This is a genomic window from Sediminibacterium roseum, assembly GCF_009939005.1.
In the GTDB taxonomy this organism is placed as follows: Bacteria; Bacteroidota; Bacteroidia; order Chitinophagales; family Chitinophagaceae; genus Sediminibacterium; species Sediminibacterium roseum.
Map to the genome: position 1 here is coordinate 779044 of NZ_JAACJS010000002.1, position 57671 is coordinate 836714.

A 57671-nucleotide genomic window follows, 5' to 3' on the forward strand; every position below is an offset into this window, starting at 1 on the left:
CCGTCCACATTTCCCGGCTGGGGTTGCGGGGCTGTACAAAGATGAATTCGGTTCCTGTTTTATCGTTGATGGTAACGGGCTCTTTGAAAAGCAGGAGCATCGCATTGGGTTCATCCAACCCGGTTAAGTAGTAAAAATTTTTGTTTTGTGCGAAGATGTAATCCACATCGTTGTTGCGGTTGCGTACCTGCGATGCAAAGAAGATGGCTACAGACTTTGCGGGCATCATTTCTTTTACGGCCGCCCTTCTGCCGGCATGAAAGGCAGGGGTAAGGTAATCTTCGGGGTAGTCGGTTTTTTGCTGCGCATCCGTAAAAGCAGGGATGGCCATTGCGAATAGTAAAAAAGCAGTTAATCTTCTAAGCATTTGTTTTCGTTTGATGTAAGTGCTAAAACTAATTTTTTTATGCGAATGCGACCGGTTTTTTGGATGAATGCGCCGTTGGGCGCAAAAACAGCGACGAATGCAGGCCGCATAAGACAACAACTTGTCGTTTTTTTACATATGCTCTTAGGGGAGGAGGTCTCGGAGATGATATAAGGAGCGTGTTCCTGCCTGTTTTGTCGTGCTTGTACCTTGTTCCTTTCTTCATACTTTTGCCGCGTTATGAGCATACAGCAAGACAACCAGTTCCAGGCGATCATTTCGCATGCCAAAGAGTACGGCTTTGTTTTCCCGAGTAGTGAAATATATGATGGCCTCAGCGCCGTGTATGATTACGGCCCTTACGGAAGTGAGCTCAAAAAGAACATCCGCGACTACTGGTGGAAGAGCATGACACAGCTCCACGAAAACATCGTAGGCATCGACGCCGCCATTTTTATGCACCCGACCACATGGAAAGCGAGCGGGCACGTTGATAATTTCAGCGATCCCATGATCGACAACAAAGACAGTAAAAAAAGATACCGGGTAGACCACCTGATTGAAGCAAAAGCCGACCAGTTGAAAGAAAAAGGCGAGGAGAAGGAAGCAGAGGCGTTGCTCGCTTCTATGGACAGCCTCCTGGCCGCCGAAGATTTTGCGGGGTTGAAACAACTCATCATCGACCAGAAAATAAACTGCAGTGTAAGCGGTACCGGTAACTGGACAGACATCCGCCAGTTCAACCTCATGTTCTCAACGCAGCTGGGTTCTGTGGCAGAAGATGCGGATACGATCTACCTGCGCCCGGAAACGGCACAGGGCATTTTTGTGAACTTTCTCAACGTACAGAAAACGGCGCGTATGAAGATCCCGTTTGGCATTGCTCAAACGGGAAAAGCGTTCCGTAACGAGATCGTGGCAAGGCAATTCATCTTCCGCATGCGCGAGTTTGAACAGATGGAGATGCAGTTCTTTGTACGCCCCGGCACGGAAGGCGAATGGTATAAATACTGGAAAGAAGCACGTCTTAAATGGCACCTTGGTTTGGGGATCGATGCAAGCAAATACCGCTACCACGATCATGTAAAACTGGCACACTACGCAAAAGAAGCCTGCGATATCGAGTACGAGTTCCCGTTTGGATTCAAGGAAGTAGAAGGCATCCACTCCAGGAGCGATTTTGACCTGGCGCAGCACCAGCTATACAGCAAAAAGAAGATGCAGTATTTTGATACCGAGATCAACCAGAACTATGTTCCTTATGTGGTGGAAACATCGATCGGCCTCGACCGGATGTTCCTTTTGATCCTTTCCAATGCGTACGAAGAAGAAACGATCACCAAAGAAGACGGGTCAACCGACAGCCGCGTGGTATTGCATATTCCGCCAAAAATAGCCCCTGTGAAACTGGCCATCCTGCCTTTAACAAAGAAGGACGGATTACCCGAGATCGCGCGGGAGCTGGTGGATGAATGCAAACCGTATTTCAAGTGTTTCTACGAAGAGAAAGACGCGATCGGCAAACGCTACAGGAGGCAGGATGCCATCGGCACACCGTTCTGCGTAACCATCGATCACCAGACAAAAGAAGATCAGACGGTAACCGTGCGTTACAGGGACAGCATGGTACAGGAAAGAGTATTGATGAGTAAAGTAAAAGAATTGGTGATGGGAGAAATTCTCTGAGAATTCCCTCATCTCGAAAAATAAAATAAAGAGAGCCGGCAATACCGGCTCTCTTTGTATATACACAAGGGGGTAAAGAAAGTCTACCCGTACAGTTCAAGGTGAATGGCTTTCTTATCATATCCCATCTGCAGGATCCTGTACTTCGCCTCATCGATCATGTTTTTCCAGCCACAGAGGTAAAATTTAGCGGGTTTCTTGCCCATGTCGGTCAATGCTTCGTAAACCGGGTGAACATAACCTTTGTGCGCACCAGGCCCAACTTCTTCTTCCCTCGAATAACACGGGTGGAAGTAAAAACCGGGCTCGTCTTTTTCAAGTTGTTTCAGTTCGTCAACATACAAACCATCTCCAAACTTGCGGCATCCAAAGATCAGGTGCAGTGATTGGTGGGGAAGTTTGTGTTTGTGCAGGAACTGGACCATCGAACGGAACGGTGCAATACCAGTTCCGGTACAGATAAAATAAAGATCTTCTGTGATGGTTTCGGGCAGCACAAATTTGCCCTGCGGGCCGCGCAGCATAATTTCAGTGCCGATGGATACTTCATTGAAAAGATAATGTGTTCCCGCGCCGCCGTCGAGCAGTACGATCACCAGTTCAAAAACATTGGTGCCATCGGGAGCAGACGCAATGGAATAACTTCTCCATCTTTTGTTCTTCTGTTCGTGAATGGGAAGGTCGAGCGTTACAAATTGTCCGGGTTTGAAATCAAACACTTCCAGCTCCGGAACCTGTATCCAGAACCTGCGGGTGAGCGCTGTTATGTCCTCGGTTTTGATCACCTTACCGGTTCGCCAGGGTTCAAGCATAGTCAGTCTTTTTTTAAATATACTGATAAAAAGTTATTGCAGGTTCGTACGCGATATACATGGTACCGCTATTCGCGATAAAAAAAGGCTGTCTCAATTCGAGACAGCCTTTTTTACTTTATTTCACCCGTCCGTTATTACTTGTGAGTGGTAACGATCTTGTGAACATAATTTTTCTTGTTGTGATTGATCTTCAGCATATACACTTCTGAGGCCAATGCCGGAACACTGATATCGCGCGAGTACCTGCCCACGAAGTTCTTCTGCGTTTGGTTGAATACTTTTTGCCCGGCCGCATTTACGATCTCGATCGAAAGATCCGCTTTATCCGATACCACGAATGAAAGGTTGAATACCCCTGTATTAGGGTTAGGCGAAACTTTAAGATCGATTTCCCTTGCGGCTACAACAGGATCGATGGCAGTGATCACAAAGTTGACGGTATTGGATGTTTTCTGGCAGCCGGCGGGATCCGTATAAACCACTTTGTACGCGCCCTTTTGTGTTGGCGTAAACGGACTTGCCGTTGCACCCGAAACAGCCGTTGTACCCAGGTACCATTGGATGCCCGTTGTAATGGAGCTGGTCAGTTGGTTGCCTACCTGTGCCGCTACAGGTGTTGGCGGCGTGGTGGCCACAACAGCAACCCGGTCGCTCACACAATCGCCCGTATTCACTTTCAGATCGTAAAAGAAATAGTAGAACTGTGATTGTGAAACACCTGTTCCTGTGGCGCTGTTGCCTGTGAACTGCATGATCTTATCAATACCCATCGGGTAAGTATTGGCGCCTGTGATGCCCCCGTTCCTGAACAGCGAAGCACCCGTGCTGCTGATCGAATTCGGGATCGGTGTTCCATCAGGATATTGCAGCGTAACCTGGATGATGTGATCGCCCGTTACCGGCACCGGCAAACCTAAATGGAAAACTGCACCGGTATCGTCTACAGGGTTTTCGTTGGTTGTTGCGCTGGTCGGGTTCGGACCGGGGTTTGGTTTGGTTGCAAATGCATCCACTACGGTAGACGAAATCTCACTATACGAATAAGAGCCGTCTGCGTTTTCCGAAATAAGATTGGCAACCGTGAATTTTATTTTACCCGGGTTGCCCACATACAACCTCACCGATTCAAGCACTACCGGCACGGCATTGTTGAAGCGGACGAAGTTCCCGTTGAAGTGGTTGTATCCTCCATTGGTGTACGCCATTTTTGTGGCCGGCCCGATGCTCACCCGTGCTTCCGAAGCCACGTAGTAAGTGTTGTTGGCAGGAATGGTGGTAGTGCTCACATTGGTACCGAGCGCAATGGGTTGTGTGCTGGTAGGAGATGTATACCAGTAATAATGACCGGATCCCGGATTATTCACTTTCAGCAGCGCGTTCGTGGTACAGATACTGCCCGTTGCACTGATGGCCCCCGGTTTGGCGGCGGTAGTAATGCTGCTGACAAGCTGGTTGTTGCCACTGAACTGATCGGTAGGCTGGCTCACTGTTGCGGTAAACACATAACCCGTTCCCGCCACCAGTGTGATCGGCTTCTGGAAAGTGAAGTTGTGCGTGGAAAGCGCCGGTACAGGGCCCGGGTATGTTCCGGTTAAAGTGGTAGTTGCACCCGAAGATGTTGCAAAACTCAGCGATACCGGGATGTTGCTTTGCGATACGGTACCTGAATTACGCAACGCCACGGTTGCATAGATAGAATCTGTTCCGCAATCGAGACTCTGCGGTACCACGATCTCGGCGATGCTCATATCGTTGGAAGGACTCACAACGCGCACCGTGAAATCCATGGTTTCGCCTTTTCCATAATTGCCGCAAGGATTGATGTCGGCAAGGTTTGATGTTTCCTGTACAACGATGCGCATCAGTCCGATGCTGCCGATGGATACCGTAGAAGGTACCACGATGTTTCCCGTAAAGATCTGCGATGCTGAATTCAGGATGCCGCTGTTTTGGGCCAGTTCGGCAGGAAGATCAAACACGCCGTTGTTGTTGTAATCGATAAACACTTTAACGATGCGGCTGTTGGTTGTAGCATCTGCCGTATTAACGCGTACTGAGATGGGAACGGTTTGCCCGGGTTCGATGTTGGCGATGTAACCGGTATTGTCTGTATAGGTCTTTGCACCTGTCGAATTCTGTACCTGAACATTCCTGAAGCTCACACTGTCGATCCTCGCGCCGCCGCCACCTGAAGCAGATGTGCAGTAAACGCTTCCGCCTACACCGCTTACCAGCAATGAGAAAGCCTGCGGGCCTTTTACTAGTGTGCCTTTGTGCGTTACGGTGATCACGTATGTCTGACCCGGAACGGTTGAGTCGATGTCGATCCTTTCCACATTGTCGGTAATGTTATCGCCGCGTGTGGCAGGATTGGATGGATTGGCTACATCAAGCACCCAGGGCAAATACGTTCTTGCTCCTTTGGTGATCCTGATGTCAAGATCGTTCACAAGGTTTTTTGTTCGGTTGTTCAACGCCAGCGGATCGCTGGGTGTAGCTACCACGTTTCCTTTCACGTCTGTCCAGCAGATCGTTGCCTGTAATTTTCCTTTACCCGATGCCACAACGGTAACGGAAAAGCTTGCGCCCTGTGCAAGGGATGTTTCGTACAACCGGCTCGCACTGGTTGCGCCGTTGTTTGACGGAACAGCGGCGGTGAGCACGGCTGCTGCTTTCTCAACATTCAGCAATCCCCATCCGTACTGGTAATCCGGCCCATCGTACAAACCCGCTTCTTCTGCGGTATGGATGGCCAGGCCTTTCAAAGTTGCGGAGCGGAGAAAAGCGGTGGAGCTGTTCTTGAGTTTTGAATAATATTCCTGCAAAAGGAACAAAGAGCCCGTTGCATTCGGGGCCGCCATAGATGTTCCGCTGAAAAAGGAATAGGCTGTGTTTGATGTTGAAATGGATGACAGAACATTCACGCCATCGGCTACGATATCGGGTTTGATGCGGCCGTCGTCGGTTGGCCCCCATCCGCTGAAGCTTGTCATCACCACATCTTCTTTACGGCTGTACCCTGTTGGCAGCGGGTTTACCGCACCTACGGTAAGAATATTTTTTGCGCCTACATCGAGCGAGATAACATCATAGGCGTTGTTGCTGCTCAGGCTGGCCGGCCTGCCGGTTGCAGCCTTTGCCATGGTTCCGCTTGCATTGTAACGGAAATAATCCGCCCCTACTTCAGGACCGTTGCTTACGCGCACGTTGCCTGCGGATTTAACAACGAGATAGAACGGTGCATTGTAAGTGAGTTCATCGAGCGTAGCGCTTTCATCGCCATAATACCCGAATTTGTAATCTTCGTTATCACTGGCGCGGCCGCGGAACTCCCATCTTGCCTGTTCATCGTTGTAATACCAGCCCGCGATGCGTGAATAAGAGTGGTTGGACAGCAGCAGGCCGCTGGCTGCTTCTGCGTTCATCTCAGACTGGTCGTTGTCGAAATTATAAGCGATCATCCCCAGCAAACCGAACGCCATCCCTTTTGCCGCGGGGTTAACGCCCGAGGCGATCATGGTTCCGGTTACGTGTGTTGCGTGGTCGTCTACCGTTCCATTGTCTTTCTGTGTAACACGTCCCGCAAACTCTACGTGCGTGCCGAGTACATTGCCGCCGTCCCAGATCCCCAGTTTGTTCTTCATGTATGGCGTACCACCGGTGAGGTTGAGACCCGAAGCGCCGCCGGGCCACAATTGGGAAGTGCGCACGGTAGCGGCCGCTGTGGTATTGTTGTCTGTGATGTAGTATTTTGGAAAGCCGGCATCGTCAACCCCGATCAGCTGAACCACCCGCCCGGTTTTGGTAACGGTTCTCACCTGCCATCCTTTTTCCTTCGCCATGGAGAGCGCTTTGGCGAAATTGGCAAGATTGGTCAGTTTTAACCGCGAAGCATTCTCATTCAGCAAACGGGTGTTCGTAAAAGTCTGCGCAGAAACCACTGAAACCATCCCACAGATCCCGGCAAAGAACACAGCTAATTTTTTCATCATAACTTTTTGAAGTTTTCCTGCCTGGTTTTAGAAAATTTCAGGCGAACTATTCACTAAATTAGATACTTTCATCATTCAAAGTGATGTATGAAACAGATTCTTTTTTTTCTTTTGGCGGGTGGCCTGGCATTATCCGGCTGTTCGTCGTCAAAAAAGCTTAAACCATCGATGATTACGCAGGGAATCAGTGGAATAGTTACGGAGGCAACCGGCAACCAGATGCCCATGCAGGACGCTCCGCGCCCGGTTTCTAAGGGAATTTTAACAACTGTATACATTTTCGAACCCACCAACACCACCCAGGTAACGCAACAGGGTACCTCGCCCATATATACGAAGATCAGCACAAAAGAGGTTGCTTCGGTGCAGACAGACAGCAGCGGGTCGTTCAAAATAGCGCTTCCCGCAGGGTCCTATTCCGTTTTTGTTAAGTACGGGAACAACTATTTCGCCAATCTCTTCGACCAGAACAACAACATTGCCCTATTTACGGTTGAGGAAGGGAAACTAACGGAAGTGAAGCTGGTGGTAAACAAAGGAGCCAGTTACTAGCCGGAACGGGTTGCGGAACCCAATGTTGCATCGACGATTCCTCCAGGGTTCAGGGAAGCCGCTGCCTGAAACGCACGGGAAAACTCATTACCTTTGCAGTCTTAGACAGGACTGATGAATCTGAATGTGTTGCTGGAGCAGTACCAAAAATCACCCCACCTTTTTCAGCTGGCGGACAGGCTTTCTTTTGCCCAGGCGCAAAAAATCTTCCTCAAAAACTTACAGGGCAGCAGTTCGGAGTTCCTGGTGAGTTCGGTGTTTATGCACCCGGCCTGCCAGCAACTGAACCACCTGGTGGTGTTGAACGATGCGGAAGATGCCGCGTATTTTCACAACACGCTGGAGAACCTGACCAATGCGCTGGATCTTTTTTATTTCCCCTCTTCATTCAAAAACAGGAAGAATTTCAGGCTGCTCAACAGTTCGCATGTGATGCTGCGTACGGAGGCGCTGACCAAATTGTCTGTGGGCGGCAACCGCAAGATCATCGTTACCTATCCCGAAGCATTGTTTGAAAAAGTGGTGCTGCCGAAAACGCTCAGCAGCAACATCATCAGCATCAAGGCCAATGATACCATCAACCCCGACAGCCTGATGGATCTTTTTGTGATGTATGGATTTGAACGCACCGATTTTGTTTACGAACCCGGGCAGTTTGCATTGCGCGGCGGGATCCTCGATATCTATTCTTTCGGCAACGAAAAACCATACCGCGTAGAATTGTTTGGCAACGAAGTAGACAGCATCCGCATATTTGACCCGGAAACACAACTGAGTGAAAGGAAACTGATGCAGGTGAACATCATTCCCAATGTAGAAACACAGTTCGAAAGCGGGGAGAAGGTTTCGCTGCTTGAATTTCTTTCAGACAATACCATCGTATGGCTGAAGGATTGGGATGTGATCAAAGAAAAGATCGACCAGCAGGAAGAAGACCTGCAGGGGTTTGTGGCCCTGACCGGTGCGGGTAATAAAACGCAGGACGATGACGACGAGGACAATACAAAGATCCTCAAGGTTGTTGACAAAAACGATTTTGTAAGCAGCGCTGCCATTGAACAGCAATTGCAGCAGCGGCATATTGTGGAGTTTGGTTACAAACCGCACCACGCCAATTTTGAAATTGCATTTAAAACGCGTGTACAACCCTCGTTCAACCGCCAGTTCGACCTGCTGATCAGGGACCTGAAAGCCCATGAGGCCGCGGGTTTTGGCATCTTCATCTTTGCGGAGCAGGCACGGCAGCTAGAGCGGCTCAACAGCATTTTTACCGACCTGAACACAGAGATACAGTTCACGCCCATAGCCACCGGTATACACGAAGGGTTTATAGATGAAGAATTGAAAGTGGTGTGTTATACCGACCACCAGATCTTCCAGCGCTACCACAAATACAAAGTAAAACAGGCCTATAACAAGAACAAGGCGATCACTTTAAGAACGCTGCGCGACCTGCAGCCTGGTGATTATGTAACGCACATCGATCACGGGGTGGGCACCTACAGCGGGCTCCAGAAAATTGAAGCGAACGGGAAAGTGCAGGAGGCGGTGCGCATCATTTACAAAGACAGCGATATCCTGTATGTGAACATCAACTCGCTTCATAAGATCTCAAAATATACGGGTAAGGAAGGAACGGTGCCAAAGATCAACAAGCTCGGTTCAGATGTATGGAACAGGCTGAAGGAAAAAACAAAGACCAAGGTAAAAGAGATCGCTTTCGATCTTATCAAACTATACGCGCAAAGAAAGGCACAGCAAGGGTTTGCGCATTCGCCGAATAATTATATGCAGACCGAACTGGAAGCCTCTTTTATCTACGAGGATACGCCCGATCAAAGCAAGGCCACGGCAGATGTGAAGAAAGACATGGAAAGTGAGAGTCCGATGGACAGGCTCGTGTGCGGCGATGTGGGCTTTGGAAAAACAGAAGTGGCCGTTCGCGCCGCATTCAAAACATGCCTGGATGGGAAACAGGCGGCGGTGCTGGTTCCTACAACCATCCTTGCTTTTCAGCATTACAAAACGTTCCAGGAGCGGTTGAAAGATTTCCCGGTTACGGTTGACTACATCAACCGTTTTAAATCGGCGAAAGAAAAAAAGGAAACGCTGAAAAAACTGGAAGAAGGAAAGATAGACATCATCATAGGCACACATGGCATCCTCGGCAAAGAGGTGAAGTTCAAGAGCCTGGGATTGATGGTGATCGATGAGGAACAGAAATTCGGCGTGGGCCACAAGGAGAAGCTCAAAACGCTTAAAACAAACGTGGATTGCTTAACGCTTACCGCCACGCCTATTCCGCGTACGCTGCAGTTTAGTTTGATGGGCGCGCGCGATCTCAGTATCATCAACACACCGCCACCCAACAGGCAACCCATACAAACAGAAGTACGCGTGTTCAACGACGATTTTATCCGCGATGCGATCTACTATGAAACCGAAAGGGGCGGGCAGGTTTTCTTCATACACAACCGCGTACAGGGGCTCTCCGAAATGTGCGCGCTCATACAGGGGCTTTGCCCGGATCTGAGCATCGGTTTTGCCCACGGGCAACTGGAAGGGCACGAACTCGAAGAGCGTATTCTCGATTTTATCGATAAGAAATACGATGTACTGGTTTGTACCAATATCGTAGAGAGCGGGGTTGATATCCCGAATGTGAATACGATCATCGTAAACAACGCACATCATTTTGGTTTGAGCGATCTGCACCAGCTCCGCGGCAGGGTGGGGCGCAGCAATAAAAAAGCGTTCTGTTACCTGCTCGGCCCGCCCATGAGCACCATGCCAACCGATTCCCGCAAACGCCTGCAGACGCTGGAACAGTTCAGCGACCTGGGCAGCGGTTTCCAGATAGCGATGCGCGACCTCGACATCCGCGGGGCGGGCAACCTCCTGGGTGGGGAGCAAACGGGTTTTATGGCAGAGATCGGGTTTGAGATGTACCAGAAGATCCTTGAAGAAGCGATACGTGAGCTGAAACGAACATCGTTCAAGGATCTTTTCAAAGAAGAGATCAGCAGGCAGGATGATTTTGTGAGCGATTGTACGATAGATACCGATCTTGAAATACTGATACCCGACAGTTATGTTGAGAGCATTGCGGAACGTTTGTCGTTGTATACACGTCTCGACAACTGCGAAAAGGAAGAAGAGCTGCAGGCTTTTCACCAGGAGATGGCGGATCGCTTTGGCCCTGTACCGGCACCGGTGGAGGACCTGTTTACAACCGTCCGCTGCCGTTGGCTTGCGGTGGATCTTGGCTTCGAAAAAATGGCGCTGAAGGATGAAACGCTGCGCTGCTATTTCATCAACCGGCCTGATTCGCCCTATTTTGAATCGGACCTTTTCCGCAGGGTGCTCGCCTTTTTACAAACCGGCACCAATAAGGCGCGATTGAAGCAAACCGGGAAAATGTTCCTGCTGATCGTGGAAGATGTGAAGGATATGGAGGGCATGGAGCGGTTTCTGAGGCATATGCATACCAATGTGGTGGGCAAAGGCGCCTAAATGTTCCCGGGTTCATTCCTGTTTCCGCCAAATAAAACGGCCCTTCAGAGGAAGGGCCGGATCAAATGTCGTTTCGTATGGCTTAGAATCCTTTTTTCGCAACACCGTCGGCGATCGCCTGCAAAGCTTTTGCTTCACTGAGAATAGCCGCCATTTTATTGCCTTTTCCATCGTGGCCGCCGGCCATGTAACCGCCTTTGGCAGTTTTGGTGATTACCGCATCCTGCATCGGAACGTTCTTTTCCTTTGTTTTCAGGCAATATGCTTTGATCATTTTTGAAGTGTCCATGTTCTTTGAATTTAAAATAGTTAGTAAATAAACATTGGGTTAGTGACACAAATTACCAATTTTTCAGCAAAATGCGTGCTCGTCCATCGGTAATATAATCTAAAATCAAACTTTATTCCTCAAATACAGCCCGAACCCGGCGCTCATTCGGTGGTAAGCCCGGTCACCCGACAGGCCAACGGCCCGGCCGGCCGGTTTCAAAAGTATCTAGGCTGAACGGCGGTTTTATCCCGGAAGCAGCAATACCAGCCTGGCCAAAAACGAGCCTTTGTTGGTGGTATTGAAAACTTTGCGCAAAGGGCCCAATGCCTTCCTGAAGGAACCGCTGGTGGTTTGTGCTGGCAGCAGCCGCAAAAAAAAGCCGTAGCATTTGCCACGGCTCCGGTAAAAAATTAATTTGATCAGACATCGATCCTTGCATATTTCGCATGGCTCTCGATGAACTCGCGGCGTGGCGCCACATCATCGCCCATGAGCATGCTGAAGATCCGGTCGGCTTCGGCCGCGCTCTCGATCGTTACCTGTTTGAGCGTTCTACGCGCCGGGTCCATCGTGGTTTCCCATAATTGGTCGGCATTCATCTCTCCCAATCCTTTGTATCGTTGAATGGTTACGCTGTCGTCTTTACCGCCACCCAGTTTTTCGATCCAGCTTTTGCGCTGTTCTTCGTTGTAAGCGTATTCCTGCTCTTTTCCCTTTTTCACCAGGTACAATGGCGGCTGCGCGATGTATACATTGCCTTGTTCTACCAGTTCTTTCATGTAGCGAAAAACAAACGTCAATATCAGTGTGGCGATGTGCGAACCATCCACATCGGCATCCGTCATGATGATGAGTTTGTGGTAGCGCAGCTTTGTCACATTCAATGCTTTCGGATCTTCGGGCGTTCCTACGGTAACACCGAGCGCCGTGTACATGTTACGGATCTCTTCGTTCTCGTAGATCTTGTGTTCCATTGCTTTTTCCACGTTCAGGATCTTTCCGCGCAGTGGGAGAATGGCCTGGTAGCTCCTGTCGCGGCCCTGTTTTGCCGTTCCGCCCGCCGAGTCTCCTTCCACCAGGTACAATTCGCATTTTTGCGGATCGCGCTCACTGCAGTCGGCCAGTTTACCAGGCAAACCGCCACCGCTCAACACGGTTTTACGCTGAACCATATCGCGCGCTTTTTTAGCCGCAACCCTTGCCTGCGCCGCAAGGATGATCTTCGAGATCACGTTCTTCGCTTCGCGGGGATTCTCTTCGAGGTAAGATTCCAATGCACTTGCCACGGTACGCTGAACGATACCGCTTACTTCACTGTTACCCAGCTTGGTTTTGGTTTGTCCTTCGAACTGCGGCTCCGGTACTTTTACAGAAATGATGGCGCTCAATCCTTCCCTGAAATCATCGCCCTCGATCACCACTTTTGCCTTCTCAAAAAGCCCCTGCTTATCGCCATAGGTCTTGAACACACGCGTAAGCGCCTGCCTGAAACCCGTTACGTGGGTTCCGCCCTCGATGGTGTTGATGTTGTTTACGTAAGAGAAAATATGCTCTTTAAAATCGTCGTTGTAAGTGAGCGCCACTTCCACGGCTATGTTCGAAGCTTCGTCGTGCCCGTCTACATACAACGGCGCAGGGATAAGGGCGGTACGGTTGCCGTTCCTGTCCAGCATCTCCACAAATTCTACGATACCGCCTTCGCTGTAAAAGTTCTTTGTATACGCATTTCCTTCTTCGTCTTTCTCGCGAAGGTCTGTTAGGGTAATGTTGATGCGTTTGTTGAGGTAAGCCAGCTCACGCAGGCGGCCTTCGAGGATCTCCTTGCGGTAAACCGTTTCCTGGAAAATGGTGCCATCGGGCCAGAAATGAACAAGGGTTCCGGTTTTATCGCTTTCGCCGATCTCTCTCACCTGGTATTGCGGGATACCGGTTTTGTACTCCTGCTCAAATATTTTTCCATCGCGGTGAACGGTTGCATGCAGATGCGTACTGAGCGCATTTACGCAACTCACACCTACACCGTGCAAACCCCCGGAAACCTTGTACGTATCCTTGTCGAACTTTCCCCCCGCATGCAATACGGTCATAACGATCTCGAGCGCGCTTTTTTGCTCCTTGGTATTGATACCGGTAGGGATACCGCGCCCATCATCGAGTACACTAACGGAATTGTCTTCGTGGATGGTTACAACAATGTTCTTACAATATCCCGCAAGGGCCTCATCAATGGAGTTGTCAACCACCTCGTATACCAGGTGGTGCAGACCCTTAATGCCTATATCGCCAATATACATCGCGGGCCTTTTCCGAACCGCTTCCAAACCTTCCAATACCTGTATGCTGTCGGCCCCGTAATTCTTGTTCGACGCCTCGTTGGTTTCCTGTTTTTCTTCGCTCATAAAATGTAGGTCACGCTTGTATTTTAAGTGTTTTTTACAAGTCGACAAATGTAACGAAAATAAAGGGCTTTCTGAAAGAAAAACGGAAGCGATTTATGCACCGGAATACGGGAAATGGGGGTAACATTTTTGCACACGCCGGGCATAAAAAAAGAGGCGGGAATGGGCCGCCTCTTCGTGATCCACCGGTCCTGCACCGGCTGAAATTATTGCAGTATCGCTACATCCACCGAATACGTTCCGGCTTCAAAAAACCCGATCTCGAACATATGGTCCTCTACTCGGAAAGTGGCTTTGAACGGGTATTCAACGCCCGGGTGGGATAAGCGTTGTAACGGGCAACGGCATTAAAACAAGGTTTCTCATGTGTTTAGTAGTTAGACGTCTAAATAAAAAATTATACGCGTAAAAAACACCTATATAAGATGAATTATTTATATATGTCGGATGGATTTTTTCCGCTAAACGAAAGGATTTAACGGTTGCGTGACAATCCACTTGTTCTAAAATGGATGTTTATACATTAATTTTGTGCGGCAATGGTACAGGCGATGGACATATTGAAAGTATCGAACCGTGGCGGCATAGAGCCGTCTATGGACCTGTTGTATGAGAAGGCCCAGCAGATCCCGGGTTCTATCCAGTACAACATCAAGCGGTACTATGCGCAGCATCCATGGGTGGCGGAGGACACGGGTATGATGGTGTACCATTACAATACCCGCAAACCCGAAGAAAATTACCTCGAGCTCCGTTACTGCACCACCGGCAACCGTTATTGCGAGGAAAAAAGCTGTTCGCAATGCAACCAGCTTCCTACCAACAACTGCAGCGGCAAACAGCAAACGGTTGATGTGTTTACGTTCCATTTTACTTCCACCTTCCTGCACCAGTTTGTGCACAATGTAAAGCTGAGCAACAGGAAAGATGAGGTGCTGGCCTTTAAACACCCGCATGCCTTTACCAAGGTGTTCCCGCTTTGCACCAAGAAAAGAAATGTACTGGATGGCTTGCTCAACCACAGCTACTCTGGCGCACTGGAGAACATTTTCATGAACGCCAAAGTTCACGAGCTCCTGTTGTACAGCCTCGAATGTTTGGTGGATGATAAAGAAGAAGGCTTCAACTGCAAGTTCCTTGCGGATGAGACGGGGCGCGACAGGATCTACCAGGCGCGCGATATTTTATTGCAGCACATCGGCGATCCCATTACCATCAAGGAGCTGAGCCGTAAAGTGGCCATGAACGAGTGCTACCTCAAAAAAGGTTTCAAAGAGGTTTTTGGCACCACCATATTCGATTTTTACCAACAGCAAAGAATGGAACACGCAAAATACCTTTTGTACGAAAAAGGATTGAGTGTAACGGATGTTTCTGCATTGCTCGGTTATTCCTCCATCTCGCATTTCTCTGCGGCATTCAAGAAGCATACGGGTTTGAAACCGTGTGAGCTGCTGAAATAATCAATTCAGAAAACAAGGCACAGGTTCAACCGGCCGGTGAAATGCATTTTCATCGATGCCCAACTACGTCGTGTTGGCTCCCCCCTGAAAATTCTCCTGCGGGCCGAATGCTTGCCGCTTCTGTCTTTTCTGCTAACTTTATTCCACAACAAAACCTGCCATGAGAAAACTCCTTCCCCTTGCGTTGCTGTTTTTAATCGCCTCTTGTTCTTCCGGTAAAGTGGATACGATCGTTCACCACGCAGTGATTTATACCGTTGATTCTTCTTTTACCGTGGCAGAAGCCATGGCGGTGAAAGACGGTAAGATCGTTGCTGTTGGAAAGAACGACGACATACAGAAAAAATACACCGCCACAGAAAACATCGATGCGCAGGGTGCCGCGGTTTATCCCGGCTTTATTGATGCGCATGCGCATTTTGTCGGATACGGCAGCTCGCTTTTCCAGGTTGATCTTTTTGGAACGGCCACATGGGAAGAAGCCGTGGCGCGTGTGAAAGATTTTGCCGCGAAGCATCCCGATCTTCTCTGGATAGAGGGGCGGGGATGGGACCAGAACAAATGGCCCGGCAAAAACTATCCTACCAACGAAGCACTGAACACCGCTTTCCCCGATAAACCGGTTGTGTTGAAAAGGATCGACGGGCACGCCTCCATCGCCAACCAGAAAGCAATGGATCTTGCGGGCATCAGCGCCGGGCAAAGCGTTGTTGGCGGATCCATCGAAACAAAAAATGGAAAACTTACCGGGGTGCTGATCGATAATGCAGACGACAAAGTATATGCGCAGATCCCGGATCCTACCAAAGAAGTATACATCCAATGGCTGCAAGCCGCACAGAAAAACTGTTTCGAGCAAGGCCTCACCACCATTACCGATTGCGGTATCGGGTGGAAAGACGTGGATGCGATCGACAGGCTCCAGAAAAACGGCAAACTCGATATGCGCCTGTTTGTAATGCTGAGCGATAACGAAGAAAACCTCAACAGATATTTGAAAAGCGGCCCTTATAAAACAGACAAACTGTTTGTAAAAGGCATCAAAGTATATGCAGATGGTGCATTGGGCAGCCGTGGTGCATGTTTGCTTCATCCTTATAACGACAAGCCAGGCTGGAGCGGGTTCCTGCTGCGCAACAAATCGCATTACGATTCGCTCGCGCAGGTTTTGGCCAACAGCGATCTCCAGATGTGCACCCACGCCATCGGCGACAGCGCCAACCGTGAAATGCTCAATATCTACAACAAGTATTTAAAAGGCAAAAACGACAAACGCTGGCGCATCGAACACGCCCAGATCGTTAATGCAAACGATTTTAACCTGTTCGGATCGGCCAGCATCGTTCCTTCTGTACAGCCTACGCATGCTACCAGCGACATGTATTGGGCAGAAGAACGCCTGGGCAAAGAACGGCTGAATGGAGGCTATGCTTACAAACAGTTGCTGCAGCAAAATGGCTGGATCCCGCTTGGAACGGATTTCCCGGTAGAAGACATTTCTCCTTTCAAAACCTTTCTCGCAGCCGTTGCGCGTGTTGACGCGAAAGGGTTTCCCGCCGGTGGTTTTCAATTTGAAAACGCGCTCAGCAGGGAAGAAACGATCCGCGGCATGACCATCTGGGCGGCCAGGGCAGGGTTTCTTGAAAAAGAAGTGGGCAGCCTCGAAGCCGGCAAAAAAGCCGATTTCATTTTACTCGACAAAGACCTCATGAAAGTAGCCGTTGCCGATATTCTCAATACCAAAGTGAAAGCCACCTACCTGGGTGGAAAGAAAGTATTCTAACCCGGCCACTTTGCCGGAACCAAGCGGTATGGATTGAAAAGGATGACCCTATATTCAATCCGTACCTCTTTTCTTTTGCAGGAAAAGAATTTCATACTTCATACTTCTCTCACCTGACTTATGTGGGTTTTTGCTAACTTTAAAACAAACTCCCACGCATGCGCTTGCCCCTGTTCCCTAAAACAGCATGGATCGTTTCGGTCCTGGTATTGGGCGGCATTACCTTTTCCTGCATGCGCTCGGCAGACGAGGTTGATTTTAATACCGAGGTAAAACCCATCTTCAATAAAAAGTGTATTACTTGTCATGGCGGTGTGAAAAGACAAGGCGGTTTCAGCCTGCTCTTCCGTTCGGACGCCGTGGCGACCAATAAATCCGGGCTTCCTGCCATTGTTCCCGGTGATCCGTCGAACAGCGAAATGATCAGGCGGCTGACGCTGAAAGATCCGGAAGAACGGATGCCCTATAAGCATCCGCCGCTTACGGATGATGAAATAGCGACGTTGAAAAAATGGATCAAACAAGGCGCCAAATGGGGCGATCACTGGGCCTATGTTCCGGTTCAGAAAGTAGCGGTGCCTAAGGTTGACAATTGGTTTTTCGGAACAACCGGCGGTGGATCGTGGGTAAAGAACCCGATCGATCATTTTATTTACCAGCGCATGCGCGAAGAAAAACTAAAACCTTCCGCAGAAGCAGATAAGGCAACCTTGCTCAGGAGGGTCAGCCTCGATTTAACGGGCCTTCCTGCATCGACTTCACTTGCCGCTTTATTTCTGAAAGACACAAGAAAAGACGCGTACGAAAAACTGGTGGACACGCTGCTTTCTTCTCGGCATTATGGTGAACGTTGGGCCGCCATGTGGATGGATCTTGCGCGTTATGCAGACACAAAAGGGTATGAACGCGACGATTGGCGCTCCATCTGGCGCTACCGCGATTGGCTGATCAATGCATTCAATGAAAACAAACCTTACGACCGGTTTATTACGGAACAATTGGCCGGCGATCTTTTACCCGATCCCACGGATGCACAATACATCGCCACAGCCTTCCACCGCAACACAATGACAAACGATGAAGGCGGAACCGACAACGAAGAGTTCCGCACGGCAGCCGTGATAGATCGTGTGAATACCACCTGGGAAACAGTGATGGGAACAACCTTTGCCTGTGTGCAATGCCACAGTCACCCATACGATCCCTTCAGGCACGAAGAATATTACGAGTTCATGGCTTTTTTCAACAACACACGCGATGAGGATACGTATGATGAATATCCTTTGCTGCGCGAATTTCACAGGGAAGACAGCCTGAAGTTCCTGCAGTTCAAACAATGGCTCAGGCAGCATGCACCGGCGCAGGAAAAAGAACTGGTAAAGTTTGTGAAAACCGGCGAGCCCGCGATCAACTCGATTGCCGCAGACGAACTCACAAACAGCGCGCTCACTGATACAAAATGGCTGGTGCTGCGCAACAATGCTGTTGCAAGGTTGCCGGGTGTTGATCTTCAGCAGCGCACACAAATTTTATATCGCTACAAAGCGTGGAAGCCCGGTGGCAAATGGGTGATCCATCTCGATAACCCCAATGGCACCGTTCTGAACACGGTACAGGTGGAGGACTCGAAAGGTGCGTGGAAAATAACAACGATGAACATTCCGCGCATCAGCGGTGCGCATGATCTTTATTTTACGTATCAAAACAAAAACCTGCAAACGCCGGAAGAAACAGGAATGCAGTTCGATTGGTTCTACATCAGCGATCCTTTCCCGGGAAAAGGTTTGAAAGGATACGACAGCGCGTATAAATATTTCAACGACCTGCTTACGTCAAAACAGGTTACGCTTACACCGGTGATGGTTGAAAATACAACCTCGCTGTTCCGCCGAACAAAAATATTCGAAAGGGGCAACTGGTTAACAAAAGGAAAAGAAGTGAAGGCGGGTGTGCCACGATCGCTTGGTTCCCTGCCCGCCAATGCACCACACAACAGGATGGGACTGGCGATGTGGGTAACCGACAAAAAAAATCCGCTCACTGCGCGTACCATCGTAAACAGGATATGGGAGCAGTTCTTCGGACAGGGTATTGCCGAAACACTGGAAGACCTGGGCACGCAGGGCCTGCCGCCAACACACCAGGCATTGCTCGATTACCTCTCCTGGAAACTGGTGAACGAATACAAGTGGGACCTGAAAAAATTGATGAAAGAGATCGTGTTGTCGGCAACCTATCAGCAGGAATCAAAATTGAATGTGGATGCAAAAGAGAAAGATCCATTCAATAAATATTACGCCCGGGGGCCGCGTGTGCGTTTGTCTGCAGAGCAGGTGCGCGACCAGGCTTTGTCTGTAAGCGGGTTGCTGTGCGAAAAAATGTTTGGGCCGGGTGTTTATCCTTACCAGCCGGATGGAATATGGATGTCGCCCTGGAACGGTTCTACCTGGAAAAAAAGCGATAGTTGCGATCAATACCGGAGGGCCATGTATACTTACTGGAAACGTTCCGCGCCCTATCCATCCATGATCACTTTTGATGGCACATCGCGTGAAGTATGTACAGCGCGGCGGATCCGGACGAATACACCGTTGCAATCGCTCACCACGTTGAACGATTCGGCCTATATTGAAACGGCGCAATATTTCGCCTACCGCATGCAGGCCGGCGGCGGCGATGTGAAACAGCAGATCAGCAGGGGATATGAATTGGCGATGTACAAACCCATTGCACCCGAAAAACTGAAAGTATTTGAAAAACTCTATGCGAACGCTTTTGCAAAATTCAGCAGCGACAATGCAAAGATGAAACTGATGCTGGGCAACAACACCAAGCACAGGCAGGACCCCGCCACCGCGGCCCTGGCCGTTGTTGCGGGCGCCATGATGAACCTCGATGAATTCATCACAAAAAACTAAACATGAGCAGGAACAACGAACGCATATTTAACGAAGCGAGGAACAGGAACCTTGAACTTGAAACGAGAAGGCTGTTCCTGAAAAACTGTATGCTCGGAATGGGGGGCATGGCATTGGGTTCGTTTTTGAGTGGATGTAATTTCGGATCAACTGGAACGCCTGCAGATCTGTACAACAGCGCAAACCCCCTGATGCCGCATTCACCGCATTTTCCTGCCCGGGCGCGTTCTGTGATTTACCTGCACATGGCGGGAGCGCCCTCGCAACTGGAACTGTTCGATTTCAAACCTGACCTCGCAAAACTGGATGGGCAGGACTGCCCGCAATCATTGCTCGAGGGAAAAAAGTTCGCGTTCATCCGCGGTGTGCCCAAGATGATGGGGCCGCAGGCGAGCTTCAAACAATATGGCGAAAGCGGTGCATGGGTCTCTGAACACCTCCCGCATTTTGCAACAGTAGCCGATGAAGTCAGTTTTTTAAAAGCCATGCAGACAGACCAGTTCAACCACGGTCCTGCACAACTGCTGATACATACCGGCTCACCGCGCCTGGGCAGGCCGAGCATGGGGGCATGGGCAACGTATGGACTGGGCAGCGAGAACAGCAACCTGCCGGGATACGTTGTGCTCACCTCGGGCGGAAAATTCCCTGATGCGGGTAAGAGTGTGTGGGGAAGCGGTTTTCTTCCGTCTGTTTACCAGGGCGTGCAATGCAGGAGCGAGGGCGATCCTGTTTTGTTTATCAAAGACCCGGCGGGCATGGACCGCGACCTGCGCAAGGCATCCATCGATGCGATCAATGAGGCGAACAGGATGAGTTATGAAGAATTCAGGGACCCGGAAATATTGTCGCGCATCTCTCAATATGAAATGGCCTACCGCATGCAGATCTCCGTGCCCGATGTGATGAATATTAATGATGAACCCGCGTATATCCACGAAATGTATGGAACCAAACCGGGTAAAGCATGTTTCGCAAACAATGTATTGCTCGCACGTAAACTGGTAGAGAAAGGCGTCCGCTTTGTGCAATTGTTTGACTGGGGATGGGACAGCCACGGTACCGATGAAAACCTTGCCATTGATTATGGATTTGTGAACAAATGCAAGAGCATGGACAAACCTGTTACCGCGTTGTTACTCGACCTGAAACAAAGGGGACTGCTCGATGAAACGCTTGTGGTATGGGGCGGCGAGTTTGGCCGAACGCCTATGCAGGAAAACCGCGACGGCAAAAAGAATCCGTTCAAGGGCCGCGACCACCATACCGAGGCCTTTACGATCTGGATGGCCGGTGGCGGCATCAAACGCGGAACAAGTTTCGGTGAAACCGACGAGATCGGCTATGCAGCGGTGAGCGGGAAAACAAATGCGTTTGATGTGCAGGCAACCATTTTAAACCAACTCGGGTTTGATCATGAAAAACTAACCTATCAATTCCAGGGACGGCCGTTCAGGTTAACGGATGTGAGTGGAAGGGTGATCAACGAGATCGTTGCGTAACATCATCGCGCAGCGAAGTGATTGGTATTGCATAGAAGAAGAACGGATCGTGATGGCATTGTGTAAACAGCATCAATTCAGTAATCCAAACAACAGGACATCGTATACCGGGGGCGCACCGCTTCTTACTGCAAATACGATGTGCATACCAACATTATGAGTTTAGACCGAAGAAAATTTTTATCAACCGCAGGCACGCTGGCAGCGATAGCCGTAACCCCGCTCGAAGAGCTGTTTGCATCCAAGCCTGCATTCCAAGTGCCCGCAGTTTTTTCACTGAAGATCCTCGGAACCAACTGGGGTTTTCCCGGAACGATGGATGAATTCTGCGCAAAGGCAAAAAAAGCCGGGTACGATGGTGTGGAGCTGTGGTGGCCCATGAACACGGCTGCGCAGCAAAACATGCTCGATGCACTTCAGAAACACAATCTCGAAGTGGGCTTCCTGGCGGGTGGATCAGACAAGGATCCCTCCAAACATTTCGACCAGTTTAAAGCAATGCTGGATGGAGGCGCCTATCAAAAAACACAGAAGCCGCTTTATATCAATTGCCACTCGGGAAGGGATTTTTTTTCGATGGACGACAATGGAAAGTTCATCGATTATACAACGAAGGTTGCAAAAGAAACGGGCATAACCATCTGCCACGAAACACACCGCAGCCGCATCCTGTTTGCCGCGCATGTTGCCAGGCAATACATTAACAGGTACAGCGACCTGCGGTTGACCCTGGATATCTCGCACTGGTGCAACGTTCACGAATCGCTGTTGCACGACCAGGAAGAAACGGTTCAGCTGGCACTGTCGAGAACAGACCATGTGCATGCAAGGGTGGGCCATACAGAGGGCCCGCAGGTAAACGATCCGCGCGCGCCGGAGTGGGCAGATACTTTGAAAAGGCACCTGGAATGGTGGGATGCCGTTGTTCAGCTGAAAATAAAAAGCGGGGCAAACAAACTCACCATCCTAACCGAGTTTGGCCCGCCGCATTATCTGCCGGCATTACCATATACACAGCAGCCCGTTGCCGACCAATGGGCAATCAATGAATACATGATGCAGTTGCTGCGCAAAAGATATCTCCGCTGATGAATGCACTCACAGAATTTTCCGGGCGGTTGCACCCGGTGCTGGTTCACCTGCCCATTGGTTTTCTGCTGCTGGCATTATTGTTTCAATGGATAAGCCGGAGAGAAAAATACAGCAACCTTTCCCATGCCGTCGGGTTTACGTTTTTGCTGGGAACGGTCAGTGCAGTGCTTTCGTGCGTGTCGGGTTGGTTGCTGTCTTCAAACGGCGGCTACGAGGAATCCACTTTGAACCTGCACAAATGGTTTGGCATCAGCGTAGCGGTGCTTTCTGCCGCGGGTTACCTGTTTGCCGAAAGGCCTTATTCTTTGCTGAAGAATATTTTGTCTTTTGTTCTCTTGTTACTCATCCTCATCGCCGGGCATCTTGGCGGGAGCCTTACGCATGGCGAGGGATTTCTGACGAAGGGGATCATTGCAGCAAACGACAGCGTACCAACCGCCGAGAAATTCGTTGGTGATGTTGAGGAAGCCGTTTTGTATACCGATATCATAAAGCCGGTACTGGTAAACAAATGCGGCAACTGCCACGGCGCAACCAAACAGAAAGGCGGCCTCCGCCTCGATGAAAAAGAATGGATCGTAAAAGGCGGCAAAAACGGGAAAGTGATCGTGAACGGGAATGCTGCGGGTAGCGAGTTGTACAAACGTATCACCCTGGATCCGCTCGATGAAAAACACATGGCACCTAAAGGAAAACCGCAGCTTACCGAACAGGAGGTCTCGCTTATCCAGTGGTGGATAGACAGTGATGCAGGGTTCGACAAAAAAATAAAACAACTGCAGAAAACAGCCCCTGTGGCCACAGCATTGAAAGCGCTGCAATCGCCCGAAGGGCCGCAAAGCAAACCGCAGGTTCCTTTGGAGCCGGTAGACCAGGTTCCGCAACCGGTGCTGGATACCTTGCGCAATGCGGGCATCATCATCCTTCCCGTTTCCACCTCGAGCAATTACCTGCTTGCCAATTTTGTGAGCATTCCAAAACCCGACGACAGAACGGTTGCGCTGCTCAAGCTGGTGAGCAAGCAACTGGTATGGCTCAAACTCAGTTACGCAAACCTGGCGGATGCCTCCTGGAAAACCGTTGGAGAATGTAAGAACCTCACAAGGCTAAGCATTGAACACACAAACATAACGGATCAACAGCTTGCCTATTTAACGGGGCTCAAACAACTGCAATACCTCAACCTGGTAGGAACCAAGGTTACGCTGAACGGCGTGAGTCAGTTGCAGAAACTTTCGCAACTTGAAAATATATACCTCGGGCAAACACAAATAAAAGCAGGAGATTTTGCAACGATTAAAACATACTTTCCAAAAGCGCGGATCGATTCGGGCAATTATCGTGTGGCAAACATCGCCGCGGATACCATAATGTTACATCCTGCGCCGAAGAAATAAATCAGATAGTATTGAGGATCGCGCGATCTTTCCTCAAACAAAAAGAGAAGCCCCCGCGGACTTCTCTTTTTTTATTCGATGGGATGACAGGTTATTTGATCTCGCCAACCATGTTGCCGGGCACAACCCATTCGTCAAATTCCTCAGCGGTAAGGTAGCCCAGTTTAACCGCCATTTCTTTGAGCGTTGTTCCTTCCTTGTGTGCCGTTTGGGCGATCTCTGCCGCTTTGTAGTAGCCGATCTTTGTATTGAGCGCGGTAACAAGCATCAGGCTGTTGTCAACATGCTTTTTGATATTGGCTTCGATGGGAGCGAGGCCCGTTGCGCATTTGTCGTTGAAGCTAACACAACCATCGCCGATCAGCCTTGCGCTGTGCAGGAAGTTATAGATCATCACCGGTTTGAAAACATTCAACTCAAAATGGCCGGTGGCGCCGCCGATGTTTATTGCCACATCGTTGCCCATCACCTGCGCGGCGATCATGGTCAATGCTTCGCACTGCGTCGGGTTTACTTTACCAGGCATGATCGAAGAGCCCGGCTCGTTATCGGGGATAAACAGTTCGCCGATGCCGCTTCTTGGTCCGGAAGAAAGCATGCGTATGTCGTTCGCGATCTTCATCAGGCTCACCGCAACTGTTTTCAGTGCGCCGTGCGCTTCAACAATTGCATCGTGTGCAGCAAGCGCCTCGAATTTGTTTTCTGCTGTTACAAAAGGCAAACCGGTTAAGGCGGCAATGTGTTTGGCAACATTCACATCGTATCCTTTCGGTGTATTGATGCCTGTGCCCACGGCCGTTCCACCCAATGCAAGTTCGCTGAGGTGCGCAAGTGTATTGTTGATGGCTTTCATGCCATGATCGAGCTGTGATACGTAGCCGCTGATCTCCTGGCCGAGTGTAAGCGGCGTTGCATCCATAAAATGCGTGCGGCCGATCTTCACCACGTTCATGAACGCTTTGCTTTTCTGTGCGAGGGTATCGCGAAGGGTTTTGATGCCCGGCAAAGTAGTTTCCACCAGTATTTTATAGGCCGCAATATGCATTGCCGTAGGAAAAGTATCGTTGGAAGATTGTGATTTGTTCACGTCATCATTGGGGTGAAGGAATTTCTCTTTGTCGGTAAGCGCTCCCCCCTTGATCACATGGCCGCGGTAGGCCACCACTTCGTTCACATTCATGTTGCTCTGTGTGCCGCTGCCGGTTTGCCATACAACAAGCGGGAACTGGCCATCCAGCTTTCCTTCAAGGATCTCATCGCACACCTGGCCGATCAATGCGGCTTTTTCTTCAGGCAGAACACCCGCATCGCGGTTGGTGAGGGCGGCTGCTTTTTTCAGGTAGGCAAATGCGCTGATGATCTCTTTCGGCATCCGGTTGATATCCTGGGCGATCTTGAAATTCTCGATACTGCGCTGCGTTTGCGCGCCCCAGTAAACATCTGCGGGCACCTGCACCTCGCCCATGGTGTCTTTTTCTATTCTGTAGCTCATGTTGGTGGTTTTTTAGCGGGGCAAAGGTAGGTTTTAGCGCCGAGCTTGCGCCCTGGCTGCGGGCTTTTTTTAGCCGGCCGGTCCTGAAAACGCCCCACCGGCTTCATCACGGCAACACCGTTTCCGGCGGAGGTAATAAGTTGGTAAGGGTAAGCAGTTGTGTCTGCCCCTTTTCTTTTATATTTAAATAATACGGAAACCGGGTGAAGCGTAGGAATGATTGCTACCTTCATCGCCAACACGCAAAAAGTATGAGAAAATTATTTTTGATCGGGGCATTGCTTTGTTTTTATTCGGCGCAGGCGCAGAAAACGGAGAACATCATCATCATCACCACCGATGGCTTTCGCTGGCAGGAACTGTTTGGCGGAATGGACCCCGCCATCGCCAACAACAAATTGTTTTTCCAAAGCGACAGCGCGGGCATCTATAAAAAATATTGGGCAGAAGATGCAGATACCAGGCGAAAAAAACTGCTTCCTTTTTTCTGGAGCACGATTGCGGCTCAGGGACAGCTATATGGCAACCGCTGGGCCGGTAATTATGTGAATGTGTCGAACCCTTATAAATTTTCCTACCCGGGCTACAGCGAAATTTTATGCGGTTACGTAGATACGGCTGTTAATTCAAACGAATACAAACCCAACCCGAACACAAACCTGCTCGAATTTTTCAACAACCAGCCAAAGTACAAGGGAAAGGTTGCGGCGTATGGTGCATGGAATGCATTCGACAGGATACTGAACGAAGAACGAAGCGGGTTCCCGGTATACTCGGCGTATGACGAGGTGGGAGGCAAGAACCCCACGGTGAACGAGAAACTGATCAACGCCATGCTGCGCGATACGCACCGCGAGTGGGAGGGGGAGTGTATGGATGTGTTTACACACTATGCCGCGATGGAGGAGTTGAAAGTGCGCAAACCACGCGTGCTTTACATCAGCTACGGAGAAACCGATGAATGGGCGCATGGCGCCAAGTACAGCTTTTACTTAAATGCCGCGCACCAGTTTGATGCATGGTTGAAAGATATCTGGAGTTTTTTACAATCCGATCCGCAATACAAAAACAAAACAACGCTGCTCATTACAACCGATCATGGCCGTGGCGATGTGGAAAAGACAAAATGGACCTCGCACGGGAAAGCGATTGCTGATGCCGACCAGATCTGGTGCGCCATCATGGGCCCGAACACGCCGGCCTTGGGTGAAGTGAAAACAAAAACACAACTCTGGCAAAAACAATTTGCACAAACGGTGGCGAAGCTGATGGGACAAACCTTTACCGCCGAACACCCGGTGGGCGAGGAGATCGGCACCGCGATCAAATGATGGCGGTTTTGTTTCAACATTTATTTTCCGGTAAACACTGCTTTTCTTTTTTCAAGGAAGGCAGTGGTTCCTTCTTTCATGTCTTCTGTTTCAAAGCAGGTTGCAAACGCGTTCACTTCTACCTCGTACCCGTTTTTTGTTTCATCGAACACCGCGTTGGCGCTTTCAATGCATTTTGCAACAGCGATGGGCGCTTTTGTATTGATGATGTCTAAAATGCTTTTTGCCTTTGCGAGTAATTCTTCCTGTGGAACAACATGGTTCACCAGGCCATATTGCAAGGCGGTATTGGCATCTATCATGCCCGCGCTCATCAGCAGTTCCATCGCCCGCCCTTTGCCGATGAGTTGAACAAGGCGCTGTGTGCCTCCATAACCGGGTAACAGGCCGAGGTTCACTTCGGGTTGTCCGAATTTGGCATTGTCTGATGCGATCCTGAAATGACAACTCATCGCCAGCTCACAACCGCCGCCCAATGCAAAACCGTTCACACAGGCAACAATGGGTTTGGGAGCGTTCTCGATCTTGAAAAAAGTATCCTGTCCCGATTTCGACAATGCTTTGCTTTGCTCCAGGCTCAACCCGCTGAACTCGCTGATGTCGGCGCCGGCTACAAAGGCTTTTGGCCCGGCCCCGGTAATGATAACGGACCTGATCTCCTTGTTTGAATAGATCTCCACGAGCGCTTTGTCGAGGTCTGCAAAAACATCTTTGTTAAGCGCATTCAGTTTATCCGGGCGGTTGATGATTATGGTAAGGATCCCGTTTTCAAGGGAGGAAAGAAGTGTCTGGTACATGGGATGATTTTGTGATAAAGATAATTATAAAGGCCTTATTACGGACGCGCCGGCCCGGCCGATCGCTTCGTAACGGATTTGATACGGTTCATTGGACAATGCAGCTGTTTAAAGGAGATAAGTTTTAACCACAGGCGGCTAAATGCGAAATTTGCACCATCAATAAAAAAGGAAGTTATGATACACAGAACATCATTGTCAACGGCATTGCTGATCGCAGTTAAAACAGGCGGTAGAAAGACATTGAACACACAGCCCTCGGTAGCAGGCATCAGGATCACCGCAAAACCGGCAACGATCCAGGAAAAAGGACAACATTCAGTGAACGAACTCGGGAACATTGTTCCCGCAACCGATAAAAAGGCATTCGCCCTTAACAGGCCATAAATTTTGTTTCATAAGCAGACAGTTGATTAGCGGCCCCATATTCTTATGGGGCTTTTTCGGCTTTAAGCCCCGGGCAAAAACAAACCAACCTTTTCCGTAATTTCCCTACATGAACCTCATACAGATCATCATGTACGTTGGTATTTTTGTTTTTGCCGGAACGGGTGCCCTCAAGGCGCGGACACACCATATGGATATTTTTGGCGGGCTGGTGATTGCTTTTGCAACGGCCTACGGCGGCGGAACCATTCGCGACCTGCTGATCGGCGTGCACCCGGTAAATTGGGTGAACGATTACCTTGCACTGGGATTGGTGGTGAGCGCCACCATCATCGTTTCTTTTTTTGATTCCGACCAGATACGTTTCAAAAGAACCATTTTTTTCACGGATGCCATTGGGCTGGGTATGTTTACCGCGGCAGGTATCGAGATCAGCATCAACAATAACATCAACGATGGATACGCAGTGGTAATGGGTGTGATCACCGCCACTTTCGGTGGTCTTCTTGCCGATGTGCTCTGCCGCGAAAAACCCAACCTGCTGAAACGAGGTGAACTTTACGCAACCGTTTGTGCCATCGGCGGCGTGATCTATATTCTGCTGAAGCACTTGGGCATTGAGAAAAACCTGGGTTTGTTTATCTGCGTTTGCATTGTTGTATCCATCAGGATCCTCAGCAAACGCAAGCGCATCATGCTGCCCGAGATCTGATCCTTTCACTAAATAAAAACTGCCCGTCGCACAACAGGCAGTTCCGCTTAAAGGGCCATCGGTTTTTCAATGTTTTATTTGAACAGGAACGTTTCCAGGAACGCAATGCTTCTCGCCCTTGCCAGCCTGGATGCATCGCCATCCGCAGATGCCGTGGTTACACCGTCGAAACTATGCGATGCGCCATCGTATTCATATTTTGTGATCGGTGCCGACGCGGGATTGAGCTGCGCCTTCAATATCAATGCATCGTATGAACTGATCTGTGTGTTGTTGTCGCTGTTGGTATAAGTGGTCGTATACAAAGGATCGAGCGCCGCTGCATGTATCATCACCGGCGCGTAAGGAACGTATTTGCCGTTGCTGGGTGTTCCAGGTTTTCCATAATAACTGAACATGGCTGCCCCGGGATAGTACGATACTGCCGCCACAAACCCGCCGGCCGCAGGTTTTTGCGCGGGCGGCAATACATTCTGCGTATAAGTGATGTTGTTGCTGATCAAAGACCATGGGGTTGACTTTGCAACCGCAACCGCATCAACCATTGTGCTCAATACCGTGGTGCCCCCATGTGAGTATCCCAGCAGACCGATCTTACCCGCAATGATCTTCGGAACCGTACGCAGGTAGTTCAATCCCGCATACGCATCTCTCGGGCGAACAAATTCTGCCGCGATAAAAAGATTTTCCGGTGGCGCTTCGTTGTGAAAGGTCTGTACCCCGCGCGGCGTATAGCTATCGATGAACAAGGCAGCGATCTTATGGATGCGGAACGAATCGATCCATCCCTTGAACTGGGTTGCCAGCTTGGTATTGGTAGCATCGGTCGCGCTCCACAAACCGCCACTTCCATGCATCACCACCACGGCCGGAACGGGCTTGTCTGAAGCAGGGATGAATAGTACCGCTTTCAAGGGATTTCCGCCGGTGGGATTGTTTAGGGTGATGATCTCCGTAGACTCGGCAAAACCACCGGTGTTGGTGCCCGTTGTGTTGTCGATCGCCGGTTGCGCAACATCGTTCTTGGTACAGGAGAATAAAATGATCGTCATAGCCAGCTTGATCATGCCAAGCAGGATCACTTTCTTCCACCCGATCTTATTGATTGTTTCCAGTGCAAAACTGGTTAGTGATTTTATTTTCATGCCGCAAAAATTGAACTGCACCTGTTCCTTGCAAAACATTCTTACACGATCCGGCCGTATTCCTTGTTTAAACGGATATAAAACGGATTAAGCCGTTTTGTTGCTTTTCCTTTCTTTTCCAGGATGATTTGGGTTTTACGATTCATTCAATGATTACCACGCTTTGTTCGATTTATTGCACTGCTGGTGCGCTTATTTTTTTTCTGTACCGGGCGCCGGTGCAGTTTTGCATCCTCAACACAGACAATGAAGACCAATAACCAGAACATACTGCAGGATGCGTTGGTGATGTACCTCGCGCTGGGAATAGCGATGTCGGCAGTATGCGTAAATGCCGTTGACCAAAGCTTTGGACGCATCGATGGTGTTGTTGTTAAAAAAGAATTGCGGAAGGCGGCACAGCAGGAGGCGGGTTTTGTGATGTACAGACACTTGATTCAATAATACAAAAGATCTATAAACCATTACAATGACAAACCAACAGATCAACCACGTAAGATCCACCTGGGCAATGGTGGCCGCACTGGATGCGGAAACAGTAGGCGGACTTTTCTACAACCGTTTATTCGAGATCGCACCAGAAGTAAGGCACATGTTCCGATCACCCGTTGCGGAGCAATCCAAAAAGTTGCTTTCGATGATCGGGTATGTGATCGGCAAACTTGATAAACTCGACGATATCATCGACGAAGTGGCCAAACTTGCACAGCGCCATGTACAGTATGGTGTGAAGGCAGAACACTATTCAACCGTTGCCACTGCCTTGCTCTGGACGCTCGAACAGGGGTTGGGTGAAGAATGGACAGACGATGTGAAAGACGCCTGGGTGCTTTGTTACACCACACTTGCAGGAGCCATGATCGCAGCAGCCGGTGAAACAGGCAAACAGCCGCAGCAAAAAGATTCAACGGTTTGGGCAGGGCTTGCTTAATTTTGACGGCGAAGCAGTGCGTGACCGGCCGCGGGCTTACAGGGCTCCGGATTTGTAGGAGCCAGGCAGGGCTAACAGCTAAAAATGGACCTTATGACAGAGCGGCAAACTTTACTCGTAAAAAACAGCTGGGCGCTTTTCCGCCGCATCGATCCGCAGTTGATCGGTGATGTGTTTTACAGCAGGCTGTTCCAGCAGATGCCGGCCCTTAAATCGATGTTTAAAACAAATATGGCGGAGCAATATGCCAAGCTGGTTGATATGCTCAGCTACATTGTTTCCAAACTGGACAAACCCGAACAGTTTGCGGGGGATGTAGAGCAACTGGCGCAGCGGCATGTTCAATATGGTGTTCGTCCGGGGCATTATAAAGTGGTGGGAGATGCCTTGTTGTGGACGCTCGAAAAAGGCCTGGGCAAAGACTGGAACGCAGAAGTGGGCGAAGCCTGGGCGGCATGCTACGGTATGTTGTCCTCGCTCATGATCGGTAAAAGACAATAAACCGGTTGTCATCGAATCATCTCAATTGGTTTTTTCTACGCTTCATTCCGCTGCAACCCCACTTCATCCAGGGTTTTTTCATGGGCATTGTGAATTGCGTATTTTGCTGGTGAATTCTGATGAGCAACATACAATGCATACCAAAACGCTGTTTCAGCAGCCATTTACTATTGGCGGCGGTTTGTTATTTGACGGTTGTTGCTGCTGCAACGGCACAACTTCCACAGGATCTGAAGATCACCAATTTTGATGGCGCCACGGGTTTCTACAGCCGTGTTGTTTCATCACTCGTAAAAGACGAGAAAGGTTTCCTGTGGATCGGAACCTCCGATGGGTTGTACCGTTACGACGGCTACTCGTTCCGTAATTACCGTAAACTACCGAACGATACCAACAGCCTGGCCGATAACAACATCACACAACTTGCAGTAAGCGCCGACCGTAAAATATGGATGGGCCTTTCCAAAGGACTCATCAGCAGCTTTGACCCTGCTTCCGGCCGCTTCAGGAATTACCCGGTGCTTTACCAGGGACAAGCCGTTTCAGGAAACGTGCAGATGCTGGTGGTAGATGGAAAAAACGACGTGTGGTTCTCCATCGCCAAAAAAGGATTGTGGCACCTCGATGTGCGAAGCGGTGTTTGTGAACAGTACGATCTGATCACGGAAAAAGACACAGACATCCCGAAAGACAGGCGCAAAGAACTCAATACCATTTATACGGGCATCGAAGCAACACCAAATTCTTTCTGGCTGGCAACGCACAATGGTTTGTACCGGTTTGATAAAAGAACCAAAACCTTCACACCCGAAAGGAAAAGAATATATCATGCCGGCGAGTTCAGGGATGATGATCTTACCTGCATCACAAAAGACGGCGACCTGTTGTGGATGGGCTCCTGGGCGGGTGGCTTAACTCGCTACAATACCGTTACACACGAATGGAAGAACTTCAAACACAACCTGGCCGAAACAAAAAAGTATACCACCAATATCATCTCGGGTGTTAAAGTGCGTTCGGCAAACGAACTATGGGTAACGAGCACCGACATGGGCGTTGGTGTTTTCGACAAACAGAAGGAACGGTTCAGTTATTACTCGGCCACCAGGACAGACATCCCCGCAAAACTGTGTTACGCTTTTGAAACCGGCAGGAACGATAATCTCTGGCTCATACACGAATGGGGTCTTACGCGCATACAGCCAAGGGCAAGGCAATTCAACTATACAGAAACACCGGTTACAAGATCAGACAACAAACAGTTTTATTACCTGCGTGATATGATCGAAGATGAGGACCATCTTTACATCGCCACCGCGTTGGCAGACGGGCTCCAGGTGGTTAACCGTAAAACAGGTAAAACCAAACATTACGCAGTTAAAACGCTTCCGGGTGAAGAAACGTTTTTATCTGTTTACAAACTGCTCAAAGACAGCCAGGGTAACATTTGGGTCGTTTCCCGCGATTACATCTACCAGTTTGATGTGAAGCATGAAAAACTGGTGATGATCGGTCAGCCCGATGGTTACCCGCTTCAAAAAGCATCGAGCTGGTACAGGAACATTGCCGAAGATAAAAACGGCAACATCTGGATCACTTCCCTTCAGAACGGCGTTTTCATGTATTCCCCGGCAACAAAATCGTACAAACATTTTTACCACGATCCTGCAGATAAAAATTCACTGGCGTCGGATGGCATACATTCCATCGCTGTAGACAGGCGCGGCCGGGTTTGGGTTGCGGGAACAAATGGATGCTTCGCATATTTTGAACACACAGCTGGCAGGTTCGTGAATTTTTCAATATCAGGCAAAGAGCAGCCTTCCGGATCGGATAACATCAGCGCGCTCGCAGCTGATCGCTTTGGAAATATATGGGCGGGTGCGAACGACGGGTTGGTTTTGCTGGATGCGGCGAAAGAAAAGCCTTATGTTAAAAGAACCTACACTTCGCAGGACGGATTGCGTGGCGATGTGGCGTATTCTATCCAGGAAGACCCATCCGGTAATATCTGGTGCGCCACTGCGTCTGCCTTGAGCATGGTCAATACAGCAACACATCGCGTGAGCAGTGTATTGCTCCAGAACGATGTGATCAAAAGCATCACCAACAGGATCTTTTTGTCTGTTGCCAATAAACAGCTGCAGGTGCTTACCTATGGCGGTTATTATTCGTTCGATCCCGCATCGCTGCAGGTACAGCAGCAGGATTCTGTTGTGGCGGTCACATCGTTCCGCGTGAAAGACAAGGAATATTATTACGAAGAAGGGTTGGCAGCGGATGGTAAGATCAAACTCAAATCAACCGAAAACCTTTTCACTTTTGAATTTGCCGTACTCGACTACAAACAATCCGACGAACACCAGTACGCTTACATGCTGGAGGGCTTTGACAAGGATTGGGTGAACGCGGGGAGCAGGCGTTATGCCAGCTACACAAACATACCGGGTGGCACCTATGTTTTCAAGGTGAAAGCAATGAACACCTACGGCGATGCAAACAGCCTGGTAACAAGTGTTCCCTTGCACGTGAATGCGCCGGTGTACCAGCGTTGGTGGTTCATTACCTTGCTGGCGTTTGTATTTGCGGGGGTGTTGTATGTTTTTTACCGGTTCAGGCTGGAAAAAGAAAGGGAGATACTGCGCCTGCAGGCAAAAACGCATGTGCTCGAGAAAGAGAAAACACAGGTTCAGTATGAGAACCTGAAACAACACCTGAACCCGCACTTCCTGTTCAATTCACTCACATCGCTCGGGAGCCTGATACGCATCAACCAGAAAATGGCGGCGGATTTCCTGGATGGGATGAGTAAAATATACAGGTATATTTTGCAGAGCAAAGACAGTGAACTGGTATCGTTAAAGGAAGAGATCCGTTTCATACAAACCTTCATCACGCTGCAGAAAACAAGGTTTGAAGAAGGGTTGCAGGTAAACCTCGATGTGGATGAAGAATACCATCACCGGAAAATTGTTCCGGTTACCTTGCAGAACCTGGTGGAAAACGCGATCAAGCACAACATCATCGATACAGAAACACCCCTGGTGATCGATATTTTTGTAAACGATGGATACCTGCTTGTACGCAACAACCTGCAGAAGAAAAGATTTGTTGAAACGAGCAATAAACAGGGATTGGATAACCTCGTATCGTTATACAAATACCTCAGTGATGAACCAATGCTCGTGGAAGAAACGGAAACCCATTTCACTGTTAAAATTCCTCTGATATGATCAAAGCTGTGATAATTGAAGATGAACCGCTCATCGCCAAAGAACTCGTAAACAAGATCGCGGCTGTGGCCGCTGATGTGGAAGTGATTGAAACATTACCGAGCCTGAAAACAGCGCGGAAATGGTTCATGCAAAATGCAGAACCCGACCTCTTGTTCATGGACATACAACTGAGCGATGGTGTAAGTTTTGAGCTCTTTGAGAACTTTAAACTGGATTGCCCCGTTGTGTTCACAACCGCCTACGATGATTATGCCATCCGCGCTTTTAAGGTAAATGGTGTTGATTATTTACTGAAGCCGGTTGATGAGGGGGAACTTCAAAAGGCGATCGACAAATGCCGCAGCCTTTTGAGCAACAAAACCTCTTTTCCGGCAGACATGCAACAACTCATGGCCAGCCTCGCAGTGCCCAGGCAAAATCTTTTCAAGGAAAAATTCATTGTTAACCAGCGAAACAACTGGATCCCGGTTGATACCAAAGACATCGCTTGTTTTGTACGCGACAACCTGAATTATCTCTACACATTCAACGGTGAAAAATACATTCTCGATTATACTACGCTTGAAGACATTGAGGAGCTTCTCGATCCGAAGGTCTTTTACCGTGCCAACCGGCAGAGCATCATTCACATCAATGCGATACAAAGCGTAAAGCCGCATGAGAACCAGAAATTATCCGTGTTCCTGAAGTCGCCGCTGAAGATGGAATTCGACATCAGCCGGGAGAAGGCGCCGTCCTTTAAAAAATGGTTCGACCGGTAGGATAAAACGGGATCGAAAGAATTTGAACGCAGGAAGAAGGAGTTCCAGGTATGTTTAATCTTAAAACGTTCGGTTAGCAGCAACCCAGTCTTCAATGTATTTTGCGATGTCTGCCGTTGCTGCGCCCGGTGCAAAGAGTTTCCCAACACCCATTTCGTTGAGTTGTTTCATATCGTCTTCGGGAATGATGCCGCCGCCGGTTACGAGTACATCGTTCATGCCTTTTTCTTTCAACAGGGCCATTACTTTCGGGAACACGGTCATGTGTGCGCCGCTGAGGATACTGATGCCGATGGCGTCAACATCTTCCTGTAATGCGGCATTCACAACCATTTCGGGGGTTTGCCTGAGGCCGGTGTAGATCACTTCCATTCCTGAATCGCGCAGGGCAGTGGCGATGACTTTCGCACCACGGTCGTGGCCATCAAGGCCCACTTTGGCAACTAGTACGCGGACAGGTCTTTTCATAGGGCGAAAGTACGAATAATCGGGAATCGTAAATCGGGAGCGGGCAATGGGCGGTTGCGTATGCAGAATTGTTATGGCCAAACACCTGCGATAATCCTGTTCGTAGCATCGGCTCAACTTCCCGGCTTTAACGATTCACAAGTATAACCAGGCACCATACCTGCAAAAGAAGTTACCTGAGATTGAATTGTTTCTTATCCCTCAGGGTATGCTGCTCCGCAAGAATTTTCGCTGAATCTCCCGGGTTGCTGTAAAGGATGATCCTGGTTCCAAATTCCCGTGCATATTTCGTGGTAACGGAATCTTTGATCTCGCATTTGCCCCAATGCGTAAAAAAGAGGTCGTCGGCCTCAGGCATTTCGTCGGTCACAAAAAGAAAATATTTTTTGTTGAATTGATCCGGCAACCAGAAAATAAAGCTCGCATTGTCGCTGTATATCTCGGGGAGGTTGAATTGTTTGCGGTAGAAACTGAGCGCGCCCGCTTCTCCGTAATTTTCACCGTACACCATTGTTTTTTCTTTTACAGAGTCGGGCAGGCTGTGGTAAACACGCGCTGTTTTTTCAGCCATTTCTTTCCAGCCACGCATGTCTGCAAAATCCTGTGGCAGCGGGTGTTGCTTTTTGTCTTCCCATTTAAGCGGTGCGTGTTTGTTGAAACGCGTGTTTTTGTAAAAGCTTACGAGTTTTTCCGCAGACATGAAGGGAAGGAGCACAGGCAGCAGGAACGCTGTCATGATGAGCATGTAAACCGGCGCGGCCCATTTCAGCCAGCGCATTTTTCTCCGTTCAACAACCCGCGAGATCCATACGCCGCCGAATGCCATGATCGTAGGGTAGATGGCCGCAGCGTAATATCCCTTCCCGTTAAAAAACAAAAGCAACCCGATGATTACCGCATAAATGATTGCGATGCCCGTATATTTTTTTCCATCGCGGTTAAACAGGATGAAAAACAATCCGCCAACCCATATAAAAAAAGATGGGAAACAGATCAGCAGCTGGTCAACAATAAACGCCATGCGGCTGTTGAAACGCAGTTGTTGCCTGTTGAGCAGTTCCATATGATGCATCACAGGAAAATGGTGGGTGTATTGCCAAACAAGGTTCGGAAGACAGATGAGCAACCCCACGATCATTGCGAAATAAAAGTGTTTGTTGCCCAGCCATTTTCTTTTTCGGGTGAGCAGTACGGCGGTAAGGAAACCGATGATGTAAAATGCGGTAGAATACTTTCCAAGGATGCCCAACCCGAAGCAGATGCCAAGGAAATAAAGGTATTTTTTTTGATCGGTGTCTATCCAGCAAATGATGTAATAACTGCTCAAGGTCCAGAAAAACACATCCAGGAAATTGGGCTGGAACAGGATGTTCATGCGCAGGAAACCGGCACACAAAAAGCCGAGGCAGGCAAAGAAGACCGCAGTACTGTTTCCCCTCAATTGCAAAACGATACGGCCCACAACGAGTACGGTCAGGGCGCCCGATAAACCACCCCATAGGCGCACGGTTGAAAGGGTTCCACCCAGGAGTTTGCTGATGTAGCCGAGAAAGGCAAGCAAGGGAGGCATTTCAACATAACCCCAGGCAGGATGGTCTGCATCTGCAAGATAGAGATACTCATCGCGGTGCAATTCAAAATCGGGATGGATGAATAGAAATGGGATCAGCAATTTTACCAACGCGAAGAACGCGATGATGTACGCGGAACGGGATGATGCTTGCATTAGCCTGGTTTTGATAACAAGATATAAAAAAAGGATCGCTGTTGCGATCCTTCCTGAACGTTTGTTGGATGTTTATGTTACAATAAGCTCAAAGTATGTTGTATTCTTTTGATGGTTTCTGACTTGCCGATCAGAGCGGCGATATCGAACACGCCGGGCCCGAATTTACCGCCCACGAGCATGATGCGGAAGGGAAGCATAAGGTCGCCCGGTTTGAGCTGGTTGGCCGCGGCAAGCTCTTTGAATTCTTTTTCGAGATCATGCACCTCCCACAAGGTGCTGAGCTCCCAGGCACGGATGAGTTCTGCGAAGAAGAGGTTTTTCTTTTCGTCCCATTTTGGTTTGACTGCATCTGTATCGATGGTTGACGGCGGCACGAAAAAGAAAGAGCCTTGCTGCACAAAATCGGGCAGCAGGGTGCAGCGGTCGCTTACGAGCGTGATCACTTTTGTAAGCAAGGCATCGTCGTTGATCTCTATTCCGTTCTGGGCGAATACCTGTTTTACAGCGGGCACGAGGTTACTGGCGCCTGCTTTTTTCATCCATTCGTGGTTGAACCATTTTGCTTTTTCGTAATCGAATTTGGCGCCGCCTTTGTGTACGCGTTCCATCGAGAATTTTTCGATGAGCTCGCTGATGGTGAAGATCTCTGTATCCGTTCCATCGTTCCAGCCCAGCATCGCCAAAAGGTTTACAAAGGCTTCCGGTAAAAATCCGCGCTCTTTGAAGCCGATGGTGGTTTCGTTCGTTTTTGGATCTGTCCAGTCCATCGCAAACACCGGGAACCCCAAACGGTCGCCGTCGCGTTTGCTCAGTTTCCCGTTCCCGTCGGGTTTCAGGATGAGTGGAAGATGCGCCCATTGCGGCATCTCATTTTTCCACCCGAGGTAATCCCACAACAAAATATGAACAGGTGCAGAAGGCAGCCATTCCTCGCCACGAAACGCGTGGGTGATCTTCATGAGGTAGTCGTCTACTACAACCGCGAGGTGGTACGTAGGCATTCCGTCTGCTTTCAGCAAAACCTTATCGTCTACCTGCGATGTATTGAATGAAACCTCGCCACGGATCATATCCGTAAAGCTTACCGTTTCGTTCAACGGCATTTTGATGCGGATCACATGCGGTGTTCCGTTGGCCAGCAGGGTTTCTGTTTCCTGTGCCGTGAGCGTTAAGGAATTCTTCATTTTCCCACGCAGTGAATGATTGTATTGCGGTGATGGATTTTCTGGCGTTTTAAACTGGTTGCGCATTTCTTCCAGCTCCGCTGTTGTGTCGAAAGCGTAATAGGCAAAACCGTTTTGCACGAGTTGCTCAGCGTATTGCCTGTAGTTTTCTTTTCTTTCACTTTGCCGGTAAGGTGCGTAAGGGCCGCCGTGCAACGGACTTTCGTCGGGCTCAAGCCCGCACCATTTCAATGTATTGAAGATATAAGCCTCGGCGCCTTCCACAAAACGGCCCTGGTCGGTGTCTTCGATGCGTACGATAAAATCTCCGCCCTGCTGTTTTGCAAACAGGTAATTGAACAAAACCGTCCGCACACCACCCAGGTGCAGTCCACCCGTGGGCGAAGGCGCAAAACGTACTCTTACTTTACTCATGGCGCAAAGATAGCTGATCGGGGTACAAGGGACAAGTTTCCGGCTTTACCACAGCGCCTGCGTTGATATAGATGTTTCCAGGATCCTGGCCCCGAAACCTTGTTCCTTGTGGCATCCAGCCTGTACCTTTGCAAAATGTATCTGGTAAAAACTCCGTGGTGGCTGCGTGCGTTGTATCCCTCGCTTGTATGGCGGGGAAACGGTGATGGTAAAACGATCTACCTCAGTTTTGACGATGGCCCGCATGAAACGGCAACGCCTTTTGTGCTCGACCAGTTAAAGCAATACAATGCCAAAGCGAGTTTTTTCTGCATCGGTAAAAATGTGTCGGCCCATCCCGCGCTCTATCAAAGGATCCTGGATGAAGGGCACTCGGTGGGCAACCATACCCACAATCACCTGAATGGATGGAAGGTGAAGGATGAGGTTTATCTCGATGACATCCGCCAGGCATCAACGCTGGTGAAATCCGGTCTTTTTCGCCCACCGTACGGCAGGATCAAACGCGCTCAGGTTAAAAAATTACGGCAACAACAGCCAGGTGTCAAAATAATAATGTGGGATGTGCTGAGCGGCGATTTTGATGTGGACCTGACAGGGGAGGCTTGTCTTGGTTACGTGTTGTACCACACACGCCCGGGTTCTATTATTGTTTTCCACGACAGTGCAAAAGCGTTCCCCAGGCTGCAATACACGTTACCCAGGATGCTCGAACATTTTTCGAATGAAGGCTACCTGTTTGGTGGATTGTAGTTTGGTATGATTATTAATGATGCGTATATAAAGAAACAAAAGAACAATCCATGAACCTGATCGACACACATTGCCACCTGTACAGTGAAGAATTCCGTGATGATATTGAGCAGGTGATTGCGCGGGCGCAGGATTATGGCGTGCGCAAATTTTACCTTCCTTCGATAGACAGCGGCTCCATTGCCGATATGTTTTTTCTTGAGGCGAAGTACCCCGGTGTCTGTATCCCGATGATGGGGCTTCACCCTTGTTATGTAAAAGAGAATTACAAAACGGAGCTGGCGGTTGTGGAAGAGTGGCTCGTAAAAAGAAAGTTTCCGGCCATCGGCGAGATTGGCCTTGACAAATACTGGGACACAACATTTCTGAGCCAGCAGACCGAAGCGTTTACAACCCAGATGCAGTGGGCGCTGGATTATAACCTGCCGATCGTGATCCACACCCGCAATGCCATGCAGGAAACGATCGACCTGGTAAGGCCTTTCGCCGCCAGGGGTCTCCGCGGTATATTTCACTGTTTCAGCGGCAATGCGGCGGACGCGAAGCAGATCACCGGTATGGGGTTCCTGCTGGGCATTGGCGGGGTGATCACCTATAAAAACGGCGGATTGGCCGAAGCGCTTTCAGATACGGGCCTGGAGCATCTTGTACTGGAAACGGATGCGCCGTACCTCAGCCCGGTCCCGTTCCGCGGCAAACGCAATGAGAGCGCCTATCTTGAGTACATTGCCAAAAAACTTGCGGAGGTAAAAAACACGACCCTGGAAGAGGTTGCCGCCCAAACCACGGCCAATGCACAAAAAATATTCGGAAGCTAGCGTTGAAAGGCTATTTTTGCAGTCCTTAAAAATACAGAGAGGTGTCCGAGTGGTTGAAGGAGCACGCCTGGAAAGTGTGTATACGGGAAACCGTATCGAGGGTTCGAATCCCTTCCTCTCTGCATCGCTGCAAATCAATTGCCGCCAAATCCGCTCAAAACCACGATCTACGTGGTTTTTTTCGTTTTTACCCCTTCAAATTCATCATATTGCCCCAAACTTATCTGCCCTAATCGTTGTCTTTTTGCACCTGAAAAAATGTACAACGATTTGCCCCTAAATGCTTGATTATTACCCTATTAATTCGTATCTTCTGACAACGTCAAACCCTTAATCGTTGTCTATGAATTCGTCGATAATCAGCCGAAACACGTTTTCGATCATGTTCTTCATCCATAGAGGTAAGAAGAACAAATCAAAAGAACACCCCATCTACTGCCGATTAACCGTGCAGGGTAAATCCAAAGAATTTTCAACTCAAATCTGGGTTGCTAATGATAAATGGAATCCCAGTACTCATAAAGTGCTTGGTAAGAATGAGTTTGCCAATACTGCTAACCACACGATTGAAACTGTGCGTAACAATCTTTTAAACGTTAGGGCCGACTTACAGGCAAATGGGAAGAATGTTACCCCTGATGCTGTGATTAACCTCCATCTTGGCAAAGAAGAGAGAAAATACACTTTACTCGAACTGCTTGAATACTTCAATGAGCAACATGTAAAAAAACTTATTGGTAAGGATTATGCAAATGGAACCTATGAACGTTATAAAACATCATTAAGTCACGTCAAGGAGTTTATGCTCTATAAAAACAAAAGCAGCGACCTTTTGCTTACTGACATTAATTATGCTTTTGCAACCGAATATGAGTTTTATCTAAAAACTGTACGAAACAATTCTCACAATACCAGTTTGAAATACATTAAGAACTTGAAAGCAGTTATAAATTTTGCCGTAAAAAATGAATGGTTGAATAATAATCCACTTGACCATTATCGAGCAAAACTCGAAAAGATTGATAAAGCATTTCTTACGCAAGCTGAACTAAACCAAATCGAAATCAAGAAATTCGACAACGACAGAATTACGGAAGTAAAAGACATTTTTGTTTTTTGTTGTTATACAGGCTTATCATTTTCCGATGTGGCCAAACTAAGTGCGAAAAATATAATAATCGGCATTAATGGTCAAAAACAAATCTCTATTAAAAGAACCAAGACCGATGTGACCGCAAATGTTCCCTTGCTATCTAAGGCAGCAAATGTTTTAAAAAAGTATGCAAAGAATGAATACTGCATATACAATGAAAAGCTGTTACCTGTGAAAAGTAATCAAAAGCACAATGCCTATTTAAAAGAAATCGCTGATATATGCCGTATAACTAAGAAACTAACTACTCATACCGCCCGACATACATTTGCAACCTTAATGCTCACCAAAGGTGCGAGTATTGAAACTGTGAGCTCCATGCTTGGACACACAAATATTAAAACGACTCAAATCTACAGTAAGGTAATACATGAAAAAGTGCATACTGAAATGAAGAAAATTGAAAGCCAACTGAAAGCCGTATCTTAATTTTACAATTATAAAACACCGAATGCACGCCACAAACCACTGTGAAGCAAATTCAGAGTTTCGTTTCGTTTATTCGGAACTTAAAGACCATCTGGTTGAATTAAATTCCTTTTTACGTCACGTTCACTCGTTCGTCACCTCTGCCGAAAATAAACTTGGTAAAGATCTTCAAATTTATTCGTCTGATTTTTTTGAATATTATTACGCAGGGTCTTACGGTGAAACATTTCGCCGTTCATTTATTGTAACAGTTTCGTCGGTTGCTGAAGCCTATATTAAATGTTACGTAAGTACATGGTTAGAAATACTACAACTTCAACCTACCATACAACCGCGAAATGGGATTGTCGAGTATCTAAAGCAATATGATAAAAATGTATTTAATAGCGGTATAAATTTCGCCAAAGCCGAAATAAGTGATTTTCAGGGTTTGCTTGCTATTACGGAATTCGTTAGTTCACTCAAGTGGGAATATGGATTTTGTATCAAAATATATACCAGCTATCAAGTTAATGACTCAAAAATATTCTTCTGTAAAGCTTGTAAATGATGATATTGTTATTACCGAAGAGCAATTTTGTGATGATAGTTTAGAAATAATCAAACGATTTTTCTTTTATATATTTAAGCTTGCAATAAGACAATTTCCTAATTATCGTTCTGACAAACCGGAAGATGAAACTTTTGAAATGGGCTTCTAACAAAAAACAATTTATTTATGACCAAAGCAATGAAAAAGAAAGCTGATTATCTGCCCTTATTCATACTTTATGTAACTGCTATGTATTTATTATATGCATTCTTTGATGGGCGAATTTTATTTATGTGGAAGCATTATGTAGGATTTGTAATGATTGTAGCAACTACTCTAATCTTTCTGAAAAATCACAAAATTGGAGTTCTGTCATTGGGGCTTACAGTATTGCTTGGCTTGTTTGGACTACTGTCATTTAGCCCGGCGATAAATACAATAACAATAGGCAAATCTATTGGCGATTCCCAGATTTCAATTATTGCGTTTCAACCAATATTTGTTTTGTGGGCTGTAATTCATTTTGCTTTATCTGGCAGATATTATGTTGGCGTTGCATCAAACAAGTATTGGAAGAACATAAAATCTGATGAACCATTAATAATCGAATAATAACTATGACTGGATTAATTAAAATATCGGTTCTTAGCATTGATATTCACAGTGATAATGAGACTTATTTCAGAATAGATATATCAAACAACAATTGTTCAACCTTCCTTCAATTTTATGGCTATGATGATTCATTCCATGAATTTGGACAAAGTTTAATAAATTTTCCCCAGACAATAAATGATACTCCAATATTTGAAATTGGAAAAGATGATATCAAATGGGCTTACTATCTAAATATCAAAGTATTATGCTATGATGCCTCCGGGCATAGTGCTATAAAAATAAAAGCGATTAACAACGGAGATATTATTAGTGGATATCAATCAGAATTTACGATTGTTGCCGAAGCTGCGTCTATTAATCAACTTGGACAATTATTGACAAATTGGAATCCGCTAAAAACCAAAGAGGTCGTTTGGAATAGCATCAAATCTTAATCAACTTTACAAATATTTTTGTTATAGGCGTTTCAAATAATTTAATCCACACCAAACTGGAGGCCCGTTGCTCGAATGAAGGTGTAATTTCAGAAGCAATCTTTGTGCATCCAGTTATAAAATTTTGAAGTTCCTTACTATCCTCTTCTCCGATCTTGCCTATAATCAAAACCTTGTTATCAGTTAATCCTTTTTGAAGAATAAGGGATAGATCAAATACCTTCTGTTTGATACTATTGTTGCAATCTTCTGAAAAAGTTACTCCCATGTAAGTTTTTACGGAGTAAAAACAATCCAATAGCGTTTTGCCATACTTGTTTAGATCAACCTTGGTTTGTGCGAATGATGCGGTAGAAATGAAAACGAGGCATACTAAAATGAATTTCATTGTGATTTGTTTATTGCCAATCGCTTCCTAAACTGGCTATAAAAAAATCTGCGTGGAAGCTAAACTACTTGTCTTCCAGGTCCGACGAAGAACCCATGCACAAAATAGAGAAGCCCCACACGCATTGTTGTGGCGTCCTCTTATTCCTGTGCTATTTAAATTTCGTCGATTTGGAAGACAGAATAAGTATCCGCAGTTATATGTGATTATGTTTTCTTTTTTCTCCTATAAATTTCTTTTTGAATGATTAATGTGCATAAAAATAATGCAATTGCAATTATACTGATTATCAATCAGTTAATACTAAGAATGTACTGAATGTTTTGTTTTTTAAAAAAGTGGCCATTGTTTATAACATTGAAAGTCCTTTCTTCTTGAAGGTAAATAGTAGGACTATGAACCCGAATGAAATTGCTACCAAAGCTGACATCGAAATTCTTCGTAAAGAAATACATGAATTGAAGTCTGTTTTCGAGAAGTCTGCGCCTGAAAAGAAAATTCTCCGATCCGCTAATGTTAGGGAGATGCTCAATATCTCAGATGCTACACTACAGCGTTTAAGAACGTCTGGAACTCTACCGGCAAAAAAAGTTAACGGAACATGGTTTTACGAATTAGATAATATTAAAAAATTAATCAAATGACCGAGGAAAGAAAAGGTGATAAACCAATGAAATTGTACTTTCCAGTTGAGATCCTCACTGACAAAAGACTTAACCCTGCCGATAGATTGGCTTGGGGTGTAATTAGGTATTATGACAATGAAAGAGGATGTTTTGCAACTAATGAAACAATTGCAAGGAAAGTTGGCTGTACTCGCACAACAATAAGTAGGATCGTAAAAAAGCTAATTAAACTAAAGCTTTTAGATGAAAATTTACCGAGTAAAGGAAGGGCAAATACTCGTAAAGTGGCATCCACTCTTGCTAAAAAAATCGCCCGTAGAAGGCCAAAATGATACAGCCGCCTAATCATTATGTGTCGATAGCTATGTAATATCTTTTCATCTGGTGTGTAAGATTGTCAAACAGAAGTATATATACTACGTATATAAAAGAAGAGATATTGAATTGTTATATGAAGTTAACAACTGCCACCACCTGATCTGCGATTTTAAAAGAAAAATGTGTCCTTGATAATTACTTACGCAGATCAGGTAATGGCAGTTGTTATTAAAATGCAAATTGACACTTTATTGAATTTACCCCATGCATTAAATAACTTTTGGATAATCTGTTATTTGTTTGAGCCGTTTTTTATAAAAACGAAAAATCCAGGCCCGGGCACAAAAGGTAACCTTTTGTATAAAATCGATTTTTTTCTATTCGAAACTAATGACCACCTTTCTTGGATGTGGTTAACCTAAAAACGTTACCTGTAGCATAGCAAAATCCACTTGTAGGTGCTTTTGAACGTTGGTACTTTAAACCAGAACTAAGTGGTTCTAAAGGTGAAGAATGTCTAGAAATGAAAAAACAGGTGAATATTAGAATGTTTCATGAACTCGTCATATTAAATGACCAGCCATTATCTTCAAAAAACTCAAACACATTCAGATGTCGAATATTATAGTGCTTACATACTGCAGGGATTTTGAAGTCACTGTTTTCACTTTCTGCACTAACAAGAATATAGTGGTCATTACTTCCAAACAGAGTATTGCGTGTAATGATTTCTAACATCAAAGATATTATCCATGGATCTGCCTGGTCTTTTTTACAATTGACATCAATTAATTTTGGAAATAAGGTAACGATCTCTTGCACAAAAGACAACTGACTCTGTGTGATCGAGCCAAAAAAATCCTTGTATGGTTGGATAAATTTGGACAGTTCATCTTTCTGATCAGAGTCATTCACTATTTCATCAAAAACAAACTCATGAGAAATTATTCTACCTTCCTTAAATAGATTATCAATATTGTTCCATAAATCTGGCATTATACGTTTAGGATAATAACGGTGCATCGTAATAAATGCGCTTGAATCAATGCAGTATATATTGGGTGGATTATACGGCATTTAGGATTTTACTAACCTTTAAATTAAGAACAGACGATGCCTTTGTATAGGATATCTTGTTTTGATTTACGCCGTCAAGAACAAGATTAAAAAAAGTCTCGCCCCGACTGGCTCGACTTAAAACCTCCGGCTTGATTCCAAACTTCGTTTTTTTCTTTGTTTCAGGTCTATAGCTTGCTCGAATTGTTTTTAAAAGGCTAAAAAACTTTGGATCGGAAATTTTATGTTCTTCCCTCAACCTCCGCAAGTAAACTTCGCGACTTACTCGCAGTTTATTTGAGTGCATTTGAATTTGGGACAATTGATCTGTCGCAACTAAGGTTTCGTCTGGAATCAGGAATTTACCAGCCAAATTATTGCAGCTGTATTCTTCCTCTTGTTTTTCACGAACATTGTCTGGTAAACATATCCCACTATGATGCCTGAAAATATGACCCAACTCATGAAAAAGTGTAAAAAGTCTATTGTTGTATTTGTACTTGGAATTTACAACGATTGCATAGGGTTGAAAATCTGTAAAACAAAAGCCCTGAACCTCAGAGAGAGGCATCGCAAATTGAAATACCAAAATTCCTAAATGATTTTCGATTGCTTGCCGCCAATTTCTATATGCTTCACTATCTGACTTCCAAGAAGTCTGTTCTTCAACACTTATTTTCAGATGTTCTCTTAACCAAGTTGCTAACGCATTGTTATCGTTTTTAATATTGTCTATCCCGGCTAAAGGTTTGCTTTTTTGTTGCCAATATTCCTGTCCTTGCATTTCCAAGGCGGTTTGACGAAAGTATGTTACATCACGCATCACCATTAGCACCTCTCGGCTAAGTTTGCTTTGCGAATTTGATAAATTTCTATAGTCTTTGGGTTTATTGCTTTTTTTAGGAATGTCTGATAGGAAAAAAACAGCCAACTGTCTTTTAAATTGCGTTGATATTGCTTTCAATTTGCCAAAAGGAATTTTTTTTCCTTTTTCTTCCCATAACTCATAATGGTCTGTAGATACTTCTAACTTAGCCGCAATATCTGATACATTAAAACCGGATTCTTCGCGTGCCCATTTTAAGATGTGTGGGTTTATGTCTACTTCCAGTCGGCTCATATGCTAATTTAATGATGGCGGTTGTTTATGATTGAAGCGGTGAGGATAATAAATATATAGAATTATTTTTACTCAATCTGTATAATGTCAAATACCATTTTAAACGCAATTTTTAGGCAACTTTCGACCTTCATAATATAATCGGGGGGTATATAGACATACTGTCAAAAGAAAATTTTAATGGAATAAGGGCATTTTGTATCGGCTTTTGAAACTAACATTTAGATTACCGAAAATGGTTTCTACTTTAACTTTTCAAGTTCTGTTATTCTTTCTTTTAATGTCTTTGTATCAAATAACTCCGAACCAATTTCAGCGGCTCGCTGATAATATGGAAGTATTATTTTTGGAAAGCTTTGTTTCTTATAAGGATTTTCCTCGGCAATCATTTTCTGGTAACGAACATTGCCAAATTTCACAAGAAGCTGCGTTGCTCTTATTATTTCTGTTTGATCTTTTCTCTCTACTACTTTGTCAATGAGGTTTTGAAACTCAGAATCACTTTTAACTATATCGTCTTTGCTCTCATATCTTTTAAGTTGATCCCTGACTTCAATAGTTTCTAAATTTTGAAAATACATCGTGATATTATGTCCAGCCCACATGTTAAACCTTTCGTCATACCAAATCCCTGAATCATGCGATTTTCCATAAAATTGAACAGCATTTTTGATCCGAAAACCTTTTAATCCATCTTCGGAGCCGATTATAGTAATGTTACTTGGATTCGGAAAAAGTCCTTTTACCTCTTTATCATTCTTGTATGAAGAAAAGCTGTCTAAATAGAGTTTTTTGAATGCATCAAATAAAATTATCGTGTTTTCAATTTTTGGGAATAAAAATGTTTTTACATTGAATGAAGAATGACCAACACCACCTATGATTATGGGTTCAGAATCATGAAGAATATATTCATCCTCATCCAAAGAATATGCAGAATGAAAAAAGCTATTTCTAATCTCCTTATAGTGATTGTCAGTAAAAAATGAGATTAAATTAGGTTTTCCTGCATCCTCCAAAAGTTCAGTTAAATAATCCTCCTTTTCTCCAATTCCTAAAAGACGCTCGTATTTTCTTGTTTTCCAAAAGAGGTAGGATGATCCCTTAAAGCCCAACTTAATTCTACACAGACTTCCAATTATATTATAGAAGTCGCTATTCTCAAAAAATGTCGAATATAATAATGTGCCAATTCTTACCTTTTCTTTACCCGCATGCGTATTATATAAGTTCTTGTAAAATTCAATTGCTTCAAACCATTCGTGAAGATTTGATGATAATTCTTTTGCCCCAATGCCCCTATAATTAAGTAGAGTCAATACAAAATCAAATTCACTTTTGTTTTTTGCTTCATCGAAGAGTGATGATAAATCACTGGTTACTTTGTCCATAAATAATTTTTAAAATGTCTGCTAAAATTCTGGCTTTTAAACAGTTGGGGGGGGATTTACTGCTTTCAAATGGATGTATGTAGGTGAATAAAGTTACAAAAGATGATGATAATGTCCCTTATTGCATTATTTTTCTTTCCTACTTTTAGAATAAATCGCACGTTATGGAAATAAACAGCCCTATTGTTTTTGTCGTTTTGGAAGGGGATGTAAAAAGTAAAGTCTCTACCAGTCGTTATACATATATTGCTTCGTATGAGGCTCTGCGGAAAGAAACTACTGTAGTGGTTAAAGTAAATACTGTTCCGCGAAGTGAACAAAGCCAACTTGAAAAAAGTATTAAAGATCACTATAAAATGTATGGAAAAATAAAATCAGTGAAATACTATAAGGACGGTATGGATTTTATTCAAATGACCTCAAACAACTAACAATAATATTATTAAAAACGTTAGTTGCCTTTGTTGTTATCGTTATGATCAGATTGTATGTTCTTTAAATCAATCATATCTTTTCTATTTTCTTCAATTTCGCCCATAAACGGTTGCCTGGAAATTCTTACAGCTTTGATTTTTTCATCAAAAAGGTTTTGCAATGCTTCTTGTGTTTCAATAGGTGTATCAGCTTTGATAAACTTCTCAAATAAATCGGCTCGCACACAACCCTCGCCGAAATATTCCTTTAGCATTCTAAGCTTCTTATCGAGATTATCTATCCGCTGTCCCTTTATCTTTTCTTCCGTAAGTGTTGTTCCTAATACTAAGGTGTACCATAGTTCTCCCAAAAAGGTAAATATTCCTGATCCACGGTTTATCTCATAAATAAATAAGGGGCCTGACGAATTATATTCATTTTCACTTAGCAAATCTTTTTTGAGTTCGTGATAGTACGATTTTAAAGTCTTGTATATAGGTTCCAAATTGAATAGTGGAAGGTTTCTTGATGGTGTTTCAAAAGTGATTTCAAATACATAACATCTCATGTTCTCAAATTTTTGCATATACCCATTACCATTTTTATATGCGGACCAATATTTGCTGAGATTAATGTCTTTACCAATCCAGTATTCGTAAAACATGTCTTCATTAAAATTGTTATCCATCTGTATATGATTTGGTTTCAGGAATAGCCTATTTACGAACAATCACTATTCTAACTTGTTCTAATTTCTTCCTCGTCTAAAAAAACGGTGAACCCTTTATGCGTCAAGAAGTCATTAAAATCACCTTTTTCATGTGGGAATATATTGTAAAGTGTCGTTTTACTTTTATCGAGTTCATCTTTTATTAATTTCGTCAGATAATCTTTAAAGGTCAACTTCTCAAATCCTAACATGGAAGATAATTCTGAATATTCTTTATAATTTATTAGCCTAAAGCCTTTATATAAATGATCGTTGTGAATCGAAGATGTTTCAAATCTTATGAAATCATTCGACCCTCGCTGATCGATTAGAAAAGGGGTAATGTAATTATTGTCGATATAGTGACCAATGGTTAATGAATACTTATGATCCTCATAATCTATTTTTGCACTTACAATATGACTAACCTTTTTGAAAAAATATTCATTATAAGGGCGTGAATTGTTGCCGTTTAAAAGGCCGCAAGTTTCGTCAAGTGAATAAAATACAACAAATAAATCACTACATGGAATTGAATATTCGACTTCAAGGTCAACATCAACGTGATCCTTTTTTTCTATATCATACAAAAAGATGTTCATAAGATCGTTTGATTAATTGTATTTAATGTGTTAACGGATAATACGGGTAATTATTAAGGGAAGAAAAATTTCATCTTCATTTTCTTGAAGCACTTTTCCAATTATACTATCTATTGTCACTTTGTACACAGTATCGCCAAAATTAACTGCCTGGCGATACCCTTTCTCTCGCTTAGACAACAGTTGAATAGCTTCATCAGGAATTTTGCCAATTAATTGTTCAAAAGCCTCTTGTCCAAAATCGAATGTAACGACATATCTATCCTCATCGATTTTAATTCCACCTGAAAGAGAAAACATATCGGGATCGAGTTGCCCAATCTGTGTTATTGGAACATCTGGAAAAATCAAACTTTCAAAACTTTCAAACCCTAATCGCTTTAAGTGTAAACCTAAGTCTTTTGCAAGTTTGAAGTGATTTTCGGAAAAGACCTTTTCCGGTGATACATATTTTTTTAATGTCGCCCAATAAACAGGTAATGCCTGAATAGGACAATGTAAGATCGGCTCAACCTTTTCAATGTTATAAAGAGCAAATTCCTTTCCATTACACAACGCAAAAAAGTTTACACGAACCTCACTATGAATTGCATATGAATATGCTTGCTCAACATTTTTTGATTTGATTATTTCTTCTGTAGGTGCTTTTGCATCTAAAATCCAAGCTGGTTTTCCATCAACTTCAAATAAATAATCGGGTATAATGTAGATGTCTTTGCGTTTTGAACCAATTGAAACAAATGGATGTAAAAGTTTTCTACTCCTAATTATCTGATTGGGCTTGTTTGCAGAATATCCTAAGCCTTTAATGATTGGAACAACAATTTCTTCTCTAACAGAGTCTTCTTGAAACTCTGGATTATTAATTAAATTAAAGTCGAAGCCCTCTAATACGTTATATAACTTTTCTGCCTTCATCGTTGAGAAACCTCGTTGTTTGCCTCTAAGATATAAAGCCAACTTGATATTACGATTGTTTCTATTGTGACCTTGTTATAACGCATCGTTTTAACCTCGATAAATCAATCTTTTACACTTTTACCTTACTCGTCTTCCTCTATTGATCTACATGCCCGCAAATCGCCTAAAAATGCCCTTTTTTTTGATTCTTCACACTGCTCTTAACCCCACCTTTCTTCCTGATCCTCGATTTCTGCGTTTTATTGTCCTAATCGTTGTCCTAAAAACAAAATAAATCATAAATAATTGAAAATCAATTAAATACAAACGATTTTCAAATCCCTTCCTCTCTGCTTTATCCACCGAAGCTTCAGCGAAGGTGGATGATCATAAGCCTGTAACATCGAGTTACAGGCTTTTTTGTTTTCATAAACGATCCATCAAACCAAAACAAGAGAGCGGTCAATATAAGAGAGGTACGAAGGATTATTGATGATCTCTTCATAGACCCCTCCTTATTTTTTAAACCCCGCTCCCCGCAACAGCCTAACAAAATCAATTTTATCCATCTCCACCTCCTCAACTTTCGAATCGCATTCATTAACGATCATCGGTAGCGTATGTAACCGGTCGGTGGAGACCAGCAGATTATATACCGCGGAGCCGCTATTTGTTTCCTTAACAACGAGCCCATTATTGGCGTCTACCAGGTAGAGCGTCACTTTGTGCAGGCGGCCAGCAGGATCTGTGAGATCATATTCGACCTGGTTCTTTCCACGGTAACTGACCGACCGGATCCTGCTTTCTTCCGTTTCAAAGCCATATTCCTTCCACACAACCGGGGTGATTTCCGTGCGGGAAAGATAGGCCAGATCGCAGGGGTAGTAAATGTAACGCTTACCCTTGTATTGCTCCACGCTTACCCAACCACCAAAAGGAAAGGTTCTTTTGCCATTGGCCGGTACGGTTGATGTCATCGATCGCAACGAATCGTAGCGCCAGTTGTTACTGGCTGGACTAACATAGGTGATCGACGCTGATTTCGCGCCGGCGGTCTTTACCGATCGGATTGTATTCGTGTCCGTTCCGTTTGTACAACCGGTCATTGCCCAAACTGTTGCAATTAAAAACAACCCCGCATATTTCGCTATCGGATTCATGTCTCACAATTTAATTATAGAATCATCGCTTGTATTGCCTTGTAATAAAAATGGTCTCCGCCCCTTAGGTAGTGTTGGTCATTCCCCCATTAAACTCCTAATGGCTGCAACCGGATTCAATTGATCCATGCTGCCGGATTTGCCAGGTGCAAAGTATTGCCTAAATTTAGAACTGTTAACCCGGAAAAAATGAACAAAGAACGCATCTACAAACTCCTCTTCTCTTCTGTATACCCACTCTACATCAAGAAAGTGGAATCAAAGGGCCGCACGGTAGAAGAACTCGACACGGTGATCTTCTGGCTCACCGGTTACAACGCGAAATCGATGCAGAAGCAGATCGACAAAAAAGCGGATTTTGAAACCTTCTTTAACGAGGCCCCCAAGATCAATCCCAACGCTTCTAAAATTACCGGCGTCATTTGCGGTTACCGTGTTGAAGAAATAGAAGACCCCATCATCCAAAAAATGCGATACCTCGATAAATTGGTTGATGAACTGGCCAAAGGCAGGAAGATGGAAAAGATCTTACGCGAATAAATTTTAAAACGTGTAGCGAACCACACATTGATGGCCGATTAACGGCTACCATTGCTGAATGATCACGCACACATGCGAAGGATCAGCCAAAGCAAACTCCCTCGCGCCCCAAGGACGTAAAGTGGGCCTGCTTAGGTTCGGATGTAGCAGGTGCGGGTGCGATGCCGAGATCTTTTTGTAGGCTTCCTCGATATCCGTTGTATGTATCCTTATTTCCGGCCGGTCCTTGTCTGCATAAAATTTATCCTGGAAAAGAAAAACGGCGAGCCCATCCCTGCCCACCACGCAACACGGCCTTTTCTCGGCAAGCCCGTTGTAGCCGATCTTGAATTCAAGACAGTTCACAAAAAGATCAAGTCCAACATTGATGTCTTCGTAAAAAATGTTCGGCACAAGTTGGGTAAAATGCATGGGATGTGTTTTTAGTTATTGTCTTTAGGAACTGCGTTTCCACGGTGGCAGGTATAGCAGGTAACTGCTGATGTTTTGTCGCCGATCATTGGATCGCTCTTGCCAAAAAATTTTTTGTTCAGCTCCAATGTCATCCGCATCATCGAGCGTGCGGTGTCTTTTTCCGGGATGGCATCGCTGGCGTAGTCGAATTTTTCGGTGGCCTTATCCTGTACATGGCAATAGTTGCATTTCACCCCCAGCGCCTCACCACACTCTTTTACCATGATGTCATCAAGCGCATGTTCCGTTATGTCTTTGGGAAGCACTTTCAAATTCACCGCTTTTTCGCCGGCGTTGTCGGAGGCCGCCAAGGCAAAGAACGAAACAGCGACGAGTAGGATGATGAGTATATTTTTCCTGGGCATTTGAATTGGATCGTGGTATCGATCGGATAAATATACAAAAGAAGACAAGGCAATGCAGCACCCGGCATTACCTTGTCGTGTATCTTCTTACTGTTTATCGTTCGGCTATTGCCTTCAATTTTTCAAGCGCTACGGGCCATGTTCCGTTAAAGTAGTCGATGAACTCCTGCTTCATTCCTTTTGATTCGAGGTCGATGAGCAGTTCTGTTTTCCCGCCGGCGTCACGCAGCGTGTAGTTCTCATGTGCGCCCGCCCACTGCAGCGTTTCTTCGCTGGTGAGGTCTTCAACGCCGTCTTTCAGAATACCAAGGTGTTTGATGGAAAGAAATTCGTAGGGCCTGCTCACTTCAATTTCAGAGACCATTCCCGAGTTGTTGCCATCGGTGAAATAAGCCTTGCTGCCTTGTTTCCAGTCTGTTTCCGCGCGCGATCCTTCGGCAAAGGCCGCTGTCCACTCACGGTAGCTGGCATCGGAAAAAAGTGCGTCCCACACTTTCTCTTTTGTTGCATTGATGGTGATCTTAAAATTCAGGTTCTCCATGGTTTTTTTATTTAGGAACTAAAGTTCGTACTAGCCAGGTGTATTTTGATGGGTAAATGCGACAAATGACGGGCTGAATGCGACTTTCTCTGCCGGGCCGGGCTGCGGCAGGATGGCACATGGGCCGGTATCCCCGAATGAGGCCCAGGGTTCACCGAACACCCCCGGTCAGCTAACCCGATTTGGCGTATATTGTTTCCCTCAAATATTCATCGCATATGAGAAAATACCTGCTTACCCTGTCGGCCATCGCATTGGTGGCGTCCGCAGGCGCACAACAAAAAACGCTTACGGCAAAAGATTATGAACGTGCCGAAAAGTTCATGAGCTACAACACCGAACCCTTTATCGATGGCGGCAATGTTCGCCCGGTATGGTTGGCCAACGACCAGTTCTGGTACCTCAATTCTTCTTCTAAGAAAAATGAGTTCATTCTTGTTGACCCGGCTAAAAAAACGCGCGCGGCGGCATTTGATCACCAGAAACTGGCCGCCGCATTGGCCAGCGCCACCGGTACCGCGGTAGATGCAAACAAACTCCCTTTTCAAACCATCAATTTTTCAACCGATGGTAGATACGTCCTGTTTGCAACCGCCGATAATAAGAAATGGAAATACGACACACAGGGCGGACAGGTTTCTGCAGACGATGGTTCCGTTGCTGCCGTAACAACAGCTGCAGCCGGTGGCTTTGGCCGTGCTGGCAGGGGCGGTGGCGGTGGAAGAGCTTTTGGTGGCGGCAATGAGATCGCTTCGCCCGATGGGAAAAAAGCGGTGTTCATCAAAGACTGGAACCTTTGGGTGCGCGATGTGGCCACCGATAAAACAACCCAACTCACCACAGATGGCGTAAAAGATTTTGGCTACGCAACCGATAATGCGGGATGGAAGTCGAGCGACAGGCCCGTTGTACGCTGGTCGCCCGATTCTAAAAAACTGGCAACTTTTAAACAGGATCAACGGAACGTTACGGACATGTATCTCGTAACAACCAACGTTGGCGCACCGGTATTGAAAGCATGGAAATATCCATTGGCCGGCGCCAAAGACATCGCGATGATTCACCGCGTGATCATTGATGTTGAAAATGCAAAAGTGGTAAACCTGCAGATCCCTCCCGATGCGCACCGCGCAACATTGAGCGATGATATATCGAGCAGTGGAACCTTTGACGACAACGACTGGAAAGAAGACGGGTCGCAACTGGCCTTTCTCTCCACTTCGCGCGACCATAAAAATGAAAAATTCAGGATCGCGGATGCGAACACAGGAGCCGTTCGCGAAGTGTTTGAAGAAACGGTAGCCACGCAGTTTGAATCGGGACGCGGCGCCATCAACTGGAGGTATCTTCCCAATTCCAATGAAATTCTATGGTATTCGGAAAGAGACAACTGGGGACACCTGTATTTATACGATGCAACCACCGGTAAACTCAAAAACCAGGTCACAAAAGGAGAATGGCTCGTGAGCCGTTTGATAAAGGTCGATGAAAAGAACCGCACCCTCTACTTCACGGCATCGGGCACGCAGAAAAGCAATCCGTATTTCCAGAGCCTGTATAAAATCGGTTTTGACGGGAAGGGCCTTACACTGCTTACTCCAGGCGAAGGAAACCACACAACCAGTTTTTCTCCATCGGGCAACTACCTGATCGATACCTATTCAAAACCGGACGTGGCGCCTGTTACCGTTGTTTATGACCTCAATGGAAAACTGGTGGCCGAGCTTGAGAAGACGGACGTATCAAGATTGGTGGCCACCGGATGGAAACCACCGGTTCCTGTTTCCGTAAAAGCGGCTGATGGTAAAACGGATATTTATGGGCTGGTGTTTACGCCAACAAAAATGGAACCAGGAAAAAAATACCCGGTGATCGATTACATCTACCCGGGCCCGCAAGGTGGCAGCGTAGGCAGCTGGTCGTTCACCGCATCAAGAGGCGATCACCAGGCGCTGGCCGAACTGGGATTCATCGTGGTGTTGATCGAAGGAACCAGCAACCCGAACCGCTCCAAAAGTTACCATGATATGAATTATGGAAACATGGGGGAAAATACTTTACCCGACCAGATGACAGCGATCAGACAGTTGTCACAACGGTACCCGATCGATACAACGAAAGTGGGGATCTGGGGACATTCAGGTGGTGGCTTTGCAACTGCGGCAGCGATGTTCCGCTATCCTGATTTTTTCAAAGTAGGAATTTCAGAATCAGGTAACCATGAGAACAGGAACTACGAAGACGACTGGGGTGAGCGTTACAACGGCCTGGTGGCAAACGCAAACTACGAGGCACAGGCCAACCAGAACATCGCAAAAAACCTGAAAGGGAAATTGATGCTTGCGCACGGGATGATGGACAACAACGTTCCGCCCTACAACACATTGCTGGTGGTAGAAGCACTCGAAAAAGCAAACAAAAGCTTTGACCTCGTGCTCTTCCCCAACAGTGCACATGGATACGGCGCCTATGGCCCGTACATGATGCGCCGCCGCTGGGATTATTTCGTGAAAAACTTACTGGGTGCCGAGCCCCCTGAGAATTACGAACTGCGCTCCGCAGCATCTGCGCCGAGGCCGCAGCAATAAAATAACAACCGGACCAGGTTAAAGAAAAGGGATCTGAAATTTGTTGAGCAAACAGTTTCAGATCCCTTTTCTTTTGCATTCCTGTACGCAACGATGATTCCTTCAGAACCAACATCCGGGCAAGAAAAAGCCCCGCATAATGCGAGGCTATATATGATGATTCAGTTATGACATTTCTTAGCCGGTTTTATGCGGCTGAAACTTCGCGGGGATTTGTCCGGTGCTACGGATACCCTGTCATAAATGAAAAAACTGTACTTTATTATTAGCAAAACCATGCCATTTGTTTTCGCGCACCGGCAAGCGCGGCTTGTACAGTATTTTCTACAAAATAAACCAGGGCGTTTTTAAGAATATCGAAATTGTGGGGAACATTTTTTTCAGGGTACGATTCCTAAATCATACCTATGAAAAAGCTTATCATCATCTCGATGGCAGTTCTTGCTTTCTCCTGCAAAAGCGCAAGCGAAAAAGCAAACGAAAAGGCAAAGGAAGAAAATACTACATCCGCAGATTCTGTTAACACCGCAACAGAACAGGTGAACCTCCCGGAACCGTATGCAACAAAATCAGTTCAGAACAACAGTAAGATCGTCGGCTGGACAAACAACCGCGTGCCCATTGCGCCTGAAGGTTTTACGGTAAGTCGTTTTGCCGACAGCCTGGATCACCCGCGTTGGATCTACGTGGCAGACAACGGCGATGTATTTATCGCAGAATCAAACAGTCCGCACAGCACCCTTGAAAAAGTAACGGGCAAAAACAAAAGCGCCGACAGGATCACGCTGCTGCGTGATGCCAACAAAGATGGCGTGCCTGAATTGAAAACGGTGTTTCTGAAAGACCTGAACAAACCCTTCGGCATGCTCATCATAGGCGATAACTTTTATGTGGCCAATACCGATGGGGTGGTGCAGTTTCCTTA

At 46.3% G+C, this 57671-nt stretch carries 51 protein-coding genes and 1 tRNA gene (2 of these 52 only partly in view); 30 read left to right on the plus strand and 22 right to left on the minus strand.

What is annotated here, in order from left to right; genetic code table 11:
* Nucleotides 1-367 carry the 5' end (the start) of an aminopeptidase P N-terminal domain-containing protein gene (locus GWC95_RS03440; RefSeq protein ID WP_161817264.1) on the minus strand. The gene continues 1052 nt to the left of window position 1, outside the view, so the window shows 367 of its 1419 coding nt (coding positions 1-367); it begins with the start codon at nt 365-367; its stop codon lies beyond the left edge, outside the window.
* A gap of 240 nt (nt 368-607) precedes the next feature.
* Here GWC95_RS03440 and GWC95_RS03445 point away from each other — a divergent pair, with 240 nt between their 5' ends.
* A complete protein-coding gene (locus tag GWC95_RS03445; protein ID WP_161817265.1) occupies nt 608-2053 on the plus strand; it encodes a glycine--tRNA ligase in 1446 nt (481 codons plus the stop codon).
* A gap of 83 nt (nt 2054-2136) precedes the next feature.
* Here the strand turns inward: GWC95_RS03445 and GWC95_RS03450 are convergent, their stop codons facing one another.
* Together GWC95_RS03450 and GWC95_RS03455 are read right to left on the minus strand one after the other, a co-directional pair.
* Nucleotides 2137-2865, minus strand: a complete 729-nt coding sequence (locus tag GWC95_RS03450) for a ferredoxin--NADP reductase (protein WP_161817266.1) — start codon at nt 2863-2865, stop codon at nt 2137-2139.
* A gap of 137 nt (nt 2866-3002) precedes the next feature.
* Nucleotides 3003-6857: a S8 family serine peptidase gene (locus GWC95_RS03455; RefSeq protein ID WP_161817267.1), complete on the minus strand. Its 3855-nt coding sequence runs from the start codon at nt 6855-6857 to the stop codon at nt 3003-3005.
* A 90-nt stretch (nt 6858-6947) separates the two neighbouring features.
* Between GWC95_RS03455 and GWC95_RS03460 the strand changes: the two genes are divergently transcribed.
* Both GWC95_RS03460 and mfd read left to right on the plus strand, forming a co-directional pair.
* Nucleotides 6948-7412: a carboxypeptidase regulatory-like domain-containing protein gene (locus GWC95_RS03460; RefSeq protein ID WP_161817268.1), complete on the plus strand. Its 465-nt coding sequence runs from the start codon at nt 6948-6950 to the stop codon at nt 7410-7412.
* Nucleotides 7413-7526: 114 nt separating this feature from the next.
* Nucleotides 7527-10925: a transcription-repair coupling factor gene (mfd, locus tag GWC95_RS03465; RefSeq protein ID WP_161817269.1), complete on the plus strand. Its 3399-nt coding sequence runs from the start codon at nt 7527-7529 to the stop codon at nt 10923-10925.
* 82 nt (nt 10926-11007) lie between these two features.
* Here mfd and GWC95_RS03470 read toward each other — a convergent pair whose 3' ends face one another.
* The gene (locus tag GWC95_RS03470; RefSeq protein WP_161817270.1) at nt 11008-11214 is read right to left on the minus strand and encodes a hypothetical protein; all 207 of its coding nucleotides are present in this window, start codon (nt 11212-11214) and stop codon (nt 11008-11010) included.
* 401 nt (nt 11215-11615) lie between these two features.
* Nucleotides 11616-13595: a DNA topoisomerase (ATP-hydrolyzing) subunit B gene (gene gyrB / locus GWC95_RS03475; protein ID WP_161817271.1), complete on the minus strand. Its 1980-nt coding sequence runs from the start codon at nt 13593-13595 to the stop codon at nt 11616-11618.
* Nucleotides 13596-14134: 539 nt separating this feature from the next.
* Here gyrB and GWC95_RS03480 point away from each other — a divergent pair.
* From GWC95_RS03480 to GWC95_RS03505, 6 genes are all read left to right on the plus strand, one after another.
* Nucleotides 14135-15058 carry a helix-turn-helix domain-containing protein gene (locus GWC95_RS03480; protein WP_161817272.1) on the plus strand — a complete coding sequence of 308 codons (924 nt, stop codon included), beginning with the start codon at nt 14135-14137 and terminating at the stop codon, nt 15056-15058.
* 160 nt (nt 15059-15218) lie between these two features.
* A complete protein-coding gene (locus tag GWC95_RS03485) occupies nt 15219-16841 on the plus strand; it encodes an amidohydrolase (RefSeq protein WP_161817273.1) in 1623 nt (540 codons plus the stop codon).
* Between the two features lie 158 nt (nt 16842-16999).
* Complete coding sequence (locus GWC95_RS03490) at nt 17000-19759, plus strand: DUF1553 domain-containing protein (protein WP_237722046.1); 2760 nt, start codon at nt 17000-17002, stop codon at nt 19757-19759.
* Between the two features lie 2 nt (nt 19760-19761).
* Complete coding sequence (locus tag GWC95_RS03495) at nt 19762-21261, plus strand: DUF1501 domain-containing protein (RefSeq protein ID WP_161817274.1); 1500 nt, start codon at nt 19762-19764, stop codon at nt 21259-21261.
* 156 nt (nt 21262-21417) lie between these two features.
* Nucleotides 21418-22350 (plus strand): sugar phosphate isomerase/epimerase family protein, encoded by a 933-nt coding sequence (locus GWC95_RS03500; protein ID WP_161817275.1) that lies wholly within the window; start codon nt 21418-21420, stop codon nt 22348-22350.
* Complete coding sequence (locus GWC95_RS03505; protein ID WP_161817276.1) at nt 22350-23750, plus strand: c-type cytochrome domain-containing protein; 1401 nt, start codon at nt 22350-22352, stop codon at nt 23748-23750. Before GWC95_RS03500 ends, GWC95_RS03505 begins: the two co-directional genes overlap by 1 nt.
* A 91-nt stretch (nt 23751-23841) precedes the next feature.
* On the opposite strand, the gene fumC is transcribed toward GWC95_RS03505, so the two are convergent.
* Complete coding sequence (gene fumC / locus GWC95_RS03510) at nt 23842-25242, minus strand: class II fumarate hydratase (protein ID WP_161817277.1); 1401 nt, start codon at nt 25240-25242, stop codon at nt 23842-23844.
* Between the two features lie 251 nt (nt 25243-25493).
* On the opposite strand from fumC, the gene GWC95_RS03515 reads away from it, so the two are divergent.
* Complete coding sequence (locus tag GWC95_RS03515; RefSeq protein ID WP_161817278.1) at nt 25494-26573, plus strand: alkaline phosphatase family protein; 1080 nt, start codon at nt 25494-25496, stop codon at nt 26571-26573.
* 20 nt (nt 26574-26593) lie between these two features.
* Here GWC95_RS03515 and GWC95_RS03520 read toward each other — a convergent pair whose 3' ends face one another.
* A complete protein-coding gene (locus GWC95_RS03520; protein ID WP_161817279.1) occupies nt 26594-27370 on the minus strand; it encodes an enoyl-CoA hydratase/isomerase family protein in 777 nt (258 codons plus the stop codon).
* 177 nt (nt 27371-27547) lie between these two features.
* On the opposite strand from GWC95_RS03520, the gene GWC95_RS03525 reads away from it, so the two are divergent.
* Both GWC95_RS03525 and GWC95_RS03530 read left to right on the plus strand, forming a co-directional pair.
* Nucleotides 27548-27757, plus strand: coding sequence for a hypothetical protein (locus tag GWC95_RS03525; protein WP_161817280.1), 210 nt, complete (start codon nt 27548-27550; stop codon nt 27755-27757).
* 109 nt (nt 27758-27866) lie between these two features.
* The gene (locus tag GWC95_RS03530) at nt 27867-28469 is read left to right on the plus strand and encodes a trimeric intracellular cation channel family protein (protein WP_161817281.1); all 603 of its coding nucleotides are present in this window, start codon (nt 27867-27869) and stop codon (nt 28467-28469) included.
* 74 nt (nt 28470-28543) lie between these two features.
* Here the strand turns inward: GWC95_RS03530 and GWC95_RS03535 are convergent, their stop codons facing one another.
* Complete coding sequence (locus tag GWC95_RS03535; RefSeq protein ID WP_161817282.1) at nt 28544-29614, minus strand: dienelactone hydrolase family protein; 1071 nt, start codon at nt 29612-29614, stop codon at nt 28544-28546.
* A 246-nt stretch (nt 29615-29860) separates the two neighbouring features.
* Here GWC95_RS03535 and GWC95_RS03540 point away from each other — a divergent pair, with 246 nt between their 5' ends.
* From GWC95_RS03540 to GWC95_RS03560, 5 genes are all read left to right on the plus strand, one after another.
* Entirely contained in the window at nt 29861-30058 is a 198-nt protein-coding gene (locus tag GWC95_RS03540; RefSeq protein ID WP_161817283.1) for a hypothetical protein, read from the plus strand.
* A 25-nt stretch (nt 30059-30083) separates the two neighbouring features.
* Nucleotides 30084-30545: a globin family protein gene (locus GWC95_RS03545; RefSeq protein WP_161817284.1), complete on the plus strand. Its 462-nt coding sequence runs from the start codon at nt 30084-30086 to the stop codon at nt 30543-30545.
* A gap of 84 nt (nt 30546-30629) precedes the next feature.
* Nucleotides 30630-31046, plus strand: coding sequence for a globin domain-containing protein (locus GWC95_RS03550; RefSeq protein WP_202630196.1), 417 nt, complete (start codon nt 30630-30632; stop codon nt 31044-31046).
* Nucleotides 31047-31165: 119 nt separating this feature from the next.
* Nucleotides 31166-34279 (plus strand): ligand-binding sensor domain-containing protein, encoded by a 3114-nt coding sequence (locus tag GWC95_RS03555; protein WP_161817285.1) that lies wholly within the window; start codon nt 31166-31168, stop codon nt 34277-34279.
* Nucleotides 34276-35043, plus strand: a complete 768-nt coding sequence (locus GWC95_RS03560; RefSeq protein ID WP_202630197.1) for a LytR/AlgR family response regulator transcription factor — start codon at nt 34276-34278, stop codon at nt 35041-35043. Before GWC95_RS03555 ends, GWC95_RS03560 begins: the two co-directional genes overlap by 4 nt.
* A gap of 60 nt (nt 35044-35103) precedes the next feature.
* Here the strand turns inward: GWC95_RS03560 and GWC95_RS03565 are convergent, their stop codons facing one another.
* The 3 genes from GWC95_RS03565 to gltX form a co-directional block, all read right to left on the minus strand.
* Nucleotides 35104-35511 carry a cobalamin B12-binding domain-containing protein gene (locus GWC95_RS03565; protein WP_161817286.1) on the minus strand — a complete coding sequence of 136 codons (408 nt, stop codon included), beginning with the start codon at nt 35509-35511 and terminating at the stop codon, nt 35104-35106.
* 172 nt (nt 35512-35683) lie between these two features.
* On the minus strand, nt 35684-37237 hold the full coding sequence (locus GWC95_RS03570) for an ArnT family glycosyltransferase (protein ID WP_161817287.1): 1554 nt from the start codon (nt 37235-37237) through the stop codon (nt 35684-35686).
* Between the two features lie 77 nt (nt 37238-37314).
* On the minus strand, nt 37315-38838 hold the full coding sequence (gene gltX / locus GWC95_RS03575) for a glutamate--tRNA ligase (RefSeq protein ID WP_161817288.1): 1524 nt from the start codon (nt 38836-38838) through the stop codon (nt 37315-37317).
* A gap of 135 nt (nt 38839-38973) precedes the next feature.
* Between gltX and GWC95_RS03580 the strand changes: the two genes are divergently transcribed.
* The 7 genes from GWC95_RS03580 (at nt 38974) to GWC95_RS03610 (ending at nt 43575) form a co-directional block, all read left to right on the plus strand.
* The gene (locus GWC95_RS03580; RefSeq protein WP_161817289.1) at nt 38974-39591 is read left to right on the plus strand and encodes a polysaccharide deacetylase family protein; all 618 of its coding nucleotides are present in this window, start codon (nt 38974-38976) and stop codon (nt 39589-39591) included.
* A 50-nt stretch (nt 39592-39641) separates the two neighbouring features.
* Nucleotides 39642-40409 (plus strand): TatD family hydrolase, encoded by a 768-nt coding sequence (locus GWC95_RS03585; protein ID WP_161817290.1) that lies wholly within the window; start codon nt 39642-39644, stop codon nt 40407-40409.
* Between the two features lie 35 nt (nt 40410-40444).
* Nucleotides 40445-40531: transfer RNA gene (locus GWC95_RS03590), tRNA-Ser, on the plus strand.
* Between the two features lie 260 nt (nt 40532-40791).
* On the plus strand, nt 40792-41991 hold the full coding sequence (locus GWC95_RS03595; RefSeq protein WP_161817291.1) for a site-specific integrase: 1200 nt from the start codon (nt 40792-40794) through the stop codon (nt 41989-41991).
* Nucleotides 41992-42464: 473 nt separating this feature from the next.
* Nucleotides 42465-42692 carry a hypothetical protein gene (locus GWC95_RS03600; protein ID WP_161817292.1) on the plus strand — a complete coding sequence of 76 codons (228 nt, stop codon included), beginning with the start codon at nt 42465-42467 and terminating at the stop codon, nt 42690-42692.
* A gap of 17 nt (nt 42693-42709) precedes the next feature.
* A complete protein-coding gene (locus GWC95_RS03605) occupies nt 42710-43135 on the plus strand; it encodes a hypothetical protein (protein ID WP_161817293.1) in 426 nt (141 codons plus the stop codon).
* Nucleotides 43136-43140: 5 nt separating this feature from the next.
* Entirely contained in the window at nt 43141-43575 is a 435-nt protein-coding gene (locus GWC95_RS03610; RefSeq protein WP_161817294.1) for a hypothetical protein, read from the plus strand.
* Here the strand turns inward: GWC95_RS03610 and GWC95_RS03615 are convergent.
* Nucleotides 43565-43963, minus strand: a complete 399-nt coding sequence (locus tag GWC95_RS03615) for a hypothetical protein (protein ID WP_161817295.1) — start codon at nt 43961-43963, stop codon at nt 43565-43567. The two genes, GWC95_RS03610 and GWC95_RS03615, sit on opposite strands and share 11 nt — an antisense overlap.
* Nucleotides 43964-44358: 395 nt before the next feature.
* Between GWC95_RS03615 and GWC95_RS03620 the strand changes: the two genes are divergently transcribed.
* Nucleotides 44359-44607, plus strand: a complete 249-nt coding sequence (locus GWC95_RS03620) for a helix-turn-helix domain-containing protein (protein WP_161817296.1) — start codon at nt 44359-44361, stop codon at nt 44605-44607.
* Nucleotides 44604-44921: a helix-turn-helix domain-containing protein gene (locus tag GWC95_RS03625; protein ID WP_161817297.1), complete on the plus strand. Its 318-nt coding sequence runs from the start codon at nt 44604-44606 to the stop codon at nt 44919-44921. Before GWC95_RS03620 ends, GWC95_RS03625 begins: the two co-directional genes overlap by 4 nt.
* Before the next feature lie 538 nt (nt 44922-45459).
* Here GWC95_RS03625 and GWC95_RS03630 read toward each other — a convergent pair.
* The 3 genes from GWC95_RS03630 to GWC95_RS03640 form a co-directional block, all read right to left on the minus strand.
* Nucleotides 45460-45984, minus strand: a complete 525-nt coding sequence (locus GWC95_RS03630) for a DUF4411 family protein (protein ID WP_161817298.1) — start codon at nt 45982-45984, stop codon at nt 45460-45462.
* Nucleotides 45974-47083, minus strand: coding sequence for an ImmA/IrrE family metallo-endopeptidase (locus GWC95_RS03635; protein WP_161817299.1), 1110 nt, complete (start codon nt 47081-47083; stop codon nt 45974-45976). Before GWC95_RS03635 ends, GWC95_RS03630 begins: the two co-directional genes overlap by 11 nt.
* 242 nt (nt 47084-47325) lie before the next feature.
* Nucleotides 47326-48474 carry a hypothetical protein gene (locus GWC95_RS03640; RefSeq protein WP_161817300.1) on the minus strand — a complete coding sequence of 383 codons (1149 nt, stop codon included), beginning with the start codon at nt 48472-48474 and terminating at the stop codon, nt 47326-47328.
* A gap of 164 nt (nt 48475-48638) precedes the next feature.
* Between GWC95_RS03640 and GWC95_RS03645 the strand changes: the two genes are divergently transcribed.
* Nucleotides 48639-48905 (plus strand): hypothetical protein, encoded by a 267-nt coding sequence (locus GWC95_RS03645; RefSeq protein ID WP_161817301.1) that lies wholly within the window; start codon nt 48639-48641, stop codon nt 48903-48905.
* A 20-nt stretch (nt 48906-48925) separates the two neighbouring features.
* On the opposite strand, the gene GWC95_RS03650 is transcribed toward GWC95_RS03645, so the two are convergent.
* The 4 genes from GWC95_RS03650 to GWC95_RS03665 form a co-directional block, all read right to left on the minus strand.
* Nucleotides 48926-49576 carry a hypothetical protein gene (locus GWC95_RS03650; RefSeq protein WP_161817302.1) on the minus strand — a complete coding sequence of 217 codons (651 nt, stop codon included), beginning with the start codon at nt 49574-49576 and terminating at the stop codon, nt 48926-48928.
* Between the two features lie 50 nt (nt 49577-49626).
* Nucleotides 49627-50199: a hypothetical protein gene (locus GWC95_RS03655; RefSeq protein WP_161817303.1), complete on the minus strand. Its 573-nt coding sequence runs from the start codon at nt 50197-50199 to the stop codon at nt 49627-49629.
* A 30-nt stretch (nt 50200-50229) separates the two neighbouring features.
* Nucleotides 50230-51117, minus strand: a complete 888-nt coding sequence (locus GWC95_RS03660; protein ID WP_161817518.1) for a type I restriction enzyme HsdR N-terminal domain-containing protein — start codon at nt 51115-51117, stop codon at nt 50230-50232.
* Nucleotides 51118-51614: 497 nt separating this feature from the next.
* Nucleotides 51615-52259, minus strand: a complete 645-nt coding sequence (locus GWC95_RS03665; protein ID WP_161817304.1) for a hypothetical protein — start codon at nt 52257-52259, stop codon at nt 51615-51617.
* 189 nt (nt 52260-52448) lie between these two features.
* On the opposite strand from GWC95_RS03665, the gene GWC95_RS03670 reads away from it, so the two are divergent.
* Nucleotides 52449-52799, plus strand: a complete 351-nt coding sequence (locus GWC95_RS03670; RefSeq protein WP_161817305.1) for a DUF2200 domain-containing protein — start codon at nt 52449-52451, stop codon at nt 52797-52799.
* Between the two features lie 45 nt (nt 52800-52844).
* On the opposite strand, the gene GWC95_RS03675 is transcribed toward GWC95_RS03670, so the two are convergent.
* From GWC95_RS03675 to GWC95_RS03685, 3 genes are all read right to left on the minus strand, one after another.
* Nucleotides 52845-53210 carry a VOC family protein gene (locus tag GWC95_RS03675; RefSeq protein WP_161817306.1) on the minus strand — a complete coding sequence of 122 codons (366 nt, stop codon included), beginning with the start codon at nt 53208-53210 and terminating at the stop codon, nt 52845-52847.
* Between the two features lie 11 nt (nt 53211-53221).
* Entirely contained in the window at nt 53222-53617 is a 396-nt protein-coding gene (locus GWC95_RS03680) for a c-type cytochrome (RefSeq protein ID WP_161817307.1), read from the minus strand.
* Nucleotides 53618-53711: 94 nt separating this feature from the next.
* The gene (locus GWC95_RS03685) at nt 53712-54158 is read right to left on the minus strand and encodes an SRPBCC family protein (RefSeq protein ID WP_161817308.1); all 447 of its coding nucleotides are present in this window, start codon (nt 54156-54158) and stop codon (nt 53712-53714) included.
* A gap of 218 nt (nt 54159-54376) precedes the next feature.
* On the opposite strand from GWC95_RS03685, the gene GWC95_RS03690 reads away from it, so the two are divergent.
* Together GWC95_RS03690 and GWC95_RS03695 are read left to right on the plus strand one after the other, a co-directional pair.
* Nucleotides 54377-56746, plus strand: coding sequence for a S9 family peptidase (locus GWC95_RS03690; RefSeq protein WP_161817309.1), 2370 nt, complete (start codon nt 54377-54379; stop codon nt 56744-56746).
* Nucleotides 56747-57153: 407 nt separating this feature from the next.
* Nucleotides 57154-57671: the 5' portion of a PQQ-dependent sugar dehydrogenase gene (locus GWC95_RS03695; RefSeq protein WP_161817310.1), read on the plus strand. Its footprint extends 775 nt past the window's final position; 518 of the gene's 1293 nt are visible here — the first part of the coding sequence; its start codon is at nt 57154-57156; the stop codon falls past the right edge of the window.

Bases quoted from the DNA above. Each gene is read 5' to 3' on its own strand.
- GWC95_RS03445 (WP_161817265.1), top strand. From the start codon at position 608: ATGAGCATACAGCAAGACAACCAGTTCCAGGCGATCATTTCGCATGCC.
- GWC95_RS03450 (WP_161817266.1), bottom strand. From the start codon at position 2,865: ATGCTTGAACCCTGGCGAACCGGTAAGGTGATCAAAACCGAGGACATA.
- GWC95_RS03455 (WP_161817267.1), bottom strand. From the start codon at position 6,857: ATGAAAAAATTAGCTGTGTTCTTTGCCGGGATCTGTGGGATGGTTTCA.
- GWC95_RS03460 (WP_161817268.1), top strand. From the start codon at position 6,948: ATGAAACAGATTCTTTTTTTTCTTTTGGCGGGTGGCCTGGCATTATCC.
- mfd (WP_161817269.1), top strand. From the start codon at position 7,527: ATGAATCTGAATGTGTTGCTGGAGCAGTACCAAAAATCACCCCACCTT.
- GWC95_RS03470 (WP_161817270.1), bottom strand. From the start codon at position 11,214: ATGGACACTTCAAAAATGATCAAAGCATATTGCCTGAAAACAAAGGAA.
- gyrB (WP_161817271.1), bottom strand. From the start codon at position 13,595: ATGAGCGAAGAAAAACAGGAAACCAACGAGGCGTCGAACAAGAATTAC.
- GWC95_RS03480 (WP_161817272.1), top strand. From the start codon at position 14,135: ATGGTACAGGCGATGGACATATTGAAAGTATCGAACCGTGGCGGCATA.
- GWC95_RS03485 (WP_161817273.1), top strand. From the start codon at position 15,219: ATGAGAAAACTCCTTCCCCTTGCGTTGCTGTTTTTAATCGCCTCTTGT.
- GWC95_RS03490 (WP_237722046.1), top strand. From the start codon at position 17,000: ATGCGCTTGCCCCTGTTCCCTAAAACAGCATGGATCGTTTCGGTCCTG.
- GWC95_RS03495 (WP_161817274.1), top strand. From the start codon at position 19,762: ATGAGCAGGAACAACGAACGCATATTTAACGAAGCGAGGAACAGGAAC.
- GWC95_RS03500 (WP_161817275.1), top strand. From the start codon at position 21,418: ATGAGTTTAGACCGAAGAAAATTTTTATCAACCGCAGGCACGCTGGCA.
- GWC95_RS03505 (WP_161817276.1), top strand. From the start codon at position 22,350: ATGAATGCACTCACAGAATTTTCCGGGCGGTTGCACCCGGTGCTGGTT.
- fumC (WP_161817277.1), bottom strand. From the start codon at position 25,242: ATGAGCTACAGAATAGAAAAAGACACCATGGGCGAGGTGCAGGTGCCC.
- GWC95_RS03515 (WP_161817278.1), top strand. From the start codon at position 25,494: ATGAGAAAATTATTTTTGATCGGGGCATTGCTTTGTTTTTATTCGGCG.
- GWC95_RS03520 (WP_161817279.1), bottom strand. From the start codon at position 27,370: ATGTACCAGACACTTCTTTCCTCCCTTGAAAACGGGATCCTTACCATA.
- GWC95_RS03525 (WP_161817280.1), top strand. From the start codon at position 27,548: ATGATACACAGAACATCATTGTCAACGGCATTGCTGATCGCAGTTAAA.
- GWC95_RS03530 (WP_161817281.1), top strand. From the start codon at position 27,867: ATGAACCTCATACAGATCATCATGTACGTTGGTATTTTTGTTTTTGCC.
- GWC95_RS03535 (WP_161817282.1), bottom strand. From the start codon at position 29,614: ATGAAAATAAAATCACTAACCAGTTTTGCACTGGAAACAATCAATAAG.
- GWC95_RS03540 (WP_161817283.1), top strand. From the start codon at position 29,861: ATGAAGACCAATAACCAGAACATACTGCAGGATGCGTTGGTGATGTAC.
- GWC95_RS03545 (WP_161817284.1), top strand. From the start codon at position 30,084: ATGACAAACCAACAGATCAACCACGTAAGATCCACCTGGGCAATGGTG.
- GWC95_RS03550 (WP_202630196.1), top strand. From the start codon at position 30,630: ATGGACCTTATGACAGAGCGGCAAACTTTACTCGTAAAAAACAGCTGG.
- GWC95_RS03555 (WP_161817285.1), top strand. From the start codon at position 31,166: ATGAGCAACATACAATGCATACCAAAACGCTGTTTCAGCAGCCATTTA.
- GWC95_RS03560 (WP_202630197.1), top strand. From the start codon at position 34,276: ATGATCAAAGCTGTGATAATTGAAGATGAACCGCTCATCGCCAAAGAA.
- GWC95_RS03565 (WP_161817286.1), bottom strand. From the start codon at position 35,511: ATGAAAAGACCTGTCCGCGTACTAGTTGCCAAAGTGGGCCTTGATGGC.
- GWC95_RS03570 (WP_161817287.1), bottom strand. From the start codon at position 37,237: ATGCAAGCATCATCCCGTTCCGCGTACATCATCGCGTTCTTCGCGTTG.
- gltX (WP_161817288.1), bottom strand. From the start codon at position 38,838: ATGAGTAAAGTAAGAGTACGTTTTGCGCCTTCGCCCACGGGTGGACTG.
- GWC95_RS03580 (WP_161817289.1), top strand. From the start codon at position 38,974: ATGTATCTGGTAAAAACTCCGTGGTGGCTGCGTGCGTTGTATCCCTCG.
- GWC95_RS03585 (WP_161817290.1), top strand. From the start codon at position 39,642: ATGAACCTGATCGACACACATTGCCACCTGTACAGTGAAGAATTCCGT.
- GWC95_RS03595 (WP_161817291.1), top strand. From the start codon at position 40,792: ATGTTCTTCATCCATAGAGGTAAGAAGAACAAATCAAAAGAACACCCC.
- GWC95_RS03600 (WP_161817292.1), top strand. From the start codon at position 42,465: ATGGATTTTGTATCAAAATATATACCAGCTATCAAGTTAATGACTCAA.
- GWC95_RS03605 (WP_161817293.1), top strand. From the start codon at position 42,710: ATGACCAAAGCAATGAAAAAGAAAGCTGATTATCTGCCCTTATTCATA.
- GWC95_RS03610 (WP_161817294.1), top strand. From the start codon at position 43,141: ATGACTGGATTAATTAAAATATCGGTTCTTAGCATTGATATTCACAGT.
- GWC95_RS03615 (WP_161817295.1), bottom strand. From the start codon at position 43,963: ATGAAATTCATTTTAGTATGCCTCGTTTTCATTTCTACCGCATCATTC.
- GWC95_RS03620 (WP_161817296.1), top strand. From the start codon at position 44,359: ATGAACCCGAATGAAATTGCTACCAAAGCTGACATCGAAATTCTTCGT.
- GWC95_RS03625 (WP_161817297.1), top strand. From the start codon at position 44,604: ATGACCGAGGAAAGAAAAGGTGATAAACCAATGAAATTGTACTTTCCA.
- GWC95_RS03630 (WP_161817298.1), bottom strand. From the start codon at position 45,984: ATGCCGTATAATCCACCCAATATATACTGCATTGATTCAAGCGCATTT.
- GWC95_RS03635 (WP_161817299.1), bottom strand. From the start codon at position 47,083: ATGAGCCGACTGGAAGTAGACATAAACCCACACATCTTAAAATGGGCA.
- GWC95_RS03640 (WP_161817300.1), bottom strand. From the start codon at position 48,474: ATGGACAAAGTAACCAGTGATTTATCATCACTCTTCGATGAAGCAAAA.
- GWC95_RS03645 (WP_161817301.1), top strand. From the start codon at position 48,639: ATGGAAATAAACAGCCCTATTGTTTTTGTCGTTTTGGAAGGGGATGTA.
- GWC95_RS03650 (WP_161817302.1), bottom strand. From the start codon at position 49,576: ATGGATAACAATTTTAATGAAGACATGTTTTACGAATACTGGATTGGT.
- GWC95_RS03655 (WP_161817303.1), bottom strand. From the start codon at position 50,199: ATGAACATCTTTTTGTATGATATAGAAAAAAAGGATCACGTTGATGTT.
- GWC95_RS03660 (WP_161817518.1), bottom strand. From the start codon at position 51,117: ATGAAGGCAGAAAAGTTATATAACGTATTAGAGGGCTTCGACTTTAAT.
- GWC95_RS03665 (WP_161817304.1), bottom strand. From the start codon at position 52,259: ATGAATCCGATAGCGAAATATGCGGGGTTGTTTTTAATTGCAACAGTT.
- GWC95_RS03670 (WP_161817305.1), top strand. From the start codon at position 52,449: ATGAACAAAGAACGCATCTACAAACTCCTCTTCTCTTCTGTATACCCA.
- GWC95_RS03675 (WP_161817306.1), bottom strand. From the start codon at position 53,210: ATGCATTTTACCCAACTTGTGCCGAACATTTTTTACGAAGACATCAAT.
- GWC95_RS03680 (WP_161817307.1), bottom strand. From the start codon at position 53,617: ATGCCCAGGAAAAATATACTCATCATCCTACTCGTCGCTGTTTCGTTC.
- GWC95_RS03685 (WP_161817308.1), bottom strand. From the start codon at position 54,158: ATGGAGAACCTGAATTTTAAGATCACCATCAATGCAACAAAAGAGAAA.
- GWC95_RS03690 (WP_161817309.1), top strand. From the start codon at position 54,377: ATGAGAAAATACCTGCTTACCCTGTCGGCCATCGCATTGGTGGCGTCC.